This is a genomic window from Bacteroidia bacterium (assembly GCA_019695265.1).
Classification (GTDB): Bacteria; Bacteroidota; Bacteroidia; order JAIBAJ01; family JAIBAJ01; genus JAIBAJ01.
In genome coordinates this window covers 1-57,232 of the sequence record JAIBAJ010000009.1, presented here as the reverse complement: position 1 = coordinate 57,232, position 57,232 = coordinate 1, and the positions used below count along the sequence as shown (strand labels likewise).

General features: G+C 38.6%; 41 protein-coding genes. 23 read left to right on the top strand and 18 right to left on the bottom strand.

All coding sequences use genetic code 11. From position 1 onward, the window contains the following. The 3 genes from K1X82_03045 to K1X82_03035 form a co-directional block, all read right to left on the bottom strand. Positions 1-1,155 (bottom strand): NAD(P)(+) transhydrogenase (Re/Si-specific) subunit beta (locus tag K1X82_03045; GenBank protein ID MBX7181065.1); only part of this gene is annotated, 1,155 nt, incomplete at its 3' end. An 11-nt stretch (positions 1,156-1,166) separates the two neighbouring features. Beyond that, positions 1,167-1,472, bottom strand: coding sequence for an NAD(P) transhydrogenase subunit alpha (locus tag K1X82_03040; GenBank protein MBX7181064.1), 306 nt, complete (start codon positions 1,470-1,472; stop codon positions 1,167-1,169). A 5-nt stretch (positions 1,473-1,477) separates the two neighbouring features. Then, positions 1,478-2,584 carry a Re/Si-specific NAD(P)(+) transhydrogenase subunit alpha gene (locus K1X82_03035; protein MBX7181063.1) on the bottom strand — a complete coding sequence of 369 codons (1,107 nt, stop codon included), beginning with the start codon at positions 2,582-2,584 and terminating at the stop codon, positions 1,478-1,480. A gap of 450 nt (positions 2,585-3,034) precedes the next feature. Here K1X82_03035 and K1X82_03030 point away from each other — a divergent pair, with 450 nt between their 5' ends. Then, the gene (locus K1X82_03030; GenBank protein ID MBX7181062.1) at positions 3,035-5,668 is read left to right on the top strand and encodes a DUF3352 domain-containing protein; all 2,634 of its coding nucleotides are present in this window, start codon (positions 3,035-3,037) and stop codon (positions 5,666-5,668) included. On the opposite strand, the gene tatA is transcribed toward K1X82_03030, so the two are convergent. After that, on the bottom strand, positions 5,669-5,995 hold the full coding sequence (gene tatA / locus K1X82_03025) for a twin-arginine translocase TatA/TatE family subunit (protein MBX7181061.1): 327 nt from the start codon (positions 5,993-5,995) through the stop codon (positions 5,669-5,671). Positions 5,996-6,088: 93 nt separating this feature from the next. Here tatA and pbpC point away from each other — a divergent pair, with 93 nt between their 5' ends. The 7 genes from pbpC (at position 6,089) to K1X82_02990 (ending at position 13,715) form a co-directional block, all read left to right on the top strand. Then, positions 6,089-8,449 carry a penicillin-binding protein 1C gene (gene pbpC / locus K1X82_03020; GenBank protein MBX7181060.1) on the top strand — a complete coding sequence of 787 codons (2,361 nt, stop codon included), beginning with the start codon at positions 6,089-6,091 and terminating at the stop codon, positions 8,447-8,449. Further along, complete coding sequence (locus K1X82_03015; protein MBX7181059.1) at positions 8,442-9,605, top strand: galactokinase; 1,164 nt, start codon at positions 8,442-8,444, stop codon at positions 9,603-9,605. The genes pbpC and K1X82_03015 overlap by 8 nt, the downstream gene beginning before the upstream one ends. 433 nt (positions 9,606-10,038) lie before the next feature. Next, positions 10,039-10,803: a peptide chain release factor N(5)-glutamine methyltransferase gene (prmC, locus tag K1X82_03010; protein MBX7181058.1), complete on the top strand. Its 765-nt coding sequence runs from the start codon at positions 10,039-10,041 to the stop codon at positions 10,801-10,803. Then, complete coding sequence (locus tag K1X82_03005) at positions 10,800-11,555, top strand: hypothetical protein (GenBank protein ID MBX7181057.1); 756 nt, start codon at positions 10,800-10,802, stop codon at positions 11,553-11,555. Before prmC ends, K1X82_03005 begins: the two co-directional genes overlap by 4 nt. 196 nt (positions 11,556-11,751) lie before the next feature. Beyond that, positions 11,752-12,456, top strand: a complete 705-nt coding sequence (locus K1X82_03000; protein ID MBX7181056.1) for a MotA/TolQ/ExbB proton channel family protein — start codon at positions 11,752-11,754, stop codon at positions 12,454-12,456. An 8-nt stretch (positions 12,457-12,464) separates the two neighbouring features. Further along, positions 12,465-12,866, top strand: coding sequence for a biopolymer transporter ExbD (locus K1X82_02995; GenBank protein ID MBX7181055.1), 402 nt, complete (start codon positions 12,465-12,467; stop codon positions 12,864-12,866). A gap of 12 nt (positions 12,867-12,878) precedes the next feature. Beyond that, a complete protein-coding gene (locus K1X82_02990; protein ID MBX7181054.1) occupies positions 12,879-13,715 on the top strand; it encodes a hypothetical protein in 837 nt (278 codons plus the stop codon). 434 nt (positions 13,716-14,149) lie between these two features. On the opposite strand, the gene K1X82_02985 is transcribed toward K1X82_02990, so the two are convergent. Next, complete coding sequence (locus K1X82_02985; protein MBX7181053.1) at positions 14,150-15,388, bottom strand: dihydroorotase; 1,239 nt, start codon at positions 15,386-15,388, stop codon at positions 14,150-14,152. 10 nt (positions 15,389-15,398) lie between these two features. Then, positions 15,399-17,429 carry a BatA domain-containing protein gene (locus tag K1X82_02980; GenBank protein ID MBX7181052.1) on the bottom strand — a complete coding sequence of 677 codons (2,031 nt, stop codon included), beginning with the start codon at positions 17,427-17,429 and terminating at the stop codon, positions 15,399-15,401. A gap of 120 nt (positions 17,430-17,549) precedes the next feature. Here K1X82_02980 and K1X82_02975 point away from each other — a divergent pair, with 120 nt between their 5' ends. Beyond that, positions 17,550-18,320 (top strand): hypothetical protein, encoded by a 771-nt coding sequence (locus K1X82_02975; protein MBX7181051.1) that lies wholly within the window; start codon positions 17,550-17,552, stop codon positions 18,318-18,320. A 92-nt stretch (positions 18,321-18,412) separates the two neighbouring features. Continuing rightward, positions 18,413-20,206, top strand: a complete 1,794-nt coding sequence (locus K1X82_02970; protein MBX7181050.1) for an acyl-CoA dehydrogenase family protein — start codon at positions 18,413-18,415, stop codon at positions 20,204-20,206. Here the strand turns inward: K1X82_02970 and tgt are convergent, their stop codons facing one another. After that, positions 20,207-21,343, bottom strand: a complete 1,137-nt coding sequence (gene tgt, locus K1X82_02965; GenBank protein MBX7181049.1) for a tRNA guanosine(34) transglycosylase Tgt — start codon at positions 21,341-21,343, stop codon at positions 20,207-20,209. An 80-nt stretch (positions 21,344-21,423) separates the two neighbouring features. On the opposite strand from tgt, the gene K1X82_02960 reads away from it, so the two are divergent. Then, positions 21,424-22,557 (top strand): glycosyltransferase, encoded by a 1,134-nt coding sequence (locus K1X82_02960; protein MBX7181048.1) that lies wholly within the window; start codon positions 21,424-21,426, stop codon positions 22,555-22,557. Further along, positions 22,548-23,153 (top strand): sigma-70 family RNA polymerase sigma factor, encoded by a 606-nt coding sequence (locus K1X82_02955; GenBank protein MBX7181047.1) that lies wholly within the window; start codon positions 22,548-22,550, stop codon positions 23,151-23,153. The genes K1X82_02960 and K1X82_02955 overlap by 10 nt, the downstream gene beginning before the upstream one ends. Here K1X82_02955 and K1X82_02950 read toward each other — a convergent pair. After that, positions 23,150-23,527, bottom strand: coding sequence for a helix-turn-helix domain-containing protein (locus K1X82_02950; GenBank protein MBX7181046.1), 378 nt, complete (start codon positions 23,525-23,527; stop codon positions 23,150-23,152). The genes K1X82_02955 and K1X82_02950 overlap by 4 nt on opposite strands. A 139-nt stretch (positions 23,528-23,666) precedes the next feature. Here K1X82_02950 and K1X82_02945 point away from each other — a divergent pair, with 139 nt between their 5' ends. After that, positions 23,667-24,299, top strand: coding sequence for a hypothetical protein (locus tag K1X82_02945; protein MBX7181045.1), 633 nt, complete (start codon positions 23,667-23,669; stop codon positions 24,297-24,299). Between the two features lie 553 nt (positions 24,300-24,852). On the opposite strand, the gene K1X82_02940 is transcribed toward K1X82_02945, so the two are convergent. The 6 genes from K1X82_02940 to K1X82_02915 all read right to left on the bottom strand — a co-directional run bounded on the left by K1X82_02940 (position 24,853) and on the right by K1X82_02915 (position 34,440). Continuing rightward, positions 24,853-26,184, bottom strand: a complete 1,332-nt coding sequence (locus tag K1X82_02940; GenBank protein MBX7181044.1) for a dihydroorotase — start codon at positions 26,182-26,184, stop codon at positions 24,853-24,855. Between the two features lie 18 nt (positions 26,185-26,202). Next, complete coding sequence (locus K1X82_02935) at positions 26,203-27,651, bottom strand: amino acid permease (protein MBX7181043.1); 1,449 nt, start codon at positions 27,649-27,651, stop codon at positions 26,203-26,205. A 74-nt stretch (positions 27,652-27,725) separates the two neighbouring features. Beyond that, a complete protein-coding gene (locus K1X82_02930; GenBank protein MBX7181042.1) occupies positions 27,726-29,876 on the bottom strand; it encodes a GH92 family glycosyl hydrolase in 2,151 nt (716 codons plus the stop codon). Between the two features lies 1 nt (position 29,877). Then, positions 29,878-31,275 (bottom strand): glycoside hydrolase family 125 protein, encoded by a 1,398-nt coding sequence (locus K1X82_02925; GenBank protein ID MBX7181041.1) that lies wholly within the window; start codon positions 31,273-31,275, stop codon positions 29,878-29,880. 29 nt (positions 31,276-31,304) lie between these two features. Next, positions 31,305-32,591: an L-fucose:H+ symporter permease gene (fucP, locus tag K1X82_02920; protein MBX7181040.1), complete on the bottom strand. Its 1,287-nt coding sequence runs from the start codon at positions 32,589-32,591 to the stop codon at positions 31,305-31,307. 454 nt (positions 32,592-33,045) lie between these two features. Next, a complete protein-coding gene (locus tag K1X82_02915) occupies positions 33,046-34,440 on the bottom strand; it encodes an arginine decarboxylase (GenBank protein MBX7181039.1) in 1,395 nt (464 codons plus the stop codon). Positions 34,441-34,921: 481 nt separating this feature from the next. On the opposite strand from K1X82_02915, the gene K1X82_02910 reads away from it, so the two are divergent. The 3 genes from K1X82_02910 to K1X82_02900 all read left to right on the top strand — a co-directional run bounded on the left by K1X82_02910 (position 34,922) and on the right by K1X82_02900 (position 39,837). Next, positions 34,922-36,223 carry a T9SS type A sorting domain-containing protein gene (locus K1X82_02910; protein ID MBX7181038.1) on the top strand — a complete coding sequence of 434 codons (1,302 nt, stop codon included), beginning with the start codon at positions 34,922-34,924 and terminating at the stop codon, positions 36,221-36,223. Between the two features lie 79 nt (positions 36,224-36,302). Continuing rightward, complete coding sequence (locus tag K1X82_02905) at positions 36,303-38,183, top strand: hypothetical protein (GenBank protein MBX7181037.1); 1,881 nt, start codon at positions 36,303-36,305, stop codon at positions 38,181-38,183. Next, on the top strand, positions 38,167-39,837 hold the full coding sequence (locus tag K1X82_02900; GenBank protein MBX7181036.1) for an alpha-glucosidase: 1,671 nt from the start codon (positions 38,167-38,169) through the stop codon (positions 39,835-39,837). Before K1X82_02905 ends, K1X82_02900 begins: the two co-directional genes overlap by 17 nt. A gap of 364 nt (positions 39,838-40,201) precedes the next feature. Here the strand turns inward: K1X82_02900 and K1X82_02895 are convergent, their stop codons facing one another. Then, positions 40,202-40,465, bottom strand: coding sequence for a type B 50S ribosomal protein L31 (locus tag K1X82_02895; GenBank protein ID MBX7181035.1), 264 nt, complete (start codon positions 40,463-40,465; stop codon positions 40,202-40,204). Between the two features lie 78 nt (positions 40,466-40,543). Between K1X82_02895 and K1X82_02890 the strand changes: the two genes are divergently transcribed. From K1X82_02890 to K1X82_02870, 5 genes are all read left to right on the top strand, one after another. Next, the gene (locus K1X82_02890) at positions 40,544-41,254 is read left to right on the top strand and encodes a YjjG family noncanonical pyrimidine nucleotidase (GenBank protein MBX7181034.1); all 711 of its coding nucleotides are present in this window, start codon (positions 40,544-40,546) and stop codon (positions 41,252-41,254) included. A gap of 9 nt (positions 41,255-41,263) precedes the next feature. Then, the gene (locus tag K1X82_02885; GenBank protein MBX7181033.1) at positions 41,264-42,358 is read left to right on the top strand and encodes a Nif3-like dinuclear metal center hexameric protein; all 1,095 of its coding nucleotides are present in this window, start codon (positions 41,264-41,266) and stop codon (positions 42,356-42,358) included. A gap of 2 nt (positions 42,359-42,360) precedes the next feature. Further along, on the top strand, positions 42,361-43,209 hold the full coding sequence (locus K1X82_02880) for a hypothetical protein (GenBank protein MBX7181032.1): 849 nt from the start codon (positions 42,361-42,363) through the stop codon (positions 43,207-43,209). Positions 43,210-43,274: 65 nt separating this feature from the next. Beyond that, on the top strand, positions 43,275-44,867 hold the full coding sequence (locus K1X82_02875; protein ID MBX7181031.1) for a glycosyltransferase family 39 protein: 1,593 nt from the start codon (positions 43,275-43,277) through the stop codon (positions 44,865-44,867). 14 nt (positions 44,868-44,881) lie between these two features. Continuing rightward, positions 44,882-45,592: a TIGR00730 family Rossman fold protein gene (locus K1X82_02870; GenBank protein ID MBX7181030.1), complete on the top strand. Its 711-nt coding sequence runs from the start codon at positions 44,882-44,884 to the stop codon at positions 45,590-45,592. A gap of 888 nt (positions 45,593-46,480) precedes the next feature. On the opposite strand, the gene K1X82_02865 is transcribed toward K1X82_02870, so the two are convergent. Both K1X82_02865 and K1X82_02860 read right to left on the bottom strand, forming a co-directional pair. Beyond that, entirely contained in the window at positions 46,481-48,841 is a 2,361-nt protein-coding gene (locus K1X82_02865; GenBank protein MBX7181029.1) for an OmpA family protein, read from the bottom strand. Between the two features lie 19 nt (positions 48,842-48,860). Further along, positions 48,861-50,483: a hypothetical protein gene (locus K1X82_02860; protein ID MBX7181028.1), complete on the bottom strand. Its 1,623-nt coding sequence runs from the start codon at positions 50,481-50,483 to the stop codon at positions 48,861-48,863. A 313-nt stretch (positions 50,484-50,796) separates the two neighbouring features. Here K1X82_02860 and K1X82_02855 point away from each other — a divergent pair, with 313 nt between their 5' ends. Further along, entirely contained in the window at positions 50,797-53,172 is a 2,376-nt protein-coding gene (locus tag K1X82_02855; GenBank protein MBX7181027.1) for an alpha-glucosidase C-terminal domain-containing protein, read from the top strand. 54 nt (positions 53,173-53,226) lie between these two features. After that, positions 53,227-55,080, top strand: a complete 1,854-nt coding sequence (locus K1X82_02850; protein ID MBX7181026.1) for an ABC transporter ATP-binding protein/permease — start codon at positions 53,227-53,229, stop codon at positions 55,078-55,080. Positions 55,081-55,636: 556 nt separating this feature from the next. Here K1X82_02850 and K1X82_02845 read toward each other — a convergent pair. Then, positions 55,637-57,232, bottom strand: a 1,596-nt coding sequence (locus tag K1X82_02845) for a pyruvate carboxylase (GenBank protein ID MBX7181025.1), incomplete at its 5' end; no start/stop codon positions are given.

Genomic DNA, 57,232 nt, shown 5'->3' with positions numbered 1-57,232 from the left:
AGCACCTACAACCAAAACTACATCGGTAGAACTGAATTCAGGATTAATATCTTCCATTTCAACCAATTTATCATAGCTGACATTGCTTTCGGCAAGTAGAACATTCATGTGTCCGGGCATACGACCGGCAACAGGATGAATGGCATATTTCACTTCCACTCCTCGTTCTTCGAGAATAGTTTCCAATTCATGAATAACATGTTGAGCTTGAGCCACTGCTAAACCATAACCTGGAACTATCACCACCTTTTTGGAATAATTCATCAGGGTTGCTGTATCGGAAACACTAATATCCTTGATGCTTCCTTTTTCGGAACTAGAACCTGCCGCTGCTTGTCCACCACCGAAAGCCCCAAAAATTACATTAAACAATGGGCGATTCATGGCTTCACACATGACCAAAGTTAGTAAAGTACCTGCTGAACCTACCAAAATACCACCGGTTAACATGATTTTATTATCGTATAAGAATCCACCGAAAGCGGCGGCCAATCCGGTGAAAGAGTTAAGCAAGGAGATAACAACAGGCATATCTGCACCACCAATAGGAACGGTAAACAGAATTCCATAAAGAATTGCCGCGCTGAAGAGAGCGAACAAAACAATTTGACTATCCGGACTGGCATATACAACCCAGGCTCCAAATGCCAAAACAGCAACCATTACTATGGTATTGATAATATTGTATTGAGGCAAACGAATGGGTTGATTCATGGTACCATTCAGCTTCAAAAAAGCAATGATGCTGCCGGAAAAGGAAACAGAACCTATGATTAAGCCGGCAACTATGGAAAGCAAGGCACCAGTTTGACCAATATTATGGTGATATTCCATTAAACCTATTAAAGCGGCACAAGCTCCACCCATTCCATTAAACAAGGAAACCAGTTCAGGCATTTTGGTCATTTGTACTTTCTTAGCTGTTAACCAACCAATTACGGTTCCAATACCAATGGCCGCCAAAATGAGGCCATAGATAAAACCGGGAACTTCACCTGAATGGAACAGGATGGTAGTTAGAATGGCGATAATCATACCGCCGGCAGCAACCAAATTACCATTTCGAGCAGTTTTTGGATTGCTCATCATTTTTAGCCCCATCACGAAGGTAATTGAACCAATGAGGTAGGCTATGGACATTATACTTTGAGACATGGTATTTTAGTTTATTTCTTTTTAAACATTTCCAACATACGGTCTGTAACTACAAAACCACCAACCACATTGAGGGTACCCAACAAAACTGCAAGGAAGCCGAGTGCCAGGGATACATAATCGGAAGGGTCAACATTTAACATCACATAGATTGCACCAACGATAACAACACCATGAATAGCATTGGCACCGGACATGAGTGGCGTATGTAAAACCGTAGGAACCCTACCAATTACCTCTACACCAACAAATACAGACAAAACAACGAAGTATATCGTCATTTCATGAATTGAGAAAAAATTTAGAATACTATCCATTTTACTTAAGCTATTAATTTAACTCCATCTTTAACTATGCAACTCCCTTTGGTGATTTCTTCATCCATTTCAAATTTAAAACCATCCTTATCACTTAGATGCAAAAGAAATGTACTGATATTTTTGGCATACAAATCACTTGCGTTAAAAGGCAATAAAGCAGGAAGGTTGGGTTCACCAATAATGGTTACCCCATTTTTTACAACTATTTTATTGTATTCACTTAACTCGCAATTTCCACCTTGTTCAACAGCCATATCAACAATAACGGAACCGTTTTTCATTGATTTAACCATGGATTCAGTCACCAACACAGGCGCCTTTCTACCAGGTATTAAGGCTGTAGTGATAACCAAATCAGCTTCGGCCACATGTTTAGAAACCAATTCCTTTTGGCGTTGCAAAAATTCTTCAGAAACCCCTTTCACATAACCACCTTCCATTTTAACGCTTTCATCGGCCTTTACTTCGATAAACTTCCCGCCCAGCGATTGAACCTGCTCTTTGGTTTCAGGGCGAATATCGCTTACCTCTACAATTGCTCCTAAGCGTTTTGCAGTTGCAATGGCCTGAAGTCCGGCTACACCTGCTCCAAAAATTACGACTTTAGAAGGTTTAATGGTACCTGCAGCTGTCATAAGCAACGGGAAAATTTTACCTAGATGATCGGCGCCAAGAATGACTGATTTATAACCGGCAAGATTGGCCTGAGAACTAAGAGCATCCATTTTTTGAGCGCGAGAAATACGCGGAATGGCGTCAACAGAAAAGGCAGTAATTCCGGCCTGAACACAAGCATTAACCAAATCGGGACTGGTGAGAGCATACATAAATGAAACTAGGATTGCCCCTTTTTTCATTTTAGCAACTTCATTTGGTTCCGGTGCATTCACCTTAAGAACAACGTCAGATGAAGTATAAATTTCATCGGAAGAGGAGGACAAACTGGCACCGGCAGAGGTATAATCCGCATCTAAATAGTGGGCGTTATCACCTGCTCCTGTTTCAACCACAATTTCATAGCCTTTTCCAACCAATTGTTTAACAACTTCCGGGGTGAGGGCAACTCGGTTTTCTTTAATTTTTCGTTCTTTAGGTACTCCTAACTTCATTGGATATAATTTCTGTTCATAAACGAGGGCGCAAAGGTAATCGAAATACTTATTGTCAAAATGACACTAAGTATACTGATTTGATATTTTTTTCGTTTTTATTAAACACCCTGTGAACCGAGTATTAACCATTCAATCAATTGGAGTCATTGAGCTTACATACTCCTAAATGAAGGAGGCTATAAAACCAAGGACTTGGTTAAAAAAATCGAGGAATACTATCTCTTATGATAAAGAATAAAATTCCCAGGGTTAAAAAAAAAACGAGCTCAAAATTATAAACTCTAAGCTTTCAACATTGCATGGTTGAATTAAATTTATTAGAAAATAAGTCTGGCTTAGTAGTAGCGTATTTTTGTAATGAACTAACAGAGAGAAAAATTGGGGTTAAAGCGTATCTACATATTTAGCGCATTACTAGTCATAGCGGCACTTTCGGTTGGTTTGTGGATGTTCTTACGAAAATCTTCAGAGCAATCCAAACCCTGTATATCAGCTATTTCTCCTCGGAGTAATTTAATTCTTGAAATCCATCAACCACAGGTAAGTTGGGCAAGATTATCGAAAGACACCAGGTATTTTGAAAAATTCCAAGGAATTCCTTCCTTTCAAAAGGTGGTAGATTTTTGTCGGTCGGCCGATTCACTTTTGAAGAACAATCAACAAATTGGTGAAGCGTTCAAAAATTCCCCATTGATTGTTTCTGTTTTTGGCACAGAATCATCCAATTCGGAGATTTTATTATCGGCCAATTTATCTGATCCTTCTTGGGATGGAGAACTTTCATCTATTTTGTATTCCATTTTTAATAAGCCGGGTCAGATTAAGGAAATTCAGTTTCAACAAGAACTCATTTACCAGCTTTCACCAAGTCTAACATCAGAGAATCATTATTGTTCTGCCTCCGAAGGTATTTTCCTCTTAAGCACTTCCCAAAAATCAGTGGAAGACGCCTTAATGCAATTAAACTCCAATAAGAGCATTTTAGATGATGCCTCCTTTGCAAAAGCATATAAAGTGGCCGGAAAAAAAACAGATGCTAATTTGTTTATCAATTACAAGTCCTTCGGTCCATGGTCTGGAAAGGTTTTAGAATCCATCGGAAAGGAATCTTATTTAGGAATCGGAAACTTTGCCTCTTGGAGCGGAATAGACATTAATTTAAAGCCTGAATCTATATTAATCAGTGGATTTACCTGGGCACAAGGAACGAATTTAGGCATTAGTAAGTTCAAACAAAAACCAATTGAGGCCCAGCTATGCAAATACCTTCCTCAATCAAGTTCAGGATTCTTTTTTTATGGTGGAAGTTCCTTATCAGACCTTGGAAAAGAGATTTACCAATCAACCCACAAAAGTCAGTCACCCGATTCCATTACCCAACATTTTCTTTCCTGGATGGGTGGAGAATTATGCCTGGGAATTTTAGACAACCGGGATTCTTCTATTCAGGAGAATGCCGTGTTATTAATAACCTGTAACGATTCTGCCTCTGCATCCAGAAATTTGGCTGAATTAGCTAACTCCGGAAAAGGAAGTGGTTTAAGGTTGTTGGATGAACAATTTAACGGATTTAGTCTTAAGAGTCTTAACAATCCTGGAATTTTTCAAAGCTTTTTTGGAAGTCCAATAGGAACCATTACCAACAATTATTATACAGTAATTGGACCTTTTGTGGCATTTGCCAATAACAGCACTACCCTTAAAAATTTTATAACAAGTTACCTTTCAGGCAGAACATTGGGCAACCAGGATTCTTACCTAAAATTCAATGAAAACCTTTCAAAAAATTCCAACATTTATCTTTACTCAGTTCCAAGTTCGATGGGAAGAAAAGTTAGACAATTCTTTTCTCCAACTTACCTACCCAACTTAGGACCTTATTTGGATGCCCTGAACTCCTTTGATGCCATGGCCATTCAGTTTGCAAACCAAGGCGATGGTTACTATACCTCCGGATATTTAAGCTTTGGAAATTCTGAAACTTCAGATTCCATTTCAGGACAAGAAGAAAATGTAGGTTGGAAGGCTCAACTGGAAAATCCGTCCTCCATTGAACCATTAATTATTGATAACCCCTTAAACGAAGAAACTGAATTTATTTTTTTAGACGATGCCCATCAACTTTATTGTCTTTCAACCTTAGGACGCACCAAATGGAAATTTGACATTAAGGAAAAAACAAAAGGTCCTATTTATTTTTTAAAAAACCTGGATCAGGAAAAACCAGGATTACTGGTTTGCACCAAAAATACCATTTATGGAATTTCCCTAAATGGGGAATTACTTCCTAATTTCCCTATTAAACTCGATGCATCATGTACTTCCGGAATTAGTGTTTTTGACTATGAGAAAAAAGGTGATTATCGTTTTGTATTTGCCTGTTCCAACGAAAAGGCTTATAACCTGGACAAAACAGGTAAACAAGTAAAAGGTTGGACATTATCCAAGGTTGAAGAAGAGATAATCGAGCCATTTCAGTATTTTCAATCAAACAATAAAGACATTTTGGCCAGTTTTGATCTTGAAGGTAAGCTTAAATTATATGAACGAACAGGGAAGAAAAAAACTCAGGTAAAAGAAAAATTCGAACTTTCTTCTTCAAACGGAATTTTCAGCCATTCCGGTAAAAATGCCAAATTTCCTGGATTGTATTTTACCACTACCGATGGAACAATTATCTATGTAAATGGAGATGGAAAGATTGAAAAAATAAAGATTAAACCTGTTACACAAAACCACTATTTCCTTGCAAAAGATTTGGATTCAGACGGAACTATTGAATTTATCTATGTTGACCTAAATGAAATTACCATTTATTCCAGACAAAAGAAAATGATTGGAAATCATAAATGGGAAGATGTAATAGGATTTCCTCCACAACTTATTAGCAATGGCTCTAAAACAAATATTGGAATTGTCAGCGGTGGAAATTTATTCCTTTTGGATTCCAAAGCCGAGGCTATAGAAGGTTTTCCAATGGAAGGATCCACTCCATTTTCGGTGAAGTTTAAGGACGGAAAGCCAAAGATTGTGATTAGTACGAACGGTGAGAAAGAAGTAAAAATTTATTCTAAAGAATAATTAAACTTCCCGAGCTATACTACCCGGAGCAGGCTTAATTTCAGGCAACTCAGCCTTTGTTTCTTCAACTATTTCAGGTTCAATATATTCCTGCAAAGGCTTAGGCTCTATTCTTTCTACTACCTTCTCTTCAGGTGCTGGAACCTCATGGATGCTTTTTTCTATCTCTCTTTGAATTCCATTCGCGGCATCCTTAAATTCACGAATCCCCTTGCCCAAACCTCTAGCTAACTGAGGAATTTGTTTTGATCCAAAAAACAACAATACCACCAACATGATTAACAACAATTCACCACCTCCGACATCACCTAAAAATAACATTACCATGCTTTCATAAATTTTGCGCAAAGTTAGTTCTCTATTTTTGCATCTTGCTGAATTTAATAAAATTTCAAATTTTTATCCTACCAAACTTGCTATATGAAACAATACCTCAACTCCCTATGGTCAGGAATTAATTCCAAATGGGGGAAAAGAGTATTGATTTTGGTTGCATTTCTGGTAGCATTTTGGATTTCTCTTCCTTCTATCTTGTTTGATGATTCCTATTCAACGGTTGTATATGGGAAAAACTCAAAACTTCTTGGTGCAAAAATTGCCCTGGATGGCCAATGGCGGTTTCCGGAATCAGATAGCATACCTATTAAATTCTCTACCTGTTTGATTGAATTTGAAGACCGACATTTCTACCACCACCCCGGGCTTAATCCAATTTCATTGTTTAGAGCCATTCGATTAAATTTAAAACATGGTAAAAAAACCAGCGGAGGCTCAACTATTTCAATGCAAGTTATTCGAATGCATAGGAAAAACCCTTCCCGAACCTATTGGGAAAAATTAATCGAACTTTATTTAGCCATACGTTTGGAGGCTGAATACTCTAAGGATGAAATTTTAAACCTTTATGCATCTCACGCACCTTTTGGAGGCAATACAGTTGGTTTAGAGGCTGCTTCCTGGCGATATTTCGGGCGACCTTCTGATTTGCTTTCCTGGGCAGAGTCGGCCACATTGGCTGTATTACCCAATAGTCCGGCCATCATTTTTCCCGGCAAAAATCAGGATAGACTACTCCGAAAAAGAAACAACTTACTCCTTCAGCTTTACAAGGATCAAAAAATTGATAAACAAACCTATGAGTTATCCTTATTAGAACCAATTCCCGGAGCGCCAAAACCAATTCCTCAAGAAATTCCACACTTAATGCTCCGAATTGAAAAAGATGGACATACCGGAAAAACCATTCACACAACAGTAGAACTTCCCCTTCAAAGAAGACTCAATCAACACATTGCCAAACACCATGAATATTGGAGGCAAAATGAAATTCACAATATGGCTGCCATGGTTATTAATACCCAAACCGGTGAACTTTTGGCCTATGTTGGAAATGTGGAAGCTCCACTTCATCCAAAACATCATGAAAATGTTGATATTATTGCAGCTCCCAGAAGTACAGGAAGTATCCTTAAGCCATTTCTTTTTGCCCTAGCCTTACAAGAAGGCATTCTTTATCCTTCCACCTTAGTTCAAGACATCCCCTTGCACATTCATGGTTATTCACCAAAAAATTTCAGCCTAAGCTATGATGGAATTGTTCCTGCCAAAAGAGCCTTAGGACGATCCCTTAATATACCTGCCGTTAAGATATTGCAACAAATCGGAACTGACAAGCTCAATATTCAGCTCAAAAAATTAGGTATGCATACCTTGACAAAAAATGCCAAACACTACGGATTATCCATTATTTTAGGTGGTGCTGAAGGAAACTTATGGGAACTTACCGGTATGTATGCTTCCATGGCAAGAGCCATTACTCCTACCAATAAAAATCCTATTTTCCCTCCACACTATCTGCCCGAATCAAGTATTCTTGAAAAAAACAATGCCACCTTTGATCCGGGAGTGGCGTGGTTAACCCTCGAAGCCATGGTGGAAGTTGCTAGACCTGATCTGGAAGCTTCTTGGCGTGAATTTTCAAGTGGAAGCAAAGTAGCTTGGAAAACAGGTACCAGTTTTGGGTTCAGAGATGGATGGGCAATTGGTGTTAATCCTTCCTATACCGTAGGAGTTTGGGTTGGGAATGCCAATGGCGAAGGCCGACCCGGATTAACCGGAATTGCTACTGCTGCACCACTTCTTTTTGACATTTTCAGTTCACTTCCAAGATCAAATTGGTTTAAAACTCCCTCCTACTCGTTAAAACAAGTCCGACTCTGCTCTCAAAGTGGATTACCACCCTCCGAATTATGCCCGAATACCCAAATTGAATGGGTTCAGAAAAATAGCAATCACATCCAAATCTGTTCCTATCATAAAATGCAGTTTTTGGATAAAGAAAAGTTACATCGAGTTACAGGGGATTGCTATCAGGTTTCTGAAATGGAAAAAGAAGTCTATTTTGTACTTAATCCTGTTGAAGAATGGTATTTTAAGGCAAAAAACCCGGGATTCAAATCCTTACCTCCTTTTAAACCAGGTTGCGATCCCAAAGATGTAGATACCCAATTGGGCTTAGTTTACCCAACTCCCAATGCCAAAATTTTTATACCTCGAAACCATGAAAACATTCAGCTTGGAATTATTTGCAGAGCCACTCACAAACAAGAAAATGCAAGTGTTTATTGGTCCTTGGATGGAGAATTTATTACCACCACCACTACCCTACATGAAATCCAAATTAATCCGGAACCGGGTAAACATCGATTAAACGTAACCGACCACTTAGGAGAAAGTCATACCATTGCATTCGAAATAATTAAGAAGGCGAATAATGAATAAGTCGGTTCTAGAAAAAATCTTCTCTACCTTCCAACAACAGTTTGGATTAGCGGGAAACTCCTTTTTTTGTCCCGGTCGAATAAACTTAATGGGTGATCACATCGACTACAACGGTGGCTGGGTACTTCCGGCTGCCATTTCACTTGGCACCTATGCGATGGCTAAACCCAACAACCTCAATAAGTTTAGAATATTTTCCTGCAATTTACCGGATGAACCCATAGAATTTCAAATCAATGAGAAAGAACTTTCAACCCGATTAGCAGGCTCTTGGTCTGCCTATGTAGCAGGTTCAATCTTAGAAGTTTACCATGCTACACAAGCACCATTGGTAGGTTTGGATATGGTATTTATGGGTGATATTCCACGCGGCTCCGGATTATCTTCTTCTGCATCTCTTGAAGTTTTGGTGTGTTATATGGTTTGTCATTTTAACCAAATAGAAATAAACCGAACCCGCTTGGCTCTTTGGGGACAATCGGCTGAAAACGGATTTGTTGGAATGAATTGTGGTATCATGGACCAATTTGCAGTTGCCAACGGAAAAGAAAATACTGCCTTACAATTGGATTGCCAAAAATTAGATTGTATTGAAATCCCGGTTCAACTGGATCAGTACCAGTTGGTAGTAATTAATTCATGTAAGCCTAGGAAACTCGTTGAAAGCAAGTACAATGAGCGAAGAGCTGAAAGTGAATTGGCTCTGGCCGGAATCCAACATAAAAAAAACATCTTAAACCTGGCCTCCGCAGAATTAAACGATTTAGCTTTATTGGAAAATGAAACCATACGTAAACGAGCCAGGCATGTAATAACTGAAAATCAAAGGGTTCTGAAAAGTGCCTCAGCCTTACGTGAAAAAAACTGGATACAATTTGGAAAACTTTTAACCCAATCCCACCTTTCCTTAAAAGCAGATTATGAAGTAAGTGGAAAGGAAATGGACACCTTAGTTGAATTAGCAATTTCTATGGATTTTTGCCTTGGTGCCCGAATGATGGGAGGAGGATTTGGCGGTTGTGCCTTAGCCTTAATAGAACCATCCAAACTGAACCAATTCCAAGAATTTATTGCTAAAAACTATGCATTGGCAACAGGTTACCAGGCTGAATTTTATCTTCCTCAATTATCAAATGGGGTGCAGGTTATTTCATAAATTACAAGGATAAAAATCCCATTTCAACCCAATTTAATCAATAAGAGGATTCCAAATCCGAACTTCTTGATTTAGTTGGGCTTACCCCGAGTAAGAAGTTGTTATCAATTTGAACAAACAAATTGATTTACAAATCCTTAACTCGTTTATGCATTTCTAATTCGTAATCTGGGTTCAACAGAAAAATACTGCTTTACCTTGAATTAACTTCCTATTCAATCCCTCTTTTAAATAAAAAGGAAATTTCCTCCTATGTGCCAAAATTCCTTCAGCAAAGAAACTCCATGTGTTTGATTTTTAATTTAATATTTACTTTTGCCATGTGATTGCGCCTTTGCCTCCCAGCAATCGGCTGGATAGAATTAAGCTCTACTTTTTCCAAGAGCTGAATGAATATTACCAGACCGAAACTTTACAGTTATTATTTCGGCTTTTGCTGAAACATTTTTTTGGAATTACTCCCATTCAGCTTGCTTCTGAACCTACCAAACGACTTTCTGAGTCTGAAATTCTGGTGGTTCAAAAAGTGATTCGAAAATTAAAGAAACAAATCCCCTGGCAATACATTGTTGAGGAAACTGAATTTTATGGATTAATCCTGCAAGTAAACTCTTCTGTATTAATTCCTAGACCGGAAACCGAAGAATTAATTGAACTTATCCGAGAAAATTATCAAAATAAAACAGCTCCCAAACAGATTATTGATTTATGCACAGGAAGCGGTTGTATCGCTTTATCGCTAAAGAAAATATTCCCTGATGCAAACGTTTTTGGATTGGATATTTGTCCGGATGCGCTGAAGGTAGCCCGACAAAATTCCTTAAAATTGGGGCTGCAGGTAGAATATATCCGTCAAGACCTTTTAAACCAATTTCAATTAGAGGAGTCCATGGTTTTTGATTTGGTGGTTTCTAACCCACCTTATATAATGGAAAAGGAAAAATTGGAAATGGATGCCAATGTATTAGACCATGAGCCTCATAGTGCGCTGTTTGTTCCGGATCGAGATCCTGTAGTATTTTATAATGCCATTGGAAATTTCATGAAACATCACCTGGCTCCAACCGGACAGGCATGGCTAGAAATCAATTCGAAACTCGGAGAAGAAACTCAACAAATCATCCGTGAAACATCCGGAAGGAAAACACTTTCCCATGTTGACCTATCCGGAAAAGAAAGGTTCATCTCGGCAACATGAAAACTTTTATCACCTTGTTGCTTTGCCTAGCATGTTTCCAACTTTTGAGTCAAACATTTAAGGTAGACACCCTCACTTGGGATATTAAAAAAGATAGCCTTTTTCTAAAAAAGAAACCTTGGTTTGATTTAGTGGCAGGTTTTGATGACCGTAATTTATTTCTTGCCAAACCTTCCACTAAAATAGATGGGATCAAGGTCGGTATCGAATTATATCACCGCTATCGATTTGGATATTCCTTCTTTTTTCTAGGTAAAGTTCGTCCACTGGATGTGATTTTCAGAGAAAAAGATACCGTTCAACAACAATTAAAACTAACCTACATGGGCCCATTTTTTGAATATGTTGCCTATGAAGACTTCCGCTGGGAAGTGAGTTTTCCATTTAATCTGGGATTAGGCCAAGGGAAAATTGATACCAATACCTTATCCAAAGAAATCAAAGGTCGAAGAGTTACCTCCAATCTCCTTTTTACCTCCGCCGGAATTAACGCACATTATCGAATTTTTCACTGGCTGGGTATTGGTGCCGGTATTGGTTATAGCCACGTTTTCACCAAAGAACCTGCCATTAAAAAGGTTTTAAACTCCCCCTACTATGCCATCCGAGTTAAACTTTTTCTTGGTGGATTATACCGAAGCATTTTTAAACCCAAGGTGGTCAAACAACTTAAGTTAGAATATCAAGAAAACCGGAAACACAAAAAATTCCTACGACAAAAGCGAAAAGCCATGGCTGATTGGAGCTTTTAAAGCTTTACCCTGTTTTTAGTATACCCCTATTTCCCGCACTTTCGCCCAACCCTATTCCAACATTTGCCTGTTTAAAAGTACAAGCTTCATTCCCAATCCTTCACAACCAAGCAAACTACCTTCGCAATAAGCAAAGGTGATTTGCGTTAGTTCGTAGAGGACACCTTTACTTTACATTCAGATCGAAACAACTATGATGAATTCAGTCCTGACCCTGCTTGCCCAAGTGCAAGATTCACTTCCAACTCCTAGTATTCCAGCTGCTGCTGTTCCAACCGAAACCAGCCTTTCGCTTTGGGAAATGATACTCAAAGGGGGAATTATAATGATTCCTATTGCCATTCTATCCGTTATTACCGTTTTTATCCTGGTTGAACGACTATTGGTTCTAATAAAGGCAAAAAATAAAGACTCCAATTTACTTAACACCCTACGCGATATGATCCTAAAAGGTGATTTGCAAGGGGCCAGAAACTATTGCCGTTCCAATGGAAGTCCGGTAGCGATAGTACTTGAAAAAGGTATTTCACGTATCGGGCGCCCGGTTGAAGAAATCGAAAACGCTATGGAATCTGCCGGAAAACAAGAAGTTTACAAATTGGAAAGAGGTATCAACGTACTTTCTATCGTTGCCGGTGTGGCGCCCATGTTTGGTTTTATCGGAACCATTCTGGGTGTTATTAAAATCTTCTACAACATTTCTCTGGCCGATAACATTTCCATCGGATTAATTGCAGGAGGTTTATATGAAAAAATGGTCACAAGCGCCGGAGGTTTAATTGTTGGTGTGTTGGCTTTCATATGCTTTCACTGGTTGAACGCACTTCTCGAAAAACGAATCAATGCCATGGAGTTGGCTGTTCTAAATTTCCTTGATATCCTTAACGAACCCGGCAAATAACCTTAATCATGGATCTTCGCAAAAAAAGATTTCACACCGCCGAGGTTGCAACTTCGAGTTTGAATGACATTATGTTCTTTCTACTCTTATTCTTCCTCATTATCAGCACCTTGGTAAATCCATCCGTCATAAAATTGACTTTGCCCAATAGTAAACAAAGTCAAACAATGAACAAACAACAAATTACTGTTAGTGTTGATAAAGACCATCATTATTACATTAACAATGTTCCTGTCGCTTTCGAAGAATTAGAAATTGCCATAAAAACCGAAGTAGATCGAACCCAGGACCCAACCGTAGTGCTTCGATTCGACAATACACTAAGCATTCAGGATGTGGTTGATGTATTACAAATTGGTCACCGCCTCAATGTTAAAATGATTTTAGCAACCAAATCACCTAATGGGTAAATTCAACCTCGGATGATTACTGCAGAAAAAGACAATAGTTCAAGGATTTGGGGCATGGTAATTACCTTGGTTTTTCACGCCCTCATTTTTCTGATTTTTATTCTTCTGACTATCAAAACTCCTAATCCTCCCTATCCAGATAGTCCTGCCCCGGGTATCGAAGTTAATTTCGGTAATTTTATTGAAGGTACCGGAAATGTGGAAAACGACCAAATGGGCAATATCTCAGATCCTTCACCTGTTCCTCAAAACCCAAGTCCAAACACGCAATCAAGCCCAAATAAAGCTGAAAATATCCTCACCTCCGAAGCAGAAGAGTCTGTAGCCCTCAACGCTAAACCTGACGCCAAAGAATCGGTTAAAAAACCGGATGCCCCTATTGAACAAGTCAAACCTCAGCCTCAACCCAGCAATGAATTAATGAATGCCTTGAATAAATTCAGGTCGCGTACCAAAAATTCTGGTGGTGGAGATGGAAATAGCGGTCAGGCCGGTAATGAAGGTAGTCCGGATGGGAACCCGCTTACCGATGGAAATGGAGGTAGTGGCGGTGGCCCGGGAGTTGGCGTTGGAAAAGGAATACGGTACAATTTAAAAGGCCGCTCCTTGGTTAAAAAACCTACCGTATTTGATGATTCTCAAGACCAAGGCAAAGTGGTGGTAGAAATTATTGTTAATGAATTGGGCGATGTGGTGCGGGCAGAACCTGGCGCCAGAGGTAGTACAACTGCAAGTCCAATTTTATACGCAAAAGCCCGTCAGGCTGCATTTGCAACCAAGTTTAACCCAAGCTTTGACGGTACCAAAGAACAACATGGTACCATGACTTTCATTTTTGTTTTAGATTAATTTTTTTGTTGTTTGGCGGGTCCCATTCGCCACCGAACAAAGTGCTATCCTGAATGATGGCAAGGCGAATGGTCGGGCTATCGGCTGTAGTCCTCGCCACCCTTAGCTAGCGCCGCGGGTGCCTGTGGGCTACTTGCCTCTATCCCTACCCGGACTGCAACCCCAAACATTCCTGCAAAATCCTTACAATTAATAGAATTTCATACCAAATTAGCAACTTTGATTACCGCTAATTTTTGAAATTCTTATAAACTTTGGGGTTCGGTCGGGCAACGATAGAGCCAAATAGCTCGAAGGCCAGCGCAGTGTTAACGGAGCTGACCGAAGACTATGGGCGATAGCGTGACCTTTTCGCCTTCTACCAAGCTTAGGTTTTGCAGAAAATCAGAGGGCGAAAAGGGGCCCGCATAAAAATCAAGAAAATAAACTACCAATCAGACGATGGTTTCGAGCACCTTCCCTTTTAATGTTCGACCTAAAACAGGCGAATTTTGCGACTTAGAAACAATATCAGCAGCCGAGAAAAGGTATTCTGTTTCCGTTTCGTAAATAACAAATGAAGCCTCAGCTCCAACCGCAATTTGAGGAATCGTGAGATTTAATATTTGTCGAGGTCGAATAGAAACCAATTCAATTAACTTACTCAAATCCAGTTTATTACCAAGGGCCACACCCAGTTCACCCCAAAAACTTTCCAAGCCAATAGCACCGTAAGCGGCATAATCGAACTCCACATCTTTGGCCTCGATACTTTCGGGGCGGTGATCGCTGCAAATGGCATCAATGGTGCCATCAAGCAAGGCCTGTATCAATGCCTGACGATTGGACTCAGTTCGAACAGGAGGTTTTAGTTTTAAATTGGAATTGAAATCCAACAAATCTTCATCGGTAAAATAGAGGTGATGTGCAGAAACGTCGCAGGTAATTGGAAGTCCTTTCCTTTTAGCGTTTCGAATTGCATCAATAGCTTCGGCAGTGCTTATGCAAGAAAAATGCACCCGGGTTCCAAGGTATTCGCACAAAGCAATGTCGCGGGTAACAGCCAGAAACTCGGAAATATTTGGAATACCTTTCATACCCAATTTGGTACTAACCACGCCTTCATTTAACAAACCGGAGCCACTAATTTCTTTGGTATCGGGAAAACTCATTACCAAGGCATTGATTCCTTTGGCATAGAGCAAGGCGCGTTGCATAAGTCCGGGATCAGCGATGCTACGTTTATGATCGGTAAAAGCAACAGCCCCTCCGAGTTGCATATCGAACAATTCGGCTAAATCCTTTCCATTGCGGTGTTGGGTTAAAGCACCTGCAGGATAAATAGCCAATCCGGAATGCTTGATTCTGCTAGTTACAAACTCAATACTTTGGCGATTATCGAGTGCAGGGTTGGTATCGGGCATTAGGCAAACTCCGGTAAAACCACCTTTCAAGGCAGCTTTGCTACCCGAGTCAATGGTTTCATTAGTTTCGAAACCCGGTTCGCCAAAATGAGTATGTAAATCGAAGAAACCCGGCGAAATGTAGGCTTTTTTCTGAAAAGAAACACCTTGTTCACCTAAGTTTGAGCCAATTTCAGAAATGGTTCCATTCTCTACCACCAGGTCTACGGTTTCACCATGGAAAGGAGATTGGGGGTCAATTACATGAAGGTTTTTGTAAAGGGATTTCATGGATTAGAGCTTAGGTTTTCCAAAAACGTAACAAAGCAACTTCGACCAATAAAAACCCCAAGGCCAGCATGAGAAAAATTCTCCATAGCTTGCTTCCTTGACGCATATTGGCGACAGAATTGCTCAGATTATGAGTATTGGGTTGAAACAATTCGACATTTTTAATACCGGCTTCTTCGATCCATTGAGTAAGTTTACTTCCTTCTAAGAACCTTAAATCACTTTCGTGTCTGGGATAATTGAGGGCCAAACTACCCAAAGTGTCGGCTCCATTCATAATCCAGTAATTTCCGGCCACTTTTACCTGGCCATGCAAGTTGATACCCAAGCTATTCGACTCCAAAGTTTGTTCAGGAATAAATTCAAATCCTTTGCCATTGGTAACCTTCACGGATGTTTCTGATTTAGATTCAGGCGTTTTAATTTCGAAGTGGTTATTTTCAGCTATTTCCTGATACAATTCCATTTGCTGAACACTGAACAATGCAATATTATACAAGGTTGGAACAAAAAGCGCATGTTTTGTAAAATTGGTAGCTTTTTCGTCTAGAGGGGAACTAAGCAAGTAAAAATTAGATTTTCCGGATTTCATCAAGAAACCATCTCCATTATTAAGTTGCAGAAGTTTTTCTACCGATCCATTTCCCGAAGTAGTAAAATGCTTTTTTACCATGGGCAAATCCACATTCGATTCTTTGGTAGTAAAAACCTGTTTATAAATAGGAGCTTGGAATTCGATTGATTTCACTTTAGCCAAGCTTGAATCGGCAGCAATAAAACCGGGAAGCTGATTTTCGGAAAGAAAGGAATTGTAACTGGGGAAATCAATGGTAGCAGCAGGAATTAATAAGGCTGAATGCCCCATCTTAACAAAGTTACCTACTTCTTGAGCTAAACCACTACTTAATTGTTTAAGTTGATAAAGAATTACCAAATCAAAGGTTTTCAGTTCATCGAATTTAATAGAGCCAATATTTTGGGATTGATAAATAAAACCGGGATCGGAGTTAAAGAGAGAGGCAATTGATTTTGGCTCATTTGATTCATAAACACAAAGCACCTTAATTTTACTTGCCACCGAAAAGGAGAAGAAAAAAGCATCATCATAAACCACGGGATAATCGGAAATTTGCAATACAGCCTGAAAGAAGCCAGGTTTATCAACTTTAAATTTCAGGGAAGAATTGACCGATTGATTGGGGCCGATGGAAATGGTGGTTAAAGCTTTTTGCACACCATTAAGTGTCAGTTTTACCGGAATAGCTTCTCTGTTTTCCTTGCTATTATTTACCAAACGAATTTTGAGTTCAGCTTCTGACCCAAGCTGCTGAATTGGGGAAGCGAACCAACAACTATCCAAATAAACATTGGAAGCGGGATTAGCCTGAAGAGGAACCAAAAAAACCCGGGCACTGCTATCAACACCTTTTAAAGGATTATCAATCATGTGATTTTGAAAATCCGAGAGAATATAAATATCCTTATTAATGGAACCTCCCTCTTGCAGTGCTTGATCTTGACGTTGCAATATTTTATGCAGACCTTGGGAAGCCGGGGAAGATTTAATAAGTTCCAACTCCTTTTGAATTTCCATTTTGTTCAGCAGGTGTTGATGTTTTGCCTCCAGGTCGTTTGTAATAATTTGAAACTTATCGGCGGGGCCATAGGCTTTAACAAGTTCATTGGCTCTCAGCAAGGCTGCTTCCAATAGCGTACCGTTTTCATCAACTTGCTCCATACTAAAGGAGTTATCGACAAAAATGCTTACAGATTTCAAATTATCACCGACCGGGTTAGAGTCATTTTTAAAAAAGGGAAGAGCAAAAGCAAGGACCAGGCACACAATGGCCAGGATTCGGCTTAATAGAACAAGAAGATGTTTGAGTCGATTCTGAGTTTGCTTTTCAACTTGAATTTGTTTTAAAAAGCTGACATCCGGAAAGTAAACTGTTTTAAACCGACGGAAATTAAACAGGTGAATAACAATGGGAATCGCTATGGATATTAGAGCCGCTAGGAATGCAGGATAAACGAAACTCATGAGAGACAAAGGTATCGATCCAAACGATAGGCAGAAGAAGTTTTTGATGAAATGTTCTTAAAAAAAATCAACAAGATGTATCTAGATTCAAAAAGAATCGTTTCTTAGCAAAAAAAAGCTATGCGATTGCTATCATTTTCCTTGTTTGCAATTTTGCTATTTAGCTCATTTTCAGCAGAAAATAGAGCCGAAGGCATAGCTTGGTATGAGCGAAGGGCAGAAGGGGCGAACGGACTTCATGCCAGGCCAGACTTCATTTACAAAGCATTGGATTATTTTCAAAAACAATACAATCGAGGAGAAGAAAGGGAGATTTCAGGTTTGTATTTGATGCGTTGTCATAATTACATTGCCCGTTTTGTGGAAACTGATATAGAAAAGAAACGGATGCGTTTTGAGAAAACCAAGGCATTAGGAGAATACTTGGTAAGAGTTTATCCAAGTTCTGCAGCCATTCGGTTCGAGTACATTACCGGCATGGGATTTTGGGGAGAAACAAATGGAATTATGAAATGCGCCAAAGATGGCTTATTAGCTAAAATGAAAGGCCATACCGAAGAATTAATTAAGCTGGATTCTATGTATAATTGTGCATCCGGTTTCAAAATTTTGGGATTATTGAACATTAAGGCACCCTATATTCCCTTTATGATAACCTGGCCTAATGATAAGGTAGGGGTGAAATTGGTTGAGAAATCGCTTAGGTATTTTCCAAAGGACCACGGAAATAACTTTTATTATGGAGAAACTTTGTTAGAAATGGGGCAAAAGGAGCGTGCAAAGATTTATTTTAATGCAGTAGTCAATCTTCCTTGCCGTAAAGAATTGATGCTGGAAGATAAAGCATTCCAGGAAGAAGCCAAGAAGATTTTGGTCAAGTTAAACAGCTAAATTTACAAATTACATTAAAAAAGCTTGGAAATCATGTGTAATCCATGATTTCCAAGCTTTTTTAGTTAAAATTGCAACCCAAATTTTAAACTATGTCATCAAATTTAGTAGGAGGCTCATTTCTTTTAAAAAATTCCAATCCATCGGATGTTTTTATTGCTGAAGAATTTTCGGAAGAGCAAAAAATGGTATTCGATTTAGTGAAGGATTTTATGTTAAGGGAAGTTCATGGAATGGGATTAGAGAAGGTAGCCACTTTAGATGCTGAAAAAGATCGTGAAAAAGTATTGGAAATTTTCAGAAAAGCTTCTGAAGTAGGTCTATGTGGCGTTTCTATCGATGAGCAATACGGTGGCATGGGATTGGATTTTAATACCGGTTTATTATACACAGAAGCATTATCGTTGGGATTTTCCTTTGCAACTACTATTGGATGTCAAACCTCCATTGGGAGTTTACCTATTGTATGGTATGGAAATGAGGAACAAAAAGCCAAATATTTACCCGGAATAGCTACAGGAGAATTGGCCTGTTCATACTGTTTAACAGAGCCAAGTGCCGGTTCAGATGCTAACAGTGGGAAAACCAAGGCAGTATTAAATTCTGAAGGAACCCATTACCTATTGAACGGTCAAAAAATGTGGATTACCAACGGAGGATTTGCCGATGTATTTATTGTTTTTGCCAAAATAGATACCGATGACAAACTCAGTGCCTTTATTGTAGAGAAAAACTTTGGAGGAATTGATATTGGAAAAGAAGAAAAAAAGATGGGAATTAAAGCTTCTTCCACCGTCCAATTGTTTTTCAATAATTGTCCAGTTCCCAAAGAAAACCTGCTTGGGGAAAGGGGAAAAGGCTTCAACATGGCCTTAAATATCTTGAACAGTGGTAGGGTTAAAATTGCTGCAGGAGGAGTTGGAGGAATTAAATTTGGAATGGAAAAGGTTATTGATTATGCCAACCAACGCATCCAATTTGGGGTTCCAATTTCCAGTTTTGGAGCTATGAAACAAAAAATTGGAAAAATGGCCACCACAGCCTTTGTTTTAGAATCAGGTGTATATCGTGTTGGAGCCGACGTAGACAAAAAGCATAAGGAATTACTAGATTCCGGCAGTTCGGGAAATGAGGCTAAAATCAATGCCATGCGGGAGTATGCTATTGAATGTGCAATTTTAAAAATCCATGGTTCAGAAGCGATGTGTAATGCAGCCGATGAATCGATTCAAATATTCGGTGGCATGGGATATTCCATGGAAACCGGGGTTGAAATGGCCTACAGAGATGCCAGGATTACCAAAATTTACGAAGGCACTAATGAAATTAACAGAATGCTATCCTTGGCTGAATTTTACAAACGAGGTTTTCAAACCAAAGAATTGGACATGAAAGCTGCCATGAAATCAGTACCGGCTAATATTCTTAACAATTGGAATCCATTTTCAGGTGGAGGATATTTAGGAAAAGAAATGGAACTGGTTAATAACCTAAAAACCGTATTTATGGTAATTACCGGTTCAGCCGGAGGCAAATTAAAATCCAAACTGGTAGAAGAACAAGAAATTGTGATGAATCTATCCGATATCTTAGCTATGGCTTTCTTAACTGAATCAGCCTTTTTAAGAGTTTCTAAATTAAAATCGAAAGGAGGAATAGAGGCAAAAGAATTGGAAATTAAAACCAAAATGGCTCAGTTGTTTTTGTATGATGCACTTGAAAATGCTAAACTAGCTGCAAAAAACGCCATCGATAGCTATGCAGATGGCTTTACCAAATGGTATATGCACAAACTGGTTTCCGGCTTACTCAAGTCGTATCCTATCAACCCAAAAGCATTGCGAAGGGATATTGCGGACTTTTATATTCAGAAAGGCAAATTTTAATTAAAGCTTCCTGTCCAGATCGTTTATAACGGAATTTTTCCATTCCATAAACACCCCTTCTTCTATTTTGGTTCGGGCGGTTCGAACCAAATCCAGGTAGAAAGTTAGGTTATGAACAGAGGCCATCATGGGGCCTAACATTTCACCGGAATAAAATAGGTGACGTAGGTATGCCTTACTATAATTTTGATCTACCCAAGCTGAGCCTTGTGGATCAATTGGTTCAAAGCAGTCTTTCCACTTTTCATTTCGGATATTGATTTTACCCTGCCAGGTAAAAATCATACCGTTTCTTGCATTTCGGGTTGGCATCACACAATCAAACATATCAACCCCTAAGGCTATATTTTCGAGAATATTTGCAGGAGTACCAACTCCCATTAAATACCTGGGTTTATCCTTTGGCAAAATTTCATTCACCAATTGCACTGTTTCATACATCATGTGGGCTGGTTCGCCAACACTTAAACCACCAATAGCATTTCCTTCTGCGCCTTTAGAAGCTATGTATTCGGCTGATTGTTTCCTTAATTCATGGTAAGTACTACCTTGAACTATAGGAAAAAGAAATTGTTCGTATCCATACAATGGTTGAGTTTCTTGCACCCGACTAATGCAACGATCTAACCAACGATGGGTCAATTCCATACTCTTTTTAGCATAAGAAAACTCACATGGATAAGGTGTACATTCATCGAAAGCCATGATAATATCAGCTCCAATAGCTCTTTCGATATCCATAACACCTTCCGGACTAAAAAAATGATTACTGCCATCAATATGGGATTTGAACTTAACACCTTCCTCGGTAATTTTCCGATTATTGGCAAGCGAATAAACCTGATACCCCCCACTATCGGTTAAGATGGGTCGATGCCAACCGTTAAACTGATGCAATCCCCCGGCCTTTTTTAATATTTCCGTTCCCGGTCGTAAGTATAAATGATAGGTATTTCCTAAAATAATTTCGGCATTAATATCAGAATATAGTTCACGTTGGTGAACTGCTTTAACGGTTCCTGCGGTTCCAACCGGCATGAAAATTGGCGTTTGTATGGTACCGTGACCTGTCAATAACTCACCCCTTCTAGCTTGGGAATGCTTGTCTATGGCTTTAATGCTAAAATTTAACCCCATGTGTATAAAATCGGACAAAGGTAAACTTTGACAGAGGCCGTGCGGATATTTTTGCTAATTGTTTAGCGAAAAGAGCATAAATGGAGTTTCAAATTGATCAGGCCGGAGTAGTTGGTATCGTACTTTTTATTTTATTGTTATTATCCCTGTTGATATACTGGGGCTATTACCTCTTTGTTTTTTCCCGACTTGCATTCTACCAACCTCCTAAAACATTAAATAAGGTTCAACCGGTTTCTATTATTATTTGTGCTAAAAATGAATTAGAAAATTTACAACAGAACCTTCCATTAATTATGGCTCAAGATTATCCGGAATTTGAGGTAATCGTAGTGAATGATCATAGTTATGATGAATCCTTGCTTTTTTTAAAGGATTTTGCCAAGGAACATGCCAATTTCAAAGTCATCAATTTGGATGAGGAAGAAATTATTTTATCCGGAAAAAAATTCGCTCAAACATTAGGAATAAAAGGAGCAAAATACGAACTCTTACTTTTTACGGATGCAGATTGCAAACCTTTAAGCAACAAATGGCTTGCCGGTATGCAAAGCAATTATTCGGATAAAGTTGAATTGGTTTTAGGATATGGAGCCTATGAAAAAAGACCCGGCCTATTAAATAAACTCATTCGATTTGATACTTTTCAAATTGCGATGCAGTATTTTTCCTTTGCCTTGTTGGGTATGCCATACATGGGAGTTGGAAGAAACCTGAGTTATCGCCGAACAATCTTTTTTAGAAACAAAGGATTTGGAAGCCACAACCATATCCGAAGTGGAGATGATGATTTATTCGTAAACGAGGTGGCAACAAATCAAAATACGGTCATCGAAATAAGAAAAGAAAGTCATACAATCTCAGCACCAAAGGCGTCTTGGACAGCATGGGTTAGACAAAAAAGAAGACATTTAACAACAGGTGGATTATACAAAGCAAGCCATAAATTCTGGCTAGGATGGTTTTTTTCTGCACAATTTTTTTCTTGGATTTGCTTACTTGCCTTGTTTGCTCTTCAATATAATTGGCAATGGCTATTAATCATTCTTGGTGTGAAAATGCTTATTCAATGGATTATTTGGTGGAAAATATCTAAATGGATAGGAGAAAAAGATTTATTATTACTTTCGCCAATACTTGAGTTGTTGATGGTATTTTTTAATCTGTTTTTCTCGGTTACTAACCTTTTTGCAAAAGAACCTCAATGGAAGTAGGAAACCTCTCCTCTAAAGCCGAATACGACTACAAGTTGGTTCAGCAAGCATTAACTGATGGTGATCAAAAAGCCTATGCAGAATTGATGGATCGTTACAGAGATTCTGTTTATTTCATGCTGCTTAAAATGGTCAACAACAAGGACGATGCAGATGATTTAACTATTGAAGCATTTGGCAAGGCTTTTAATAAGTTGCACCAATATGCACCTAATTATGCCTTCAGTACTTGGCTGTTCAAAATTGCTACTAACAATTGCATTGACTTTATACGAAGAAAAAAAATGCAAATTTACTCGTTGGACAAACCTATTGAAGGTGGCGACGGAAGCGAAATTACAGTGGAAGTAAAATCCGCAACATTAGACCCGGAGGAATGGCTAATTAAAAAACAAAAGGTTAAACACATGCGGGCCGTAGTTGACAAATTAAAGCCCAGATACCGAAATTTGGTCGAATTACGCTACTATAAAGAACTCTCCTACGAAGAAATTGCTCAACAACTGGATTTACCCCTTGGTACAGTGAAAGCTCAACTTTTCCGAGCAAGAGAGTTTTTATATAACATGATGAAAAATACAGAAGGGAAAATTTAATTTCCTTTCAATTTTTCCAGCAAACTATTGTGCTTCCTTATCAACTCTTGGTGTTCTTCCAACAAAAGAGTATATCTTTTGTAAAGATCCAATAATTGACGTTCAAAATCAGGTTGAACTTTTTCTACTGAATTGGAATACAAACTTGAATTGGAAGGATCATTTACAACTAGAAATTCAGGGAAACTTTGACTAAGATCAATTTTCAAACTATGACTAATTCTCCTAATTTTGTCTATGCCTAATTCCGGATCTTTAAACCAGGTATATAAAGTTACCCTGTTAACTCCAACAGCTTTTGCAACTGCATTTGTTTTTAAACCAAAAGCATTTAAAGTTTCTTTTAGTATCTGCCCTCTATGTGGAAATCTCACAAAACAAAGGTTTAGATAAAAAACCAACAATTGTTTTACATTATTTAAACTCTTTTGTATATTTTTTGTATATTTTTAATCTTATTGTAGTGATCCATTCATTAAATTTACCTTTTGGCAATCCTTTCAAAACCTTAAAATGAAAACTAAACCTCTTTCAATTAAAAAATATATTGCTTCATTTTATCTCGATACAACCGAAAACTGTGTTGCCTTAGCTACCATAAAAGCACTTTTAAATATTTATACCCTCGAAGAAATTGTTCAAATTGAATCCATCGGCAAGTATCAATCCAGAATTACGCTCCGTGATGGTTTTACCACTAACATTTCAACCAAAGAAGTTTTGTATTGCGCTCGACAATTAAAGGTTAGAGCCAATAATAAAGGCCCTCACAAATCCAGTATTGACCTTCTTTTCGCTATTATTATAAAACGCCTTGTAATCGAAAATGGGGTTCTATCCTTCTGGAATGGAAGGGGAATTCGTGCTGCCAATTTTGCTCTAAGTCGAGGTGAAAGTTACGACGATGGGGTAAAATGGCTTGGTATAAAAGGTCGAAAAATTACGGAAAATGTCATTCCTAAATACCAAAGTGTTATCGGTGCCAATAGCTATAATTGCTTCTTTATTTCCGATAATATGTACGACAGAAACGGAATCGCTACACCAATTGACCAAATAGTGCCAGGCTTCGAACGCATATTTCTGCTTGGCCTTAACAAGGAAAAACCTAGAAAAATCAGACATACCTACGTCCGTTATAGCTAAACCATTTTCCCGATAAATTCTGTCTGTAAAGAACAAAACAGCTTTTCCCTTTTTTGGGTAATCAGAGAAAGTCCATCCTGCCCTTTTGACTTATTTTTATTATTCTTAGTATGCGGGCCCCCTTCGCCCTACTCTACTTTTGCTAAACCCCATAATGCTTGCATGGGCGTTCGGGTCACGCTTTCGGCTGTAGTCCAAGCCCACTCCGCTAAACGCTGCGTTGGCTTGGAGCTACTTGCCTCTATCGTTGCCCGAGGCGCAACCTCATACTGATATGCTTATCTCAACCTGTCCTTGTATCTATTAAACCTTAATTCTGCAATAGAAATCGTGATCAGGCTTTCAAATACAATAAAGAAAGGGGTTTCAGCTTAATTTTGTAGAGAAAAAATAATGAACTAGTTTGAAGTCAAAAATTGTTCTGGAATACTTGTATTTGACGTAGTTGAAAGCCGTAATAGAATTCTATTGCAGTTTTTAGTTTAAACCGCAACAAAAGGGATCATTTTCAAAAATTCGCTACCTACCTCCCAACTACCAATTTCTATGGACCCTATCTATTGAATTCTAATCTCATCCCCATGCCAACTTCATTGATTTTACCATTGTAATAGGCTAATTTCCCATTCACAAAAGTCTTTTCAACAGCCGAACTAAATTCCTGTCCTTCAAAAGGAGACCATCCACATTTATACAATAAGTTCTCTTTACTAACCAGCCAGGGTTGGTGGTGGTTAACTAATACCAAATCGGCCCAATATCCTTCCCGAATATATCCACGATCCTTAATCTGAAATAGTTGAGCAACATTATGACAATATTTCTGAACAATGGTTTCTAAATCGAAAACACCTTGTTTTTCTAATTCCAACAAAGCAACTAAAGCATGTTGTACCAAGGGTCCGCCCGATGGGGCTTTTAAATACCCTTGCATTTTTTCCTCGATAGTATGTGGGGCATGGTCAGTTGCCAAAACATCTATTCTTCCATCCTTTACGGCCTTTCGTATAGCTTCCCTATCCTCGTTGAATTTAATGGATGGGTTCCATTTGATAAAATTTCCCTTTTCAGAATAATCATCCGCACTAAACCATAAATGGTGCACGCAAGCTTCCGCTGTAATCTTCTTCTTCTCCAAAGGAATGGATTCAAATAAATCCAATTCTTTTGCTGAAGAAATATGCAAAACATGCAACCGGGTTCCATGCTTTTTAGCAAGGGCTACTGCCATTGAAGAGGAAGCGTAGCATCCTTCTGTATTTCGAATTATTGGATGATAATTCGGGGAAATATCCTCACCTAGTACGGCTTTTATTTTATCCAGATTACCTTTTATTATCTTATCATCTTCACAATGGGTTGCAATCAACATATCGACCTCGGAGAAGATTTTTTCAATGGTTGAACTATTATCTACCAGCATATTACCGGTGCTACTTCCCATAAATATTTTTACACCACAAACTGTTTGAGGATTTGTTTTTAAAATCTCTTCCAAATTGTCATTGGAAGTCCCCATGTAAAATGAATAATTGGCTAGTGAAACTTGAGCAGCACGTTCATACTTTTGTTCCAACAAGTCTTGACTTAAAGCCCCGGGAACTGTATTGGGCATTTCCATATAAGATGTAATACCTCCAGCAACAGCAGCTCTACTTTCAGTAAACAAATCTCCTTTGTGTGTTAATCCCGGTTCTCTGAAGTGTACCTGATCATCTATTAATCCGGGCAAAAGCAACTTTCCTTCGGCATTAAACTCAATGTAATTGAATGGGATATCAATGAAAGATGCAATTTTCTCAATTTTACCTTTGTGAATTAATACATCGGAATAAAATCGCTTCCCTTCATTAATTAGTAGTGCATTTCTTAGAATATAGGTCATGGCAGGTAAGTCAGGTATCTAAACTGCCGGATTGGAATTGTCATTGATTTTTCTCCATAAATAATAGATTGGAATTCCACAGAGAACAATTGCCAGACCCGGTACTGTAAAGTTTGGTTTTTGCAAAAGTAAGTTAACAACAAATCCACTCATAGCCAAAATATACACAATAGGTAAAAAAGGGTATCCAAATGCCTTGATAGGACGATTTAGGTTAGGCGACTTTTTCCTAAGAATAAATAAACCAACAATAGTTAAAATGTAAAAAATCACAACCACAAACATGACATAATCGAGTAAATCCCCATATTTTCCTGATAGACAGAGGATGGAACACCAGGCAAATTGGATCCACAATGAAATTTCGGGTACATGGTTCTTGTTCAAAACTGCCATATTTTTGAAGAACAATCCATCCTGAGCCATTGTTTGATAGACCCTGCTGGCGGCAAGAAGCATCCCATTATTAGCGCCAAAGGTTGAAATCATTATTAATACAGCCATCATGGAAGCGCCAATAGGTCCAAAAATTAAAGACATAACTCCGGTTGCCACCCTATCATCCTGAACATGTTGTATTCCCTTTTCCAAAATATTCCCACCTTCCGGATTACCCCACAAAGGCAAAACAAACAAATATCCCACATTGGCTAATAAATACAACATAACAACTCCAAATACACCCAAAACCAATGCTCTCGGAACATTTTTTTTCGGATTTTCAATTTCATTAGCAATAAATGTAACATTACTCCATGCATCACTTGAAAACAAACTTCCAACCATTGCTACACCCATCGCTGATATTAATGCTGTAATTGTCCAAGATTCTGAAACCCAAGCTCCATCTGCGAAGGTTCGCTTATCCAGGCTAAAAAAGTCATTGAAATTTAGGTGAATAGAATCAGCATTTGAAAACAAAAAAATGGAAGTAATTATCACAAAAAGTAAGGTAGAGGCCTTTATTACAGTTAATACTGATTGTACCCAACCTCCATAGTGAACACCCCTGGTATTAATAAAAGTGATAATAAAAATGGAAAAAATAGCCAATAGCTGAGCGGCACTAATTTTAAAACTTCCCCAATCCAAGAGTATATTGTCGGGACTAAAAAATGGAAACAAAACAGCAGCAAATTTTGCAAAGGCAACTGCAACGGCTGCAATAGCTCCAGATTGAATAACTAAAAACAATGACCAACCATATAGAAAAGCCAACAAGGGATTAAACGCCTCCTTCAGAAATTGGTACTGCCCACCTGACTGAGGAAACATCCCTGCAAATTCACTAAAACAATTCGCTGCAATTAAGGTTAAGCCACCCGTTACTACCCAAACCAATAGCAATAGCAAAGGATTTCCTAATACTCTGGATATATCAGCACTAACTATAAAAATACCTGATCCAATCATGGTTCCCATTACCATAAAAATGGCTGTTGATAATCCTAACTTTCTGTTTTCCATTGGCTTGTTCTAATTTGCAATCCTAAGAAGTTTATCTTTTCAATTAATAACCTTTGTTTATTTGTTTCAACAGTTTATTCGGGTCTATTAGTCATGCTAAACTCCAGAACCCCACCATTAAGCAATTCCTCGTTAGTTATATAAGGAAGTGCAACAGGTATTCCATTGAGTGTAACACTTTTCACATACCTATTTTCTTCACTTTGATTTTGGGCCTTAATGGTAAAAGTCTTTCCGTTTTCTAAATTCAAAGTAGCTTCCTTAACCAAAGGACTTCCCAAATAATACTTTCCGTCAGAAGGGTTTAAAGGATAAAATCCAAGGGAAGAAAAAACATACCATGCCGACATTTGTCCACAATCCTCATTACCACATAAGCCTGAATTGGAATCATTGTACAAAGTACGCATGATTTTACGAACCATTTCATGGGTTTTTGACGGATAACCTACCGCCGCATATAAATAGGAAATATGATGGGAAGGTTCATTCCCATGTGCATAAAGACCAATTAACCCGGAAACATCCGGGGGGGCACCCGGACCTAACTCAAGTTTGAGGGTAAACAAACTATCCAAGCGATTTACAAACCGTTCTTTACCACCCATCAACTTGACTAGACCCTCCACATCGTGGGGAACAAACCAAGAATATTGCCAGGCATTACCTTCGGTATATTCATGTTGTAAATTGGTTGCATGCATAGGATTAAATGGCCAAACCCAAGTACCCAAGCTTGTTTTCCCACGCATAAATCCGGTGCCGGAATCCCAATAATTCTTGTACAATCCAGCCCTATTGGTAAAAAAAAGTTCATCCTCTTTCTTCCCTAGTTTGGAAGCCATTTGAGCTATACACCAATCATCAAAGGCATACTCTAAGGCCTTTGAAACACTTTCACCTTCTCTATCGCATGGAATATAATCGGAGGAATTTCCTGAATCCAAAAATTTTAAACCCCGCTTCCCGGATAATGCACTCTTTTTAGCGGCTTCATAGGCTTGGAGAACATCGAAACCCTTAAATCCTTTTAAATAGGCATCAACAATTACCGGCACACTGTGATAACCAATCATACAATTGGTTTCACAGCCTTGCAAAGTCCACACCGGCAATAAGCCTCCTTGATTCTGAAAATTAAGCAAGGAATTAATTAAATCCGGAACTCGCTTGGGCTGAACTATGGTCAACAAGGGGTGTTCAGCACGAAAAGTATCCCACAAAGAAAAAGTACAGTAATTTGTAAAATCGCTTTGATGCACCTGTCCGTCCGGACCGCGGTATTTCCCGTCAACATCTCCATACAAAGTTGGTGCTAAGAAAGTATGGTACAAGGCTGTGTAAAAGGTTGTTTTATCCGCCTCCGTTAAGGAAGTAACCGAGATAACACCAAGCTCTTTTTGCCACATTGCCCTAGACTCCTCTAGAATTTGATCAAAGGATTTTCCGGCACTTTCCGCCTTTAAATTTCTTTCTGCTCCTTCTATACTGACACAGGAAACCCCTACCTTCACCTCCAATGGCACACCGTCTTTTGCGTTAAAACGGAACACTGCCAATCCATTCTTCCCTTTGGCTTTTCCTCCATGACGAAGTGAATTTGAAGTAAATGCCTCGGAAAACTCGGCAACAAAAAACACCTTTTGCTTATCAGCCCAACCTTTCGAATATCGATATCCCGAAACCCGATTAGCTCCTTCTACCTGAATAAAGGTTTCTGTGGTATGGTCATCATTACCATAACCCAAATTAATTATCACATCGGCTTTATCGGTATTTGGGAAATAATACCGTTGTACCCCCACTCTATTTGTAGAAGTTAACTCAACTTTAACTTTACTTTCTTCCAAAAACACTGAATAATACCCTGCACTCGCTTGTTCTGTGATGTGTTGGAAGGTAGAAAAATAGTTCCCTGCCTTTCCTTTTGCTATTCCTACTCCGGGCATGAGTAAAATATCACCCAAGTCAGCACAACCTGTTCCACTAAGGTGTAGGTTCGAAAATCCCACCAATTTTTCCGAACTATAATGATAGCCTGAACACCAATCCCAACCACGTTTTCCATTTTCAGGACTAACCTGCACCATTCCAAAAGGGGTGGTTGCTCCCGGATAGGTATGCCCATGGTCCGCAGTTCCAATCATCGGGTTAACGTAATCCACAGCCGATTTTTGGGCTAACAAACCCAATGGCAAAAGCATTAAAAGGAATATTTTTTTCATGTTAAAATTGTTTTTGAAGCATAGTCGGATTTTCTTTATAAACTCGATATATTAATTCTCCAAACAAAGTATTGGCCCAGGCAAACCAAGAGCGGGTATACCTCTCCGGCGCATTCATATGAAAGGATTCATGCATAAATCCGGTACCTGCATGAGTAGCCTTTAACGAAGCAATACAGTAATTTAACTCCAAATCATTCGATGTAGTTAATCCTTGAATAATCAATGAAAGGGGCCAAATCATTTCCAACCCTACATGTGGACCTCCAATTCCCTTGGCTTTTGTTCCTTCGAAAAAGTAAGGATTAGACGAACTTAAAACCATTTTCCGAGTGTTTTGATATACCTCATTTTGATGATCTACAGCTCCCAAATAAGGCAGTGAAAGCAAAGAAGGCACATTGGCATCATCCATTAATAAATAGTTTCCAAAACCATCCACTTCGTAGGCATACACTTTACCAAAATCAGGGTGAATTACAATTGCATGTTGCTCAATAGCATCCTGTACTTCTTTAGCTAAACTCAAAAAACGCATTTTCAATTCCTTGTCTAACCAAATTTCATCGGCAATCTCACTCAATTGGATTAAGCTTTGTACTGCAAACAAATTTGCCGGCACCAAAAAAGGATATAAACATGCATCGTCACTGGGCCTAAACATGGAATGTATTAAACCTACCTTTCGGGTTGGATTTCCATAACCTGATAGTGGAACTGTATCAGTTGGGGTTTCGGTTCTCCTTTGAAAATGGTATGGGCCTTTTCCCGATTTTCGCTGCTGTTCACTAAAAGTTTGCAAAATTAATAATGCTGCTTTTTTCCAATTCCCTTGTAGCACGGTGCCATCACCGGTAGACTTCCAATAACCATAAGCCAATCGGACCGGGTAACACAAAGAATCTATTTCCCACTTACGTTCATGCAATTCCGGTTTCATCTCGGTAAGGTCGGTTTTCCAACCAAATCCGGATTTACCCTTGTTAAATGCATTGGCATACGGATCTATCAATATACATTTTGCTTGTCTGTTTATTACCCCTTTCAGCAAAAGTTTCAAATCCGGATCCTGATTTACCAAAGAAAGATAAGGCCAAACCTGAGCCGAACTATCTCTCAACCACATGGCATTTATATCTCCCGTTATCACAAAAGTATCAGGCTCTCCATTCTTCATCGAAAAATCAACCGTTGTATCTAAGGTATTGGGAAAACAATTCTCAAATAGCCAGGCAAGCTCTTTATCCGGCAAAAAAGAGGCTATTTCCTTCAAAAGGGCTTCAACAGCAACCGATCGGAACTTTTTTACCAGTGGTCGTTTGGAAACAAAATCTCTTCCCGCCAATAGGCTTATCGAAGGAACCATGCCTCCAGCCAATCCACCACCCACTATTCCCATTGTTTTTATTATGTGTCTGCGAGTTAGGCTCATTCGGCTAGAACATCGGTTTTTGTATCAGATCTTTTTGCAAACCATAGAATATAGGCATAGCAAACCAACGGAAGCAGAAAGGACGTTTGTATTCCCCAAAAGTCAGCCATATTGCCTTGAATAAGCGGAATAATACCACCTCCAACAATGCACATAACCAATATGGAACTACCCTGTCCGGTTAGCACTCCTAAACCCTTAATGCCAATGGTAAAAATGGTAGGAAACATGATGGAATTAAATAAACCTACCGATAAAATGGTATACATGGCCATTTCCCCTGACCCGAAAACAGTTGCCAAAACCAACAAACCTGAGCCGGTAGACGCCCAGGATAATAGTGTACGAGGATTAAATGTACGCATAAGGTAAGACCCTAAAAACCTTCCTGCCATAGCCGCTCCCCAATAATACGACACCAACTTTCCTGCTTCCTTTTCGCTCAAACCTCCTATTTCTTTCTGAGAAAAGAAATTAACTAAAAAACTTCCAATCGAAACCTCTGCTCCAACATACAGGAAAATAGCCAAGGAAGCCAATAACAACCCTTTGTTTCGGAGAGTGTTCTTCCAAGAAACCCAATTGGATGTTTCCTGAATTAGCGTTTGAGGCAATTTAACCTTAGCCATTACCAACATTAACAAAAACAAAGAAACAGCTAAGCCAATATATGGTAATTTAACTAAATCAACCTGTTCGGTCTTGTACTGCTGCAACTGCTCCGGTAATAGGGTCTTAATTTGCTCCGCAGTTAAAACATCATGACCCAGTATAAGAAATGCCCCAACCATCGGTCCCATAGTATGACCTAAGGAATTCAGTGCCTGTGAAAGGTTCAACCTACTCGAGGCTGTTTCAGGTGGACCAAGGATTGAAACATAAGGATTAGCAGAAACCTGCAAAACTGTTATTCCGGATGCTAATACAAACAATGCTAGCAAAAACATAGAAAATGAAACCATTTCAGCGGCCGGAAAAAATAAAAAAGCACCTGCAGAGGCCAGCAACAATCCGGTGAGTATGCCTTTGCGATATCCATACCTACTCACAAGAACACCTGCCGGAATAGAAACCAAAAAATAGGCAATAAAAAATGAAGATTGAACCAACATCACTTGTCCGTATCCCAAACTAAAAACAGACTTTAAATGAGGGATAAGAATATCGTTAAAGGAAGTTAGGAAGCCCCACATAAAAAACAAGGTTGTGAGACTTATCAATGCCGATCCATACTTGGTTGAATCGGAATTTAAAACTGAGGAATGAGGTAAAGGTGCTGCCATATTTAAATGAGCACCTAAAGTAAAACTATTGCTCAACCTTGCACAGAAAATCAAAAAATATTTAAATCAAATTTCTTCTGGCAATCCCTGTAAGAGAATCATCCAACATAAATGTATGTTTAATTTTTGGCGGGCCCCCTCCGCCAACACCATTTCCTGCAACATCCATCTGCAAGTTAATGGCGTTCGGGTCACGCTTTCGGCTGTAGTCCTCGTCCCCCTAGGCTAACGCCGTCGGTGTCCTGTGGGCTACCTGCCTCAATCGTTGCCCGAGGTGCAACCCCTACCTACCTCCACCTGGAAAGAAAATTTAACCCAAATTAACCATTAGAAAATCTTAACTCGGGGTAAACCCTACTAAATCAAGTAGTTCGGATTAGGAATCCTCCTATTGATTAATTTGGGTTTTATGAATAATCAAGGGTTTTCTGCTCCAAACACCTTCCTTTATACCTTAGTAACCCAGGATTTTCAGCATGCTTTTAAAACTCTGTTCCTTGGCAAACAATCGGGTTACTACCTCATCATTTTCATCCAAATCAATTAAAACATGTTTTGGTGCAGGTACCAGGCAATGTTGAATTCCTCCATATCCACCCAAACTTTCCTGGTAAGCGCCGGTATGAAAGAATCCTAAATATTGTGGTGATTCTTTATCTGCTTTTGGAAGAAACACTTGATTTAAATGCGCTTCGGAATTATAATAATCCTGACTATCACAGGTAATTCCACCTAGGTTAACCCTTTGATAGTCCTTATCCCAATTATTAATAGCTAAGAGTATAAATCGTTGGGAAATCCCCCAGGTATCAGGCAAAGTGGTAATGAATGAACTATCAATCATATACCACAATTCACTATCGTTTTGCAATTTTTGTCCTAGAACAGAATACAAAGTAGCACCACTTTCTCCAACAGTATAGGAACCAAATTCAGTAAAAATATTGGGTTCAGGCACATCGTTTTCCTCACAAACCTGCTTAATTCTGCTAACAATAGCCTCAATCATGTATTCATAATCGTACTCAAAGTTTAAGGAGGTTTTAATTGGCATTCCACCACCAATATTTAAACTATCCAATTCAGGGCAAATCTTCTTTAACTGACAGTAAACATCCAAGCACTTTTTCAATTCACTCCAATAATAAATGCTGTCCTTAATTCCGGTATTAATAAAAAAGTGAAGCATTTTCAATTCAAACTTGGGATTTTCATGAATCTCATTTTTGTAGAAATCCACAATTTCCTTGTATCGAATACCCAATCTAGAGGTGTAAAACTCAAATTTAGGTTCCTCCTCAGATGCTATTCGAATTCCCAACTTGGTTCGTTTCGTAAGGTGATTTTTATAATACTCCAATTCCTCCATATTGTCGAGTACAGGAATTACATTTTCGAAACCATCATTTATCAACTCCAAAATATATTCCTGGTACACGTCCCTTTTAAAGCCATTGCAAACGATGGTTAGCTTTTTATCAATTTTATTGGTTTCGTGCAAAGCCCTAATAATTTGAATATCGTAGGCCGAAGATGTTTCAAGCTGAGCACCATTTTCCAAAACCTCTTCCATAATAAAGGAGAAATGAGAACTCTTGGTACAATAGCAATAGGTATAATTACCCTTATAATCTGTTTTAGCAAAAGCAACATTAAACATACGCTTTGCCTTTTGTATTTGTTGAGAAATCCGGGGAAGGTAACTGATTTTTAAAGGAGTACCATATTGCTCAATAATATCCATCAAATTGATACCATTGAAATGCAGTTCATTATCAATAACTTCAAAACCCTCTTGAGGGAATTCAAATGTTTGAGATATCAAATCGTAATACTTATTACCTTCCATTTTGTAAATCCGAATTAGTTAGATTAGAGAATTTTTGCAAATGTAAGTAAGTTGGATTTATCTTTTTTACAAATTCCACACTACTTAAAAATTTAAAACCTATCCAAATAAACCACCACCAAACCAACCTTATTGCTAAAGCCAAACAAACTGATTGGACAAAATTGTATAGGTTGGGGTTTCGCCGGGCCAGGGATAGAGGCAAGTAGCTCTTAGCCTCCTTTCGCCTTAGCGAAGGAGGCTAAGACTACAGCCGAAAGCCCGGCCATTCGCCTTCAACTATTCCGGGGCAAGCAAAATTGATTGTGGCGAATGGGGCCCCCAAATACAAAAAAATCAAGCAATAAAAAAGAGAAAACAACACCAAAAAACACCATAAAACACTGACAAACAAACATCTAAATAAACTATTGGTAATAAAAATTAAAACCTAGACAAATTCATCAATGAAATATCCTGTACTTCGTATAATTAATTAAACATGAAGAAATCATTACTCCTACTCCTTTGTTTGATAAGCCTGCGCGGAATGTCCCAAAGCTGGCAGCCGACTAACCTCACGAATGTAACCTATTTGGCTATAACCGGAATGGAATCGCACCAAGGCGAACTGTATTCAACTGTTTTTAATGGATTTACAGCCACTTTGAACAAACTTAATTCCGACCAAAGTTCCTGGACAGAAATAACGGTAACAGGCATAACCGGCTCACCCCGATTTATGCAAAGCACAGGAAACAAACTATACTTAACTACCATACACAACTTGGCCTACTCCATGGTTTATTACACAATCGACGGAGGCTCGACCTATATTTTAGACACCGTTGGCCTACCTCAAAGCGGACAAGGAGTTGTTACATTAGCTTATGGAATTCAATTGTTTGACCATATTATTATTCTAAACATGGGAAGCGCTGGTTACTATTACAAAGATTTGAATACCAGTATGGATTGGGCTAAAATAGATGTTCCAACCGCCTTGAATGGAGGTTCAGACCCTTTGGTTTATTACAATGGTAGCTTTATTGCCTATGATAACACCGGCATACACACCTTGTATGTTTCAACCAATGAAGGACAAACTTGGGAGGCTCGGGTTCCATCCATGGGGAATGATTATTCAACCGTAGTTAGCGGATTCATTTTAGATCAAAGCAATGGACGCATATACAGTTACGGACAATGGAATAACTTAACACAACATGGAATAAATTACACAGACGACAACGGACTCACCTGGAATCAGGCAAATGCTGCAACTGCCTTGTTAGGCAATAACAACAATGGACAATTGCAACAAGTTACTGCCGGTTATGCAAATGGCCAAACCGTATACTTTGCCTTACAAAACAACCAAGAAGGATCGGTGGTTGACGTAATTGGTACTGCAAGCGGAATAGATCAAATTAGTTTTAAAACGGATGGACTTCCGTCCTCTTCTCCGGCAGCAATAAATGGAGTAAAGTTTGGCATGCATCAAGGGAAATTGGCAATGCAATGCAATGTAAGCGACATTTATCTTTACGGACTATCGAATGGATTGAACGAATTTCATCCTGAAACTTTGGTATTTCCCAACCCCGGAGCCGGAAATTTCACCATTCAATCCTTACTCACTCCGGAATTAGTACTAATAAAGGATCTTAGCGGGAAATTAATTACCCGGACAGAGATTAGCCAAGGAAAATTCAACTTAGATGCCTTAGCAACAGGCATTTACATGGCTGATTTTATTAAAAATAACACCATCCTTTTTACCACCAAACTGGTAAAAGAATAGCAACAAGTGAAAATTATAACCAACCCTATCAAAACACCCAAAAATTATCTTACTTGCAGGCATAAATAAGTAAGAGCTAATGCATCAACCACCAGCCAAACTATGGATTCCATTTGTGTTCATAGTTTGGCTGTTTCCATGTATTGCCCTAGCCCAACCGATTGAATACCAAGGACAAGAAAAAACGGCTATAGGATTTGGAGCAATTCATTATTTAGGAGAGGGTGATACCGCTATTCAATTCCAACAAGCCAAACAACTCTTTCGGTCAGGAAAATTTAAGCAAAACACCTTATCCGACCTCAACTTAGGAATTAGCAAGGAGAATTACTGGATTCATTTTAAAATAATGAACAAGGTTGGAAAACAAACCTTGTTTATTCAGTTTGAAAATCCAAGACTTAATCAGTTGGTAGTTTACAGGATAAACGATACTTTAGTCAAGGATACTTTGGTAATGGGCGACTATTACCCATTTTCGAATCGACCGGTGTATTCCAATCTTTTTGTTTATCCATTCGAGTTAGAGTCAGGAGAAAGCTCCGAGTTTTTTGTTCACATTCTGCATAAAGGCAGCACCTTGCAATTGCCAATTACCTTATTGGAGGCCAATGGTTTATACAAAAGTCTTCAATCAGCTTATCTGCTTACCGGATTTGTTTCAGGTATTTTGATATTAACCATTTTTTTTGGAATATTCTTTTATTTTAATTCCTATAATCCCTTGTTTATTTTTTATAGTCTTTACTCCTTATCTGTTTTGGTTTGGTTAGGAGCGACAGAAGGCTATTTCTTTCAGTATTTATATCCCAACCATCCGGTATGGGCTACCAAGACGGGTCCACCGGTAAGTGTAATCGCACTTGGCTTTTTTATGGCTACCTGTATGGAATTTTGTAAAGTTTACGACCCCAAGGGACTGGTACGACGAATTCTATATATCCTTTCTATGGTTGTTATTTTGGCGGGCATTCTACCACTTTTGCCATGGGTTAACAACCTGGAACCAAGGTTTATGTCGAGCTACATGCAGGTACATTTTATCTTCAACTTCCTGTTTATTTTGGTTTTATCCATTTATTTATTGGTAATATCCATTCGAAAAAACACTGTAGTTTTATTTTATTTTTTTGCGGTCGTAACCAGCATGGCTGCTTCAGTTATGGTTATTGGCAGACACAGTGGATATATCAATTTACCCATTTCATCCGGTTCCTTTATGACCATGGGAATTATGGTTGAAATTGTATTAATGACAGCCGGTATTACCCGGCAATTCTACCTTTATAAACAAGAGAAAGAAAAAATACTACTATCCTATTTGGAACAACAAAAACAAATAAATCAACAAATTTTAGACACCCAGGATAGAGAAAGAAGACGAATAAGTAAAGAACTGCATGATGATTTTGGTGCCGGATTAACCCTTATTACCCTTCTGAGTGAAAATGCAAGGAAGCAAAATGGCCAATTGGGGGAATTACAAGAAATTGCAAATACCGGTCGAAAACTGGCAGGAAGTATGAAAGAAATTATCTGGAGTATGGATCCCGAGACCAAAACCCTGGAACAATTAGTTATTTATTTAAGAGAAGAACTTGGAAATTTATTAGAGGTATCGGAAATGGATTATCAATTTAACTTCCCTTCCGAAATACCCGATATAAGCTTATTAAACCAGCAAAGAAGAAACCTCCTGTTAGTGGCGAAGGAATCAGTAAATAATGCCATCAAATACAGCGAGGCAACTTTTATCGAAATTGGATTAAGAGTAGAAGCGTTCCAAATTTGGTTATGGGTTCAGGACAATGGAAAGGGCTTTGATGTGAATGAAAAGAAAAAAGGGAATGGATTAAAAAACATGGCCTACCGAATGAAAGAAATGGAAGGAAGATTTACCATATCCAGTAATGAAAAAGGCACAAAAACTGAATTTATTTTAAATGTGGAAAAAATGTAAAAAACCTGGATTACTTATTGCGGTGATTATTTTGGCCACTACCTGGGTTCATGGACAGGAACCTTGGTACAAAACTACCACTGTTTACCAAATTTATCCGCGAAGCTTTTATGACAGCAACGGAGATGGAATTGGAGATATAAAAGGCATTATTTCCAAACTAGATTATTTAAAAGACCTTGGGATTGAAACTATTTGGGTTTCCCCTTTCTTTTCTAGTCCCCAGGCAGATTTCGGATATGACATTAGCAATTTCAAGGCGATTTCGGCTGATTATGGAACTATGGAAGATTGCCAGGAATTGATTCAAGAGGTACATCGGCGCGGCATGAGGATTTTGCTTGATTTAGTAATGAACCACACCAGCGACCAACATCCATGGTTCATTGAATCGGCTTCATCTGAAAATAATCCAAAGCGAAATTGGTATATATGGAAGAAAGGAAAAATGAAACCAAACAACTGGAAATCAATGACAGGTGGAAGTGGTTGGAATTATTCTCCCAAGACTGAAAGTTGGTATTGGGCAAGTTTTTTGCCATTTCAGCCTGATTTAAACTATTACAATCCGGAAACCAAGTCAGAAATGCTCCAAACTGCCAGGTTTTGGTTAGAAAAGGGAGTCGATGGATTCAGACTCGATATTTTCAATTGTATTTATGAAGATTCACTTTTTCGTAACAACCCCGGTTCCTTGAAAATGGTGCCATCGGAAGAGAATACAAATGGCTTTTTTCAAAAAAACCTATACACACAAAATCAGACCGGAAGCATTCAATTTGCCAGAGAATTAAGGCAGGTGATGAATTCATATACAGAGCCCAAATATGCAGTTGGAGAGGTGTTTGGAAAGGCGAATTTAATTAAACAGTTTTGCGGAAACGACAGTGGTTTAACTTCTGTTTTTCTATTTAAATCCTTGCATACTCCTTTCAAAGCCAGCAAGTGGGGTAAATTAATCCAAGAATTGGATTCCAACTTTCAAAACCCACTCTTTCCTACCTGGGTACTCAGCAACCACGACAAAAAGCGATTCATCAGCCGAATGGGTAACAGAATCGACAAAATGAAACTAATTGCGAGTTTACAGCTAACCCAACGTGGAATTCCCTTTCTATATTATGGAGAGGAACTTGGAATGAAACAAGCTCAAATTCCATTTAAGTCATCCCTCGACCCAATTCCCAAAAAATACGGTCGTTTGGCAAATACCCTAGCCAAATGGAGTGGCGAAAGCATGAATAGGGACGAATGTAGAACCCCTATGCAATGGGATAGTTCACCGAATGCCGGCTTTACAACCAATAAATCACCCTGGCTACCGGTAAATGGAGACTACCAAACCATCAATGTTGAAAGCGAAACCTTAGATCAATTTTCACTATTAAATCAATACCGAAGTTTAATTAGGTTAAGGAAAGAAAATCCTATTCTGGCATTGGGGCAAATTCAAGAGATAAAATGGAAACGAAAGGTATTGCAAATTACCAGGAACTGGAAAGGAAAAACCATCATACTACTTTATAACTTTAGAGGAAAGGCAAGCAAAGTAAAATGGCCTGAAACAGGAAAAATTTATTCATTAACACATCATTTTCAAAAGGAACGAAACCTGTTAAGACCTTATGAAGCTGCAATTTGGAAGGAAGATTAACAAAAGGAGTTTTCCTTTTTACCCAAAATTCTCCACAGAAAACGGTAGGTGGCTTTCACAGGATATAAAGAAAAGGTTTAAGGTTATTTCCATGTTATTTGAGAAATAGCCCAAAACTATTTTATTAGATACAATGGGATACCTCGTGAACAGAAGTAAACATAGCCGACTCTGAAAATCTGACTAAGGAAAAACAATCATTTTAAAAATGAGCAGCAAGTAATTGAGAATGATTTAGAGAAAACCTTGTACAATTACTCCTAAGGAGTTTTCTGCATTTCCAACTTACTAAAAGGAATAGTCAATAACGAAAAATGCCACCTCTTTCGGGGTGGCATTTTCGATTACTAAACCTTTCAGTTTCTTATTTTTTAGTATCCAAATGCTTTTGGTATCTGGAACGGAATTTATCAACACGACCAGCCGTATCAACCAATTTCATTTTACCTGTATAATATGGGTGAGACTTATCAGAAATCTCTAATTTGATTACCGGATATTCGTTTCCGTCTTCCCAAACAATGGTTTCTTTGGTTTCAGCACATGAACGGCTTAAGAACGAATATTCGTTTGACATATCTTTGAAAACCACAAAGCGATAGTTCTCCGGGTGGGTACCTTGTTTCATCTTTTCTAAAAATCAGGGGTGCAAAAGTACACTAATTTTTATTTCTACAAACAGATTATTGAACAAATTTGCAGAAAATTGAAAAATTCTTCCTTGAAAACATATAAACACCTTTTCTTCGACCTAGACCGAACCTTGTGGGACCTAGACCGAAATAGCCGTGAAGCTTTGTTGGAGATCTATACTCATTTTAAACTTGAAGAACTTGGAGTAATCAACTTTGAGGCATTTTTTGAAAATTACAAACATATTAACCACCGGCTTTGGGATGATTACCGAAAAGGACTCATTCATAAAGATAGTCTTCGTACCATTCGTTTTTCTCAAACCTTACAACTGTTCCAAATATTTGATCCGAGGCTTTCTGAACAAATTGGGTATACCTATGTAGAAATAAGCCCCAAAAAAACAAATCTATTACCCAATGCCCTTTCCACCTTAGAATATTTAGCACCTCACTATCAAATCCACATCATTACTAATGGATTTGAAGAAGTTCAACATATCAAATTAGAAAACTCCGGCCTAAAACCTTACCTTTCACACATCATTACCTCAGAAAAAGCCCAATGTAAAAAACCTGACCCTCGTATTTTCGCCTTTGCACTTCATGAAACAGGTGCTAAACGAAATGAGTCGCTTATGATTGGCGATAGTTTAGAATTGGATATCATTGGAGCCAAACAAGTGGGAATTAGTCAGGTTTATTTTAATCCGGAAGGCATTAAACACAGTGTGGAAATAACCCATGAAATAAGGAACTTACAAGAACTTCAAAACATTTTATAAAGTTAGCAAATGAAAATAGCAGATATCATCCGAGTTTTGGAAGAAGAAGCCCCACTAGCCTACCAGGAAAGCTATGACAACAGTGGCTTAATTATTGGCAACCCGGAAACAGAACTTAGCAATGCCCTCATTTGCCTCGACAGTACCGAAGCAATTGTTGATGAGGCCATTCAAACAGGTTGCAACCTCATTATTGCTCATCATCCAATTATTTTCAAAGGCTTGAAAAAAATTAACGGAAAAAACTACATCGAACGAACCGTTATCAAAGCCATACAAAACAATATTGCCATCTACGCTATTCATACTAACTTAGACAATATCTATTCGGGAGTTAATCAGAAAATTGCCCAAATCCTCGGACTTTCCAATTCCTATATTCTTAGTCCAAAAACAAATACCTTAAGAAAACTGGCCGTATTTTGTCCTGAAAGCCACAGCGAAAAGGTGAGATTGGCCTTAAATGAGGCAGGAGCAGGAAATATTGGAAATTACGACCAATGCAGTTTTAACACCAAGGGAATTGGAACTTTTAGAGCCAACAATCAGGCAAAACCTTTTGTTGGTGAACTTAACCAAATCCACTTGGAGCAGGAAGTAAAAATAGAGGTTATTTTCCCTTTCCCCCTTCAGGAAAGGATGATTAAAACCTTGCAAACCACACATCCTTACGAAGAAATCGCTTACGACCTGTATACTTTGGAGAATCAAAATCAAAGCATTGGCTCCGGAATGGTTGGGGAACTGCCTGAAGAAATTACTGAAATGGAATTTCTAGGCTTGCTTAAATCCAAACTGAATGCCAATTGCATTAAACATACAGCCTTGCTCGGAAAAAAAGTAAAGAAAATTGCCCTTTGCGGTGGTTCCGGAAGCTTCCTTTTAAAGGACGCAATTCGAGAAAAATGCGATTTTTTTGTCACTGCAGATTTTAAATACCACGATTTTTTTGATGCTGAAAACCGCATCACCATTGCCGATGTTGGCCATTATGAAAGCGAACAATTCACGAAAGAATTGTTAAGGGATTTTCTAATGAAAAAATTCCGTACATTTGCACCCCTTTTATCAAGCATAAATACTAATCCGGTAAATTATTTCTGAAAATGGCCAAAACAAAGGCTTCTGATACCAAAGCTGCACAAGGAAGTGCAAGCGAAGAAACAACGACCAAAGCGGTAGCTTCCAACGAAGGCAAAAAAGACGTTACCATCGAAGCAAAACTTCGTGCCCTTTTCCGCTTACAAGCTATAGATTCCGAAATTGACAGAATCCGCACCATCCGTGGTGAACTCCCATTGGAAGTTCAAGATTTGGAAGACGAAGTTGTAGGTTTGGAAACTCGTATTAACAACTTCACCGAGGAAGTTAATGCCCTGGAAGACCAAATCGTTAACAAGAAAAACCAAATTAAAGATGCTCTTGCACTAATTAAAAAATACGAAGAGCAACAAGGTAAGGTTAGAAACAACCGGGAATACGACTCTCTTTCCAAAGAAATCGAATTCCAAGGCCTTGAAATGCAATTGGCTGAGAAAAAAATTAAAGAATTTAAAGCTCAAATCGAACAGAAAAACATCTTGATCGACAAGGCTAAATCCGATTTGGAAGAACGCAAAACAGACCTTAAAGCTAAAAAAGCTGAATTGGATGATATCATTGCTGAAACCCAAAAGGAAGAAAATAAATTATTGGAATCCAGCGAAGCCGCTTATGCCATCATCGAACCACGTTTGCAATATGCTTACAAACGTCTGCGAAGCAATGCCCGCAATGGTTTAGCTGTCGTAACAGTTCAAAGAGATGCTTGTGGAGGTTGCTTTAACCAAATCCCACCTCAACGCCAACTTGACATTCGTACTCGTAAAAAAATTATCGTTTGCGAATACTGTGGCCGAGTTTTGGTTGACCCGGAAATTGAAACATCCGATGCTCCCGTTGAAGCCATCGTTTAAAACCTTGTATTCTTAACAAAAAAGCCTCCAACTCGGAGGCTTTTTTGTTCTTATCCCCTTCCGGTATGCAGCTTGCTTCCTATAAATGGCACTTGGTTTGGCTGATAGTACTCCTAGTCTATGGCCTAGGCTTGTTTACGCCCCTGCTTGAGGTAGATGAAGCTGAATACGCTTGCATTAGCCGAGAAATGCTCCAAACCCACCATTTTACCATCATCCAAAAACATGGATTAGATTATTTGGATAAACCTCCCCTTCTATTCTGGCTTTCGGCTCTATCTTTCTACCTCTTCGGTCTATCCGAATTCGCATTCAAATTACCATCTGTACTCCTGACATTCCTAAGCTTTTATGCAGTTTTTCGTATTGGAAGGTTTCTATTTAATTACGAAACCGGTAAAATTGCTGCCCTCCTTTACGCCTCCTCCCTCGCAGTTTTCCTGATGAATCAGGATGTAAGAACAGATGCCATTCTTTGCAGCGGAATTTGCTTGGCTGTTTGGCAAATCCTCGAATTTCACCAATCGGGTTCCTGGCTTAACCTTCTAGGTTCAACTCTTGGTATTTCCATTGCTATGTTAGCAAAAGGTCCCATCGGATTAATGATTCCGGCAATCGTACTTTCCACTCAATGCCTTGCTACCCGTTCCTTTGGAAAACTTATTTCCCTTAAACTTATAGCAGGTTTGGCTCTCCTTTCCTTGGCCTTGCTTCCTATGTGTATCGGACTCTACCAACAATATGGAATCCATGGGTTGCAGTTCTACTTTTGGGAACAAAGCTTTGGTAGAATTACCGGACAAAATCAATGGAAAAACGACACAGATCCATTTTTCTTTTTTCATACCTTCCTGTGGGCATTTTTGCCAAATTCCATCCTTTTTCTTTCCTTCCTGTTTTCCCAATTCAAAAACCGCTTTAGATCACTCCAATCCAGCATAATTCCCATTGGTGCCGGTTTCATAATTCCTCTTGTAGTGCTATCCTTTTCTCATTACAAATTACCTCATTACATCAATGTTATTTTACCTTTTTCCTCTTTACTTACAGCCCACTATCTTCAAAAAACCCTTATCTTACCACGTCTGCTAATTCCTTTTCAATTCATACTACTATTGGCAATTCTTGTATTAACCCTCTTCATAAACCTTTATCTTTTTCCTGTTTACCAACCTGAATTCCGAATTCTACCGGCTATATTCCTGCTTTTGATCACAATTCCTTTCTTTCGTTATTCTACACCAATCGAATCCATTGTCCTTCCAACCGGTTTGATAATATCCATATCTATCGGACTCCTTCACCTGAATTTCTTTCCTGCTATTTCTGAATATGATGGGGGAAAACAAATGGGTTTGGCCCTAAAAAATTACCCCTACCCGGTATTTACTCGAAATGTAACATACTACAACGCCGAATTTTATTCCAATAAAAATATCCTTTCTTTAAAAACAAATGAACTTTTATTGCATAAAGGACGTTTCAAAGTATTGGTCAACGATTCAAGTTTGGCTCAGTTAATAAAGTATGGTAGTAAACCGATTCAAATTCAAAAATTTTCTCACTTTTCCACTTCCTTATTAAACTGGAAATTCCTAAACCCTTCCACCCGGCAAGAAGTTTTGGAAAATCGATATTTGATTGAAATTCAACATTAAACACATTTAAAAGAATGACAAACGAGGACGAAAAAATCATTAAAGCTTTTGAAAATAAAGACTGGACAGAAATAAAAACCAACGATTCTTGGCAGATATTTAAGGTGATGGCCGAATTCGTTGAAGGCTTTGAAAAACTAGCAAAAATTGGACCTTGTGTAAGTATTTTCGGAAGCGCCCGAACTAAACCCAGTTCGCCTCACTATGCCTTAGCCGAAGAAATTGCCTATAAAATTACCCAACAAGGATACGGAGTAATCACTGGCGGAGGCCCAGGAATCATGGAAGCTGCCAATAAAGGTGCCAAACGTGGTGGTGGAAAATCGGTTGGACTAAACATTGAATTACCTTTCGAACAATTCGCCAATCCCTATATTGACCATGATAAAATGCTGATGTTCGACTATTTCTTTGTGCGCAAGGTAATGTTTATTAAATATGCCCAAGGTTTTATCGTTTTGCCGGGCGGTTTCGGAACTTTGGATGAACTTTTTGAAGCCATAACTCTTATTCAAACCGGAAAAATTGCCCGTTTCCCCATCGTTTTGGTCGGCCATGCCTATTGGGATGGTCTTTGGAAATGGGTAAAACAGCAAATGTTAATCGAACATAGTTACATCTCCGATAAGGATTTGGACCTTATCCAAGTGGTGGATACTCCCGATGAAGCAGTTGAACATATTGTGAAATTCTACAATAAATACGGCCTAAAACCCAATTTTTAACTCTTTTCAATTTATCAGATGCCGGCCCTCTAAGTCGGCATTTTTTTTTCTTTTAGGCGGGCCCCTTTTTGCCAACAACAATACTGCACAAAAACAAAGCTTAGCCAATGGCAAAAAGGTCACGCTATCGGCTGTAGTCCAAGACCGGGACCTACCAACTTCTTTTTTGTAACTCGGGTTATTGCTAACTTAAATTTTTGAGTTGTTACCCGAAGAATGTCTTGGAGCTACTTGCCTCTATCGTTGCCCGAGGTGCAAACCCCAATTTTTGCATTCCAATCCTAACTTTGGAAACTAAAGAAAGACAATAAACGACTAAATCAAGAACAAGAATGGGCATTCCTTAAACCCTACTTCACTTCTACCCAAATTATACCAATTTTAATTTATAAATAGTCCAAAGGCAATTTATAAATTTAGATTGGTAAGTACCGAGGATACAGAATGTTAGTCCGATTTTTTCAAGAAAATTTAAGCATAAAATTGGACTATACATTTTGTCCATTCGGTATAAATGCCGAGGATACAGAATGTTAGGCCAATTTTTTCAAATAAAATTAATACATAAAATTGGACTAAACATAATGTCCATTCGGTATTAATCAATAGATGGATTCCAAATCCGAACTATTTGATTTAGTTGGGTTTACCCTCCCGAAGCATTTCGGGATAGAAGTTGTCATCATTTAGACAACAAATTGATTTACAAATTCTTAACTAGTTTATGCATTTCTTATGCATAATCTGGGTTCAAATAATAATTTCGGGATTTAGAATAGGCCGAAGATAGCCGGCTCAAAACCAACATTAAGAATAAAATAGGCTAAAAAATCAATAATAAACGGCCCAAGCTTTTAGCAAATTTGGGCCGTTTCTAAAAAATCAAACCTATTCAAATACAACTTTCATTTCTACCCTTCTGTTGCGGTCTCTTCCTTCTGGAGTAGCATTGTCGGCAATTGGCTTAGTTTTTCCAAACCATTCCGCTTTTAAACGATCGGCTTGAACCCCCTGCCCAATTAGGAAAGTTTTCACAGCTTCGGCTCTTTTTCTGCTTAATTCCATATTGGTTGCATCATTACCTACATTGTCGGTATGACCGGAAATTAACAATTTGTATTTTTCCTCCTTCTTCATCAAATCGGCCAATTTATAGAGGGAGAAAAACGACTCGGTTGAAATGATGGCAGTTCCTGATTTGAACTCCAAATTTTTAAACGCCAAATCCAAAATGGCCTGATTTTTCTCCTCAATTTTTGGGCAACCTTGGTTTTCAGGAACTCCGGGCGTTTTAGGGCATTGATCTACATCATCTTTAACACCATCGCCGTCTTCATCACCGTATGGACAGCCGGAATTAGCCATTGGACCCGGATTATCAGGACAATTATCCAAATTATCCTTGGTGCCATCACCATCTTTATCTCCAAACGGACAACCACCATTATCGATTGGTCCGGGTGTGTAAGGACATTTATCCTTATCATCGTTGATTCCATCCTTGTCAGAATCGCCATAAGGACAGCCATTGTTAGCCGCAGGACCCGGAATGTCTTTACATTGATCGGTATTGTCATCTACACCATCTTTGTCGGTATCAGGCCAAGGACAACCTTTATTTTCAAGTGGTCCGGCATCATTTACACAGGAATCTTCACGATCAATCAAACCGTCTTTATCGGAATCTGGCCATGGGCAACCTTTATTTTCTATAACTCCGGCAGAATCTGGACATTGGTCTTCGCTGTCTTGAACTCCATCTTGATCTTTATCAGGACAACCATTAAACTTCAAATATCCTGGCACATCCGGACATTTGTCTTCTTTATCCTCAATACCATCGGCATCCTTATCCTTGGATTTTTTTCCCTTTTTAGGTTCTTCAGCAGCATCTTTCGATTTCGTTTTCCTATCCTTACGGTAATCAATCAGCACATTCAAACCAACATGAGCGTGAATATTCTTTGCAGATTGAGGCCAAATAGCTGCCAAAACATTATCAGCAGCAGCATATAACTGAATACCTATAACCTGAAAAGCGAAACCAAATCCAACATTGGAAGCACTACGATTCATATAACTCCAGTTAGCAGAAACATGAAACAAATTGCCCAGACGCTGAGAAATGGATAAAGAAGCGTTAGGATTGAAGTAGTTCTTTCCCACTTCGCCCAAAAAAGAAACTCCGACAGTAGTATTTTTAAAAGGCAAATAGTTTCCATTCACATAAAAGCGAGTATTCAGTGGGCTTGAGTAGTTCTGCTGTGACTCCTTTACTTCAAAAACATCTTTTAAGGAATCTCCTAATACTTGGAGAAGATCCTTATCATGATTAACATAATAGGCCAAATCCATCCCTTGAAACTGAAAGCTCGCCCTATTAACAGAATAACTTTTATTCACGGCATCTCTCCAGTAGAGTCGACCAATATCTAACACACTTGCCGAAACGCTAAACTTCTCATTAATTTTGTATTCGCCGCCCAAATCAATTCCCCAACCAAAATTATCCCTTCCGAACAAATACTCCGGTATATCATTCGTGATGGTATCAAATTTAGTTAATCCGCTGGTATGCACTAACACATCAGATTGAGCAGTAATATCGAAAGAGTTCGCATCAGTGTAAAGAGATGAATTGTTTTTTGCGGTATAAATATTCTCCATACCATACAGGTATTTCAAACGTATACCCAGGCTAAGTTTATCGTTCACCTCGCGGGAATATCCTAATCCATATTCTCTGTAATGAGAAAGATTGACAGCTAAATCAGACAAATCAGCAGTTTGACCAAGAAAAGCCCCATTTCCTTTATAAAGAAACTTGAAAAAATTCTGGGAATAACTAAACCTGGCATTTACCACTTCACGAACGCTTAGCATAAAATAATTCCTCTTAATTTTAAAACCCAGGTTAAATAGGTCGATGGCCAAATTCAGGTTGATTCGATCATGCTTTCCCATGTTTTTAATGGGTACATCCAAATTGAGTAACAAGGAATCACCGTATGCACCACCTGGTTTTAAAAACAAATCCTTGTACTTAAAACCACTGTTATTAAAATTGGCATAAACCGACGACATAACGGGCAAACCAACATAACCACCCATTGGTTTGAACATACCAGGATTATTGTAATTGCTTTGAGGAATAATGGATAAAGAATTGACAATAAAATCTTGCTGAGCCTTAGCGAATGGAATTCCTAAAACTGAAACAAGGATGAATAGTAAACTAATTTTTTTCATTTGATCAAGTTTTAAGCGTTTAGTTCTCCAATTTTAAAGTTACTCGCATTCCTAACTTGATATCTATATAGTTATCGGAATAAATCTTTACGTTTTGGGCACCATCATTGGCTGAAGCAATGTAAGAACGGATAATCACATTTTTGCTGTCCTTGAGGCGGTTGATCCTGGTTTCATCCATTAAAACATCTACTGTTTTTGTTGAAGTACCTATGGATTTACCATCATTATTGATAGGAGCAGAAACTATTACTTTATCATTAACATTGGTGATTAAAGAATCAATTATGACATAGCTTTCATCCACAAAATAAAGCTGCATTCTACCATCTACCGGAAAGCTATTAATGGTAGCTATTCTAAACAAAGCTTCCTGAATGCTTTCGGTGATATTTCCAAGTGAAAACTCGGCAGTATCTTGAACAAAGAAATTAAAAGCCAAACCTCGCAGCGGCAATTGAAGTTCTTTGTCTACCTTAAATTTGCTGGTTGCCATTACTTCATTCAGTGCCGCGCCACCTGTAGGGTTAATGGTTACGTCTAAATCAGTTATCAACTTAGGAGCCTTTTGTTCTACTAGGTTTTTAAGGGTTGAATTTGTATAATCAGCGGTATACGAACTTGTAACCATTTGCCCTAAAACCGGGCTGGAACTAACCACCAAAGGCCCACCGGTTAAGGTTGGAGCATTAAAAATGACAGGTTGATTATTAAATTTATATCCTAGTAATTGAGCCACCTGCCCTTGGGAAGCAATTACCATATCATGGCTAACAGAAACCTTTAGCGTAGGTTCTAAAATATCAAAAACCCCTAAATCAGGCAAGGAGGCATTGTTAAACAATTGAATGAAGGTGGTATCAGGATCAATATCAATTAATTTAGGTCCCAAATTGCCTGATATCCGGTCATAAACCACATTATTCATTGCCGCACTAACCAATACCGATTGTCCGGCAGAAGCGGCAGAACCACCTGCCAAAGTAGCGGTATAGGTATAATTCAAAGCATTGAAATCAGATACGTTTGGAGAAAGATCGACCGTATAGCCACTCATATCAATGGAAGCTGATCCAACAACAGGTAAGCCTCCGGTATAGTTAATCGTAATGGTTCGGGTTAATGGGTTTCCATTCTTTAAAACCAAAGGCCAAGTAACAGTTATGGTGCCACTGGCAGGTACGTCTGATGTAATGTTAACCTCCATGGTTCCTCCGGTTAAACTGGCTGCTGTAAATTGCTCGCCATTAGTAATCATCGTTGCAGTTCCTAACGCATTAATCGATGCCGAACTTCCACCATTGATTTGATTGGCATCGCTTGCACTCAATACCAGGCTCTGATTAAAAACCTGGTTAGGAAAAAGGATGTATTCACCCATGGCGCGACTTTCATTGGAACTTGAATAAATCAGTGTAACAAAATTATCGTTTGCCACATTGAGAAAAGTCCCCAATTGTTCCGGTAAAATATCTCCGATAGTCATTTTCGAATGAACTATAGGTGCCGCCAAATCTGGCTCATAGCTCGATAAGGTATATTTGTCTGTTTCGAAATAATCCTTGTAACAAGAGTTCAAGGTGAATAGCCCGGCTCCTAAAGAAACTAATAATCCAATTTGTCTTAGTCTATAATTTTTCATTGGGAATAAATTGAAGGCCAAAATAGACAATACCGATATAAAAAACCAGCGAGGATTTCCCTTTTTTTAAACAAATATTAATTCTTTTGATTTGAAACGAACAAACACAAATGCAATCCCAAATTCATTGCCCAAGAAATCAGCAATAACTTACTAAAATTAAACGATTTCATAATAATCCTCATTCCTCCAAAAAATTCTAAATTATTTTTTAGGATGAAAGTAGTCTAGCTGTCTACATTGAAAATATTTTTATTCCTTTACCTTTTATTCGAATAAAATCCCAACACCTTCGACCATCAAATTCCTTGTAATGCAACAGTTTAGATTAATTTCCGCAATACTATTTGTCTTATATTTTCTTTCATCTTGCCAAAATGGCGACCAGTTTCCTGAAAAACCCTTACTCACTGAATGTGCCATTCCGGTAACATTAGGAAAAGACAGTACCACCTTGTTTTTAAGCGATTTTATCCCGGAAACTAAGGTAATAGACAGTATTAGTGTTGACAAACTATTCAAAAAGGTTTTCAATCCAATAAATGGAACACTCCAATTAAGTTACCTTCCTGACCAAGTGCCCATTCAATCAGTTATGACCATTTGGACAGCTCAAGGAAACTACGATATTCTGCTTAGGAAATCACATAAAATCCCTACTCACATTAGTTTTGTACATCGAGGTTCCAAACCCAAACATGTTCAAATTGCCGGGGACATCAACTCTTGGAATCCGGCAGAAAATTCACTTTTGTTTGAAGAAGGACGTTGGTTTACGAAATTATATTTAAATCCCGGACGATACCAATACAAATTGGTGGTGGATGGAAAATGGATGAATGACCCTTCCAATAAAGACTCTGCATCGAATGGAATTGGAGGATATAATTCTGTACTGGATGTAAAAACTTCTCCAGTTGCACCACCCCAGCTTTTTACCAAATCAAGCTCAGACAAATCTCTGAAAATTGGTTTTTCCAACAACCCTACCAAATTTTTTGTGTTTTGGCAAAACCACTTACTTGGTAAATCATTTGTTACTGTTTCGGATGGTGAACTTTCCATTAAAATCCCTGGAATTGCAAAAAAAGTTCAGCATTCCTATATTCGTGTTTTTGCCTGCAATGGCCAATCCGAAGCCAATGACTTATTAATACCGCTTCAGGAAGGTAAGGTAGTCCAAACCTTTCAGGAAGCAGGAAAGGATAGACCTGAAACTCAAATTATGTACTTCCTATTGGTGGATAGGTTTAGAAATGGAGATAAATCCAATGATAAACCGGTGATAGATAAAGAAATTGATTTTAAATCCAATTACCAGGGTGGAGATATGGCCGGTATTATCGAGGAAATTAAAAATGGCTATTTTCAGGACTTAGGATTCAATACCATTTGGATTTCACCCATATTTCAGAATCCGGAAACAGGATTTGTAGAGTATCCTGCACCTCACAGGAAGTTCTCCGGATATCATGGCTACTGGCCAATTAGTTTGAAAAAAATCGATCATCGTTTTGGAAATGACTCCTTGTTCCGAAACCTGATTGCAATGGCCCATCAACAAAACATGAGGGTTGTTATGGACTATGTGGCTAACCATGTTCATCAGGAACATCCTATCAATAAGTTGCATCCGAATTGGCTAACACCCCTAGTACTTAAAGACGGCAGAAAAAATATCCGAATTTGGGATGAACAAAGATTAACTACCTGGTTCGACACTTTTTTACCTGATTTGGACTATTCCAACCCGGAAGTAATTGAGGCAATGAGCGATACGGCTATGTATTGGGTAAAGAATTTTGGGGTAGATGGTTTCAGGCACGATGCCACCAAACATATCCATGAAGAATTTTGGCGCGCTCTATCTCAAAAAATAAAAAAGGAAACTAATCCATCGGGCAAACACCTATACCAGGTTGGAGAAACATTTGGAAGCCGTGAATTAATTAACAACTATATTAATTCCGGAGAAATGGATGGACAATTTGATTTTAACCTGTATTTCGATGCCCGCTCTGTATTTTTGGATGAAAAGGAAAGCTTTTCCAAATTAAATGCTAGTTTAAAATCCTCTTTTGAATATTACGGCTACCATCACCTAATGGCAAATATTACCGGAAACCATGACTTGGCTAGATTCATCAGTTATGCAGGCAAAGGGTTAAGCTTAAATGAAGACGAAAAAGAGGCCGGATGGAGTCGGAAAATTGAAGTGCTGGATACTTTAGGTTATTATAAATTAATGCAATTGGAAGCAATGGTATTTACCATTCCCGGCATTCCGGTAATGTATTACGGTGATGAAATTGGGATGCCGGGTGCAGGAGATCCGGATAACCGCCGATTCATGAAATTTGATCAGCTCTCTCCATTCGAATCCAAAGTAAAATCAACCGTTAAAACCTTAGCCCACTTAAGACAAGAAAACATCGAACTTATTTATGGCGAATATCAACCTTTGCAGGTTAGTGATCAGGTTTTGGTTTATCTACGCAGCTATTTTGGCAAAGCAAGCATTGTTGCTTTTAATAAATCAAACACCGTTCAGAACATTTCGTTCCAGGTGCCCGCAAGGTATAACCATAAATTTCCGGTTGTCAATTTCAAATCTAAAACTACTAAAATTCAAAGAGTTTTTGAAGTTCAATTGAAACCCTATTCCTTTGAAATTATTAACCTGGAATAACAGGGTTTGGCATTGGAAACTCTATTGTCTACCTTTGCGGCTTAAACCAAGGCTTTGAAATCATTTTTAAGCATTTTATTCCTAGCGAAGAAATACCTTCGTTATGCTTTGCTAAACTTGGTTTTCAATTTCTTTTCTATCCTGTTTAGTCTTTTTTCGCTTGGGATGGTCATTCCCTTTCTAGGTTTACTTTTTAACACCCAAAAGCCTGTTCTGGTTAGGCCTGATTTCAAACTAAATGCAGAAGGAATTGAACAATGGTTTTCCTATTTTATTAGTGGTTTTATTGCTGATGAAAACGGCATGGTTTCAGAGGATGGCAGAGCCAAAGGATTAATGGTCATTGTGTGCATGATTGTTGGCATTTTCTTCCTGAAGAACCTAACCAGATACTTGGCCATGTACTTTATTGCTCCTCTTCGAAATGGTATTATTCATGATTTAAGAGAACGTATTTTTAAGAAAATTCTGGCATTACCGATTTCATATTATAGCGATGAACGAAAAGGAGATATCATGGCCAGAATTAGCGGAGATGTGCAGGAAGTTGAATGGGCCATCCTAAATTCACTGGAAGTAGTTTTCAGAGAGCCTTTCTCCATCCTGGTTTTCTTAACAAGCCTATTAATTCTTAGCCCCCAATTAACCCTTTTCGCTTTAATTCTTTTGCCAATTTCGGGATTAATAATTGGTCAAATTGGTAAAAGCCTGAGGAAAAACTCAGTCGATCTTCAAAACTCAACAGGAGAAATGATGGCTTTAACCGAAGAAACCTTGGGTGGAATCCAAATAATCAAAGCTTTCTTTGCCGGCGAACTCTTTTTAGGAAAATTCAAAAAACTAAACTTTTCACTTCGTAAACTAAGCAACCGAATCATAAGAAAACGTGATTTAGCCTCTCCACTTAGTGAATTTTTGGGAGCTGTTGTCTTAGCCGCACTTATTTGGTTTGGTGGTAAAATGGTACTGGACACCATGGCAGGGAAAATTAGTCCCGGTCTTTCTGCGGCTTCCTTTATTGCTTACATAGCCATCTTTTCTCAGATAATTACTCCGGCAAAGGCTTTTTCCTCATCCATTTACTACATTCAGAAAGGAATTGCATCTGCCGAGCGAATTAACATGGTATTAAATGCCAAAGAAACCATACAAGATGCTCCCGATGCTCTTACCCTGGATCATTTTGAAAAAGAAATTGCCTTCCAAAATGTACGTTTTTCCTACTCCAATTCGGAGGTTCTTAAAGGAATTTCATTTACAATAAAAAAAGGGGAAGTTGTTGCTTTGGTCGGTCCTTCCGGAGCCGGAAAATCCAGCATTACCAATCTCCTATGCCGATTTTATGATGTAGATTCAGGTTCTATTACAATGGATGGTATCGAAATTTCTTCCATCCAACAATCCAGTTTAAGGCAATTAATAGCCTTGGTTCCTCAACATAGTATTCTATTCAACGATTCTATTCGTAACAACATTGCTCTCGGAAACCCGGAAGCCAGTGAAAAGGCAGTTGAAGATGCCGCCAAAGTTGCCAATGCGTTCGAATTTATAGATCAATTTCCCGACAAGTTCAATACAGGAATTGGTGATAATGGAAATAAATTATCCGGAGGACAACGGCAACGGGTTTGTATTGCCAGAGCTGTATTGAATAATCCTCCCATTTTAGTTATGGATGAAGCTACCTCAGCTTTAGACACCGAAAGTGAAAGATTGGTACAAGAGGCTCTTGGAACCATGCTGACCGGTAGAACTGCCTTAATTATTGCTCATCGACTTTCTACAGTGCAACATGCCACTAAAATTTTGGTTTTGAATGAAGGTCAAATAGTTGAAGAAGGTAATCACCTGGAATTGATGGAAGCCAACGGCTTATACCGTAAGATGATTGAAATGCAAGGTTTATAGGGATCTCATCTCCTCTTTTTCCATTATCTCCCTTTGCATAGGTTTGCTGAATAGATCAAAAATGCAGATGGTATGAGGCCATAATCTGAAAAGCAGTTATGCCCAGGTTTGGACTATTCCCTTTTCCAAGAACAATTATTTCAATGCAATTTGAATACTAGTCCAAAACAATTTTATTATCACAGTGGCCGGTGTCGAAAAAAAGATTGTTTAGGCAAACTATTCCGAAGAATAATTGGACTTTTACAAACCTGCATTTGCTAATAGATACAGCGAAAATTTGGATTAGAAAGTACAAGTTGAGGTTGCACCTCGGGCAACGATAGAGGCAAGTAGCCCACAGGACCACTACGGCGATAGCCTAGGGGGACGAGGACTACAGCCGATAGCGTGACCCGAACGCCATGCAAGTGGTTTTGAATTTTGCAAAATGTTTTTTGGCGGAGGGGGCCCGCATACTAGGTATTTTAATTTAAATTATTCGCTTGATAATTTATTTTTCAGTACTCTAACCCAATCCCTTTATTTCTAACCAATTAACTTCGATATAAGCAACCTAAATAACACTCATTATTAAATCATCGGCATTCACCAGGCTACCTTCAGGAAGATGCAAATCCTTGATGGTAACATAAGTTGGAGCGGTAATGGTAGTTTCCATTTTCATGGCCTCTATGACAAACAAAGGCTCGTTTTTTTGAACACTTTGACCACGCTTTACAAAAATTTTACTCAGCAATCCTTGCAATGGAGCCCCGACATGTTCGGGATTATTCTTATCGGCCTTGGCATTTTCGTGCTTGGTAACCTTTAAACTTCGATCCAAAATTTCAACACTTCTGGTTTGTCCATTTAGCCTGTAATAAACGTTTCGCATTCCATGTTCATCCGGCTCGCTAACACTCATGTACCGAAGCAAAATACTCATTCCCTGCTTAATTTCAATGCTGGTTTCCTGTCGGTTATTCAAACCATAAAAGAAACATTTCGTCGGTATAATGCTTACGTCTCCAAATTCCTTTTTAAATCGATAATATTCCTCAAAAACTTTTGGGAACATTTTATAGGACAGGTAATCGGTAAACTCAAGTCCAGAATCAAATTTTAGTTTAAACTCCTCAAAATCGCTATCCAAATCAATGGGTGGTATAACTTCATTCGGATGAACAGTTAACGGCTCCTTGTCTTTGAGAATAATTTTTTGCAACTCCTTAGGAAATCCTCCAACAGGTTGGCCAATTTCTCCTTTAAAAAACGAAACAACACTTTCGGGGAAGGAAATGGTATCGCCTCGTTCTAAAACATCCTGGACGGTATAATTATTTGAAACAAGGTATTGTGCCATATCTCCAACTACTTTGGAACTGGGAGTTACTTTTACAATGTCTCCAAACAATTCATTCACCTCCTTGAAGGTAGATTTAATTAATTCAAACTTATCACCCAATCCCAAAGCTTCTGCCTGTGGGCGTAAGTTGGTATACTGCCCACCCGGTATTTCATGTTGAAACACCTCAGCAGTACTTGCTTTTAAGCCACTTTCAAAAGGGTAATAATGTTCACGAACCACCTCGAAGTAATTCGAGAATTGGTTGAGCGAATGAATATCGATTGGATTTTCTCGTTCATGGAAACGCATCATTTCCACCATGGAATTAAAATTGGGCTGAGAGGTTAATCCGGAAAGTCCTCCAAGGGCCACATCTACTACATCAACACCGGCCTCAATTGCCTTGAGATAGGTGGCGGGTTGCAAGCTGGAGGTGTCGTGTGTATGAAGATGAATAGGAATTTTAACTGTATCCTTTAATGCTTCAACTAATATAGTTGCAGCATAAGGTTTAAGCAAACCGGCCATATCCTTAATAGCCAAAATATGTGCTCCGGCATTTTCAATATCCTTGGCCAATTGAAGGTAGTACTCCAAGCTATACTTGGTTCGACTCTTATCCAAAATATCACCGGTATAACAAAGTGCGCCTTCGGCAATTCCTCCGGTTTTATTTCTAACAAATTCGATACAAGGTGCAATTCCCTTTATCCAATTAAGCGAATCAAAAATCCTAAAAATATCGATTCCATTTTCCCAACTCTCTTCTACAAATCGCTCAACCAGGTTATTCGGATAGGAGGAATATCCTACTCCATTGGC

Excerpts from the sequence above, each read along its gene's own strand:
- K1X82_03040 (MBX7181064.1), bottom strand. The coding sequence starts at position 1,472 with ATGGATAGTATTCTAAATTTTTTCTCAATTCATGAAATGACGATATAC.
- K1X82_03035 (MBX7181063.1), bottom strand. The coding sequence starts at position 2,584 with ATGAAGTTAGGAGTACCTAAAGAACGAAAAATTAAAGAAAACCGAGTT.
- K1X82_03030 (MBX7181062.1), top strand. The coding sequence starts at position 3,035 with ATGTTCTTACGAAAATCTTCAGAGCAATCCAAACCCTGTATATCAGCT.
- tatA (MBX7181061.1), bottom strand. The coding sequence starts at position 5,995 with ATGGTAATGTTATTTTTAGGTGATGTCGGAGGTGGTGAATTGTTGTTA.
- pbpC (MBX7181060.1), top strand. The coding sequence starts at position 6,089 with ATGAAACAATACCTCAACTCCCTATGGTCAGGAATTAATTCCAAATGG.
- K1X82_03015 (MBX7181059.1), top strand. The coding sequence starts at position 8,442 with ATGAATAAGTCGGTTCTAGAAAAAATCTTCTCTACCTTCCAACAACAG.
- K1X82_03005 (MBX7181057.1), top strand. The coding sequence starts at position 10,800 with ATGAAAACTTTTATCACCTTGTTGCTTTGCCTAGCATGTTTCCAACTT.
- K1X82_03000 (MBX7181056.1), top strand. The coding sequence starts at position 11,752 with ATGAATTCAGTCCTGACCCTGCTTGCCCAAGTGCAAGATTCACTTCCA.
- K1X82_02995 (MBX7181055.1), top strand. The coding sequence starts at position 12,465 with ATGGATCTTCGCAAAAAAAGATTTCACACCGCCGAGGTTGCAACTTCG.
- K1X82_02990 (MBX7181054.1), top strand. The coding sequence starts at position 12,879 with ATGATTACTGCAGAAAAAGACAATAGTTCAAGGATTTGGGGCATGGTA.
- K1X82_02985 (MBX7181053.1), bottom strand. The coding sequence starts at position 15,388 with ATGAAATCCCTTTACAAAAACCTTCATGTAATTGACCCCCAATCTCCT.
- K1X82_02980 (MBX7181052.1), bottom strand. The coding sequence starts at position 17,429 with ATGAGTTTCGTTTATCCTGCATTCCTAGCGGCTCTAATATCCATAGCG.
- K1X82_02975 (MBX7181051.1), top strand. The coding sequence starts at position 17,550 with ATGCGATTGCTATCATTTTCCTTGTTTGCAATTTTGCTATTTAGCTCA.
- K1X82_02970 (MBX7181050.1), top strand. The coding sequence starts at position 18,413 with ATGTCATCAAATTTAGTAGGAGGCTCATTTCTTTTAAAAAATTCCAAT.
- tgt (MBX7181049.1), bottom strand. The coding sequence starts at position 21,343 with ATGGGGTTAAATTTTAGCATTAAAGCCATAGACAAGCATTCCCAAGCT.
- K1X82_02960 (MBX7181048.1), top strand. The coding sequence starts at position 21,424 with ATGGAGTTTCAAATTGATCAGGCCGGAGTAGTTGGTATCGTACTTTTT.
- K1X82_02955 (MBX7181047.1), top strand. The coding sequence starts at position 22,548 with ATGGAAGTAGGAAACCTCTCCTCTAAAGCCGAATACGACTACAAGTTG.
- K1X82_02945 (MBX7181045.1), top strand. The coding sequence starts at position 23,667 with ATGAAAACTAAACCTCTTTCAATTAAAAAATATATTGCTTCATTTTAT.
- K1X82_02940 (MBX7181044.1), bottom strand. The coding sequence starts at position 26,184 with ATGACCTATATTCTAAGAAATGCACTACTAATTAATGAAGGGAAGCGA.
- K1X82_02935 (MBX7181043.1), bottom strand. The coding sequence starts at position 27,651 with ATGGAAAACAGAAAGTTAGGATTATCAACAGCCATTTTTATGGTAATG.
- K1X82_02930 (MBX7181042.1), bottom strand. The coding sequence starts at position 29,876 with ATGAAAAAAATATTCCTTTTAATGCTTTTGCCATTGGGTTTGTTAGCC.
- K1X82_02925 (MBX7181041.1), bottom strand. The coding sequence starts at position 31,275 with ATGGGAATAGTGGGTGGTGGATTGGCTGGAGGCATGGTTCCTTCGATA.
- fucP (MBX7181040.1), bottom strand. The coding sequence starts at position 32,591 with ATGGCAGCACCTTTACCTCATTCCTCAGTTTTAAATTCCGATTCAACC.
- K1X82_02915 (MBX7181039.1), bottom strand. The coding sequence starts at position 34,440 with ATGGAAGGTAATAAGTATTACGATTTGATATCTCAAACATTTGAATTC.
- K1X82_02910 (MBX7181038.1), top strand. The coding sequence starts at position 34,922 with ATGAAGAAATCATTACTCCTACTCCTTTGTTTGATAAGCCTGCGCGGA.
- K1X82_02905 (MBX7181037.1), top strand. The coding sequence starts at position 36,303 with ATGCATCAACCACCAGCCAAACTATGGATTCCATTTGTGTTCATAGTT.
- K1X82_02900 (MBX7181036.1), top strand. The coding sequence starts at position 38,167 with ATGTGGAAAAAATGTAAAAAACCTGGATTACTTATTGCGGTGATTATT.
- K1X82_02895 (MBX7181035.1), bottom strand. The coding sequence starts at position 40,465 with ATGAAACAAGGTACCCACCCGGAGAACTATCGCTTTGTGGTTTTCAAA.
- K1X82_02885 (MBX7181033.1), top strand. The coding sequence starts at position 41,264 with ATGAAAATAGCAGATATCATCCGAGTTTTGGAAGAAGAAGCCCCACTA.
- K1X82_02880 (MBX7181032.1), top strand. The coding sequence starts at position 42,361 with ATGGCCAAAACAAAGGCTTCTGATACCAAAGCTGCACAAGGAAGTGCA.
- K1X82_02875 (MBX7181031.1), top strand. The coding sequence starts at position 43,275 with ATGCAGCTTGCTTCCTATAAATGGCACTTGGTTTGGCTGATAGTACTC.
- K1X82_02870 (MBX7181030.1), top strand. The coding sequence starts at position 44,882 with ATGACAAACGAGGACGAAAAAATCATTAAAGCTTTTGAAAATAAAGAC.
- K1X82_02865 (MBX7181029.1), bottom strand. The coding sequence starts at position 48,841 with ATGAAAAAAATTAGTTTACTATTCATCCTTGTTTCAGTTTTAGGAATT.
- K1X82_02860 (MBX7181028.1), bottom strand. The coding sequence starts at position 50,483 with ATGAAAAATTATAGACTAAGACAAATTGGATTATTAGTTTCTTTAGGA.
- K1X82_02855 (MBX7181027.1), top strand. The coding sequence starts at position 50,797 with ATGCAACAGTTTAGATTAATTTCCGCAATACTATTTGTCTTATATTTT.